This window comes from Amycolatopsis sp. GM8 (assembly GCF_021653975.1).
Classification (GTDB): domain Bacteria; phylum Actinomycetota; class Actinomycetes; order Mycobacteriales; family Pseudonocardiaceae; genus Amycolatopsis_E.
In genome coordinates this window covers 56,958-111,130 of the sequence record NZ_JAJKFK010000003.1, presented here as the reverse complement: position 1 = coordinate 111,130, position 54,173 = coordinate 56,958, and the positions used below count along the sequence as shown (strand labels likewise).

Genomic DNA, 54,173 nt, shown 5'->3' with positions numbered 1-54,173 from the left:
CGGGTTCCGTCGGGAAGCGTGGCTGCTGCGCGGGGTCACGAGCCCGCACGTCGTGCGCCTGTTCGAATTCATCGAGTCACCGCAGGGCGCGGCACTGGTGATGGAGGCCGTCCCCGGCGTGTCGCTGCGGGCGCTGCTCGCCGCCGAGGGGACGCTGGCCCCGGAGTCGGCGCTGGCGATCCTGAAGGGATCGCTGCTCGGGCTCGCCGCGGCGCACGCGGCCGGTGTCGTGCACCGTGACTACAAACCCGGCAACGTGCTGGTCTCCCGCGAGGGCGAGTCGAAGCTGGTGGACTTCGGTCTGGCCACATTGGACGGCCAAAGTGGACTGGCGGCAGGGTCGCCGTCCTACATGGCCCCGGAGCAGTGGGCCGGGCAGCCAGGGATCCCCGCGACCGACGTGTACGCGGCAACTTGCGTATTCTTCCAGTGCGTCACCGGGCACCGGCCCTTCGAGGCCGGCACCACCGAGCAGCTGCGGTCCCTGCACGAGCGCGGCTCCGTGCCCTTGGACGTCGTGCCCGAGGACCTGCGCCCGCTGATCGCGCGGGGGATGGCCAAGGATCCCGCGTGGCGGCCGGCGAGCGCCGAGGCGTTCGTGACCGAGCTCGAATCGGTCGCCCGCGCGGCCTACGGCAAGGACTGGGAGCGGCGCGGCTGGAAGCGGCTCGCCACCTCGGTCGCCGCGCTGACCGCCCTGACCCCGCTCGCGTTGCTGGCGACAGGGGGCATGGCCGCCGCACCGGTCGCCGCCGCGGGCGGCACGGGAACGGGCGTGGTGGCCGCGACCGTGGGCAAGATCGTCATCTCGGTCCTCGCGATCGGCGCGCTCGTCGCCGGCGGAGTGTGGGTCTACACCAGCCTCGGCGACCCGCCGCGGCAGGCGGCGTTGTCCGTGACGGTGCAAACCGCGGCCGGGCAGGATCCGGCGCTGCCCATCACGTACTCGCTGCAGTATCCCCAGGTGTCCGGGCACGCGGACGCCGCGGTGCAGCAACGCGTCAACGACGCCCTTCGCGCGCCCATCGACAAGCGGTTGCAGAGCCTGCGGCAGGAGCTGGCGGACCCGGACATCCTCGGCATGGTGCGGGAACGCGGTGACGTGCTGAAGGCGCACACGACGGCGGAAGTACTGCTCCAGACGACGGGCCTGCTGTCGGTCCGCTACGACCACACGCTCGACTCGGCCGTGATCGCCCATTCGAGCTGGCAGTTCCCCGAGACGGTCAACGTCGACCTGAGCACCGGCCAGGTGCTCGGGCCGCGGGAGATGTTCCGGCCCGAGGTCCTCACCGCGGCCGGGATGGACACGCTGACCGCCCGGCTGGGCCCGCACACCAGGAACGGCTTCTGCAGCACGCCGGCCATCGGCAGCTACGGCGGTGACCAGGTGTCCATCGACGCGTCCCAGGTTCAAGGTGCTGATCACGTGCCGGGCGCGGACATCGGCTTCACCGCGACCGGGGTCGATTTCCTGATCAAGTGGTACGAGCTCGGCTGCGATATGGCGTCCGGACAGGAAACGGTCTCACTGCCCTATGACGAGATCTCGGACCTGCTGCAGCCGCAACTGCTGACGATGCTCGGCCGGCAGCCGGCCTCGGCACCGGCGTCGTCCTCGGCTCGGCCGAGCGGGACGACGTATACCAATCCCCGGTTCGGTTTCAGCACGCTCGTGCCCGCCGGTTACACCGCGAGCCCGTACCACCCGGAGAACGGCGATGGCATGCAGTACACCAATGCCTCCCTGGGCGCGACGCTCACCGTGTGGGGCGCCAACGACGCCCGGACCGCCCAGGAGATCCTGGACGAGACGGCCCAGGAGATCGAGGGCGAGGGCGGCCAGGTGACCCATCAGCAGGTCGACGGCACCGCGTACACGATCTCCGGGTACGACGCCGGTGGCCAGATCTTCTACGAACGCGGCTACGCCGGGCCGGCCTCACGCGCCTGCCTGCGCTGGGGCTATCCGCGAGCGCACAAGGCCGACCTCGACGCGCCGGTCGAAGCCACCGTCAACGCCTTCCACCCCGGCGACCTCACCCGGCCGCATTGACCGTGGGTGCGCCGTCGCGGATGTGATGGACAAGCGGCGTGCCGGCCGCTCTCGAGCGTGGGGGAGCGGTTGAGCGTGCGCCGCGCAGGCCGTGACGGCGAGCGCGTACGGTGGGGGCATCGCTCCGGACCTTGGTGCACACCGGCCGAGCCGAAATACCGCCGAGGCGTGAATTCCTTCTCATGCGCGACCAACGAGAGGCCGAAACGTGGCGAGCACCGACGTGAAACCGGGAGTTACCGGCGTGGACGGCAGCGGGGGCGACAACGCCTGTACCGCTTGCCGACACAGCTGGAATTCGCATGATTCGATCGCCCGCCGCTACTGCACGGCGACGATGGCTGGCGGCGTCAGTCGCGGATGTGTCTGCGCCGGCAGGCAAAACGACATCAACAACAAAGAAGCATGACCGCGAAACCACGGCGACGTTCCAGTGCGGGTGGACGTTCACAACTGTCCTTTGTGGACAATTCACGTTGGACCGTGACCGCTCGGCATTCCTCGTCCGGAAATTTCGGTGACTCAGGGTGTGCTGGTCTCCGCTGCCGGGGTGCGCGGTGCCGGGACGTGCGGGTCCGACGGGCCGGCACCGATGCCGCTGTGGATCAGGATTTCCTCGGCTTGCTCGGTGTTCTCCGGGTTGGCCGCTCTGGCCAGCGCCTTCACGGCGGTCCGCCCGGCCGACTCCGGAGGAATGACCAGTAAGGCCATCCGGTGCCAGCCGCGCCCGGATACCAGCACGGTGTTCTCGTCCAGGAACCGGAATCCCACGAGCCGGACGGCGTGGCCATCGACCACCATATGGCGGGGCGTTTCGGTCCAGGCGTCGCTGTTGTAGGCCACCTGGTCCGGCCGGCCAAGGCGCCATTGAATTCCGGCGATCATCGCGGGAAACTCGGCGAGAGAGTCGCGTGACCGCGGCCACCAGGCGCCGTCGATCATTCCCATCGCCGCCGCTTGGGGTTTCAACGTCAACCGCAAGGCCTGGCGGGTGGTGTGGGAAGTGGTCCTGCGCAGGTGTGGGCCCGACGACATGTCGGCGCTCCTGTCCCCGGCCGGCACCCGGCCGGTACCGCTGTTCGCCGGTAGCGACGCCAACGTGATTGTCAGCGCGCGAAGTGCTTCCGGTGACATCCACACTACTCGCCACGCGGCTCGCACCGCGGCCGGGCCGGAGATGACGCGCCACCGCCCGGGACAGGCGCGCTCGCTAGGTGTCGCGTGTGGACGCAGCACACCTCGCGCTTACCGGTGCGTCCGCGATCCCGAGTCGCACATTCGACTCTCGCTACGAGAAACGCGTAGAACCATTCCGCCTCAAGTGGCCGAAATGGGCGTAGTGTGAGTGCCGTCGGGAGCATCTCGTACGCGAGTGGTCAAGCTCGTGTCGTCCTCGACAGTTTCAGGTCGGCCGCGCACGCGGCCAGGGACGGGAGATCGACATGATGTCGAGCCCGCGCACACCGATCGCCACCCCATCGGCCGTCACGGTCATCGAGCAGCCTCGGCACACGCTGCGCTTGCATTTGAAGCCGAAGGCGCCCACCACGGGGTTTGTCGACGGTGCGTGGTGGCCCCGGTCCCGGGACCTGGCAGCCGAACTACCAGCATTGCTTGCGGTGCTGGCAGTTCGGCCGGGCCGGATCGAGCGGGTGACCTACAACGTGACGATGTGGCGGCCGGCCGCTCGCCGTCTCACGACCGAGGGCCGGGCTGTTCGTTTGGAGGGGTTCGGTTCGCAGCACGCCGACACCGTCACGGTGACCGGTCAGGGCCGGCGGCGCTTGACTCTGCTGGTGGTGCCACCCGAAACCACGCCGGCGGGCGCGCACGACGCCATGATGAGGGCTTCGCGGCGGGGCAACGCCGACAACATCGAGGAGCTTCTCGCGGTTGGCCACCCCACACAGCGCTGGGAGGTTGATGGCGGCCAGGTCCGTTGACCACGGTGAGCAGGCTCGAGCCGGTTGACCTCGAATCGGTCGGCACAACCGGAAACGACCTTGCCATGAACACGAATGATCCGGCCGTGCCGGTACCGCGCCCACCGTTGAGCACCACGCGACTGACGTTGCGTGGCTGGCGGATCGACGATGCGCCCGCGGCGCTGGAGGTGTACGGGCACACCGCGGTGGCGCGGTGGCTCAGCCCGGTCATGGACCGGGTGCCCGATCTGGCGGCCATGCGCCTACTGTTGCAGCACTGGATCGCCGAAACCGCCCGGACGCCGTTGCCGGCCGGGCGCTGGGCCATCGAGCGACGCGGCGACGGACAGGTCATCGGTGGGGCGATTCTGCTTCCCCTCCCACCGGGTAACGAGGATCTCGAGATCGGCTGGCAGCTGCGCCCTGATTGCTGGGGCTACGGATATGCCAGCGAAGCCACCCATGTGCTGGCCGGCTGGGCGTTTCGCCATGACGTCGATGAGCTGTTCGCCGTCGTCCGCCCTGGGAACACCCGAGCCGCCGCGACCGTCCGCCGCAACGGCATGCAGTGGGTCGGCGAGACCGGTAAGTACTTCGGGCTCACCCTCCAGGTCTTCCGGCTCCGCCCGGCCGACCTCGACCGGGCAGCCCCTGAGGCCCACCTCCCGCCGGCCTTCGGCGGCAACTGATCAGAAAGGCGCCTGTGCACCAGGTCACTCTCGGAATCCTGTCACGGTCCGGTAAGGAAAACGAGCTTCGACTACCGATCCACCCCGCGCATTTCTCGCGCGTCGATGCGGACCTTCGCCGGCGCATCTATCTCGAACACGGTTATGGCGCGCGTTTCGGTGTGTCCGACGAACAGCTGGCGGCGTCGGTCGCCGGGCTGAGGTCCCGGGAGCAGCTGATCGCCGACTGCGACGTGATCCTGCTGGCCAAACCTCTGCCGGAGGATCTCGCGGAGCTGCGCCCCGGGCAGATGCTGTGGGGCTGGCCGCATTGCGTCCAGAACCGCAGGCTCACCCAGCGCGCCATCGACGGGCGGCTCACGCTGATCGCGTTCGAGGCGATGAACCACTGGAGTGCCAATGGGTCGTTCAACCTGCATGTGTTCCACACGAACAACGAGCTGGCGGGCTACTGCTCGGTGTTGCACGCCATGGCGCTCACGGGAACCACGGGTGACTACGGGCGCCGGCTGCGAGCGGTGGTGATCGGGTTCGGGGCGACCGCACGCGGAGCGGTGACAGCGTTGAACGCGCACGGCGTGCACAACATCGACATTCTCACTCAGCGCGGGATCACCGCGGTCGGCTCGCCGATCCACTCCGCGCGATTCGTGCACTTCGACCACGACGTGGCCGGCGGTACCGAACTGCGCCGCAGTCACGCACTCACTCCCGGCGGACGGGTCCCGCTGGCGGGATTCCTCGCCCAACACGACATCATCGTCAACTGCGTGCTGCAGGACACCGCCGCACCACTGACCTTCCTGATCGACGACGACCTCCCGGCACTCGCCCCGGGCAGCCTCATCATCGACGTCTCGTGTGACGAGGGGATGGGGTTCAGCTGGGCGAAGCCGACCTCGTTCACCCAGCCAACGTTCGTCGTCGGCGACAACGTCACGTACTACGCTGTCGACCACAGCCCCTCCTACCTGTGGAATTCCGCAACCTGGGAAATAAGCGAGGCGTTGCTGCCCCATCTGCGGGCGGTGCTCGCGGGACCGGCCGGCTGGGATGGCGACGAGACGCTCAAACGAGCCATCGAGATCCGCGACGGAACCATCCGCAACCGTGACATCCTGACCTTCCAGCACCGCAGCCCGGACTACCCCCACCAGGTGATGACCGTCGAGACAAGCTTGCCCGCCAACGGCGTCGACCCGGTCGACGCCGCCTTCGTGTAGAAAGAAGAAACGATGATGTCGAACACCGTAGTCGTATCCCGCTACGAGCAGCGCCTCCAGCTCGTCCAGAAAATTATCCGGAACGACACCGAACTTTCGGAAAAACAAGGCAGGGAACTCGCGGTTCGCCTGCTCCACACGCTCGACACGGTCCCGGAAACGGTGCGGTGAACCACGCCGGCCGCCGCGGCGCGGGTTCGGCCGCGGCGGCGCCGGAAACAGGTGATGCTCGATTCACCACGTGGTGCGGGTATCGCCGTTCGCAGCAGACCTGGCTGCCTGATCGTCCGGGACAGGTCGGTGATCGGGCTCATCGCCGGACCGCTGTCGCACCACCACCACCGGCCGGCGGGGCCCGGACGAGTGTCAAGCCCGGGTTTCGTGGTAGGCCAGCTGCTCCAGGAGCGGCGCGGCCTCCCGCGGGCGCGTCGGTCGCCGCGGATTTGAGTCGTCGCAACAGATCGCGGGCGTCGGGTGGTCCGACCGGGGCCAGCGCGAACGCGACATCGCCGAGCACCTCGGTGAACACGCCGCCGAGGCACGAGGTTTTGTCACGCTTCCGCCGGAGGCTCCCCGTGTCCCATTGGAGATGACGGTGCCCTCGTTACGAAGTCGATCTCATCAGCCAGCATGAATGGCATTTCTCACCCCGATATCCTGGCCGAATATGACTGCGCCGCCATCGCGGGCCATGACGAGTACTGGACCTGGGAAATGCGCGACGCGGTCGATTCCTACGTTGACCAGGGCGGCGGTGTCGCCCGATTTGCGGGGAACTTCGCCTAGCCGGACGGAGCCAGTTTCGAACGTGGGAACGGAAATGGGTTTCCATGCGGGAAGTTGTGAACGGGTGGCTGGGCTACTGAGGCAGGATCCCGCCGATTGGTGAGGAATCCCGATAGACTTCCGGGTAATAGCCGCACCGAATTGCTGCGCCAAAAGTGACGGAGGCCACGTGTCCGCGACGTTCAATCTCGCCCGCCTGCTCGACGACAGCGCCGGGAAGTACCCCGAGCGGGAGGCGATCGTCTTCCCGGCCACGGGCACGCGGCTGACATACGCGCAGGTGCGGGCAGCGGCCAACCAGGTCGCCAACCTGCTCGTCAGCCGGGGCATCAAGCACGGCGACAAGGTGGCGCTCAGCTGCGCGAACGTGCCGTACTTCTCCATCGTCTACTGGGGGATCCTCAAGGCCGGCGCCGCCGTGGTGCCGCTCAACGTGCTGCTCAAGGGCCGTGAGGTGGCCTATCACCTCGACGACTCCGACGCGAAGGCCTACTTCTGTTTCGAGGGCAGCGCCCAGCTGCCGATCGGCCAGGAGGGCCACGCCGGGTTCACCCGGACCGACAGCTGCGAGCACTTCTTCATGATCACCGCCGACCCCGCGGCCGACAGCCCGATCGAGGGCACCGAGACGCTGGGACAGGCGACCCAAAACCAGCCGACAGCGTTCGAGACCGTCGGGACCGACGAGGACGACACCGCGGTCATCCTCTACACCTCTGGCACGACGGGGCAGCCCAAGGGCGCGGAACTGCGGCACCGCAACATGCGCGACAACGCGCTCGCCGGCGCCGACATCTTCGCCGCGGACGCCGAGAAGCCCGACACGTGCCTGTGCGTCCTGCCGCTGTTCCACTCCTTCGGACAGACCGTCATCCAGAACGCCGGCGCGGCCTTCGGCGGCAAGGTCGTGATGCTGCCGCGGTTCGAGGCCGGGCCGGCGCTGGAGCTGATGGCGTCCGAGGGCGTGACGTTCTTCGCCGGTGTCCCGACCATGTTCTGGGGCCTCCTCCGAGCGCTCAAGGAGGCCGGCGACAAGGTCGACGTCGAGCAGCTGGCCAAGAACCTCCGCATCGCCATAGCCGGCGGAGCGGCGCTGCCGGGAGAGGTGCACAAGAACTTCAAGGAGCAGTTCGGCGTGACCATCCTCGAGGGCTACGGCCTCTCGGAGACCTCGCCGGTGGCGAGCTTCAGCCTGTACGGCGAGGAGCCGCGGGTCGGCTCGATCGGCGTCCCCATCCCCGGGGTGGAGATGAAACTGCTCGGTGCCGAGTCGTGGGACGAGATCGGCGACGGCGACGCCGTGGGCGAGATCGCCATCAAGGGCCACAACGTCATGAAGGGCTACTACGGCCGCCCCGAGGCGACCGAGGAGGCCATCCGGGACGGCTGGTTCCGCACCGGCGACCTCGGCCGCCGCGACGAGGACGGCTGGTACTACATCGTCGACCGGTCCAAGGACATGATCATCCGCGGCGGCTACAACGTGTACCCGCGCGAGATCGAAGAGGTGCTGATGACGCACCCGGCCGTGTCGCTGGCGGCGGTCATCGGCGTGCCGCACGACAGCCACGGTGAGGAGGTCAAGGCGCTCGTCATCCTCGAAAACGGTGCCACGATCACCGAGGACGAACTGGTCGCGTGGGGCAAGGAGCAGATGGCGGCGTACAAATACCCTCGCATCGTCGAGTTCGTGTCCCAGCTGCCCATGACCGCGACCGGCAAGATCCTCAAGCGCGAGCTGTCCTGACCACTCGGGGCTGAAGGCGATGGCCCGGATCCGGGCCATCGCCTCCCCAGCCGCCGGGTCGAGTGGAAATCCGAGTAGCGGCGCGATCTTCCGCCAGACACGTGGATGGCGTGCACGGTAGTCCGTGAGCACCCGGACGGTCTCCGCGGCGGTCAGGACGCGCGTCCGGGGTTCGCGGTCGCCCCAGCCGGAGACGACGACGAACTCCGGGATCCGCCGGTCGATGGCCATCACCTCGAGGATCGCCTCGCGCCGCAGGCCGCTCTTGCGTCCGATGTGGACCAGGTAGAGCAGCCGGTTTCCCAGCACTGGCCCGAATCCGGCCCGGTACAACGGAACCGGCGCCCGCAGGAACTTCCGCAGTGCGCCGCGCGGGGTGTGGTCGACCAGGCCCATGACTCAGGCCGCCGGGTGCAGGGCGGTGAGGATGCCCTGGTGGGTGATCCAGCCGGTCAGGGTGCCCGCGTTCTCGTCGAGGACGGGAAGGCCGGTGCCGGCGGCCTGGGTAAGGGCGTCGAGCGCGTCGGTCAGCCGGGACTCCGCGGTGACCAGGGGTGGCAGTTCCGCCAGGCTCCCCACGGTCTCGTCGCGCTCGCCGGTGAGGGCTTCGGCCACGGCGCGCGCGGTGACGCAGCCGTGGTACCGGCCGTCGCCGCCGATGACCGGCAGGATTCCGTGTCCGGACAGCGCGAGTGCCCGTGCGGCAGGTGGCAGCGGGGTGTCCGCGGTCAGCGCTTCGGGCAGTGGTTCCAGTACCTGGGCGACCGTGGTGCCCGCCAGGCGGCGTGTTTCGGGGTGGTTGCCGATGTCGACCCCGCGGCGGCGGAGTTTGAGCGTGTAGATGGTGTCCTCGCCGAGTAGCGCCTTGCTGGTGAGGGTGGCGATGACGATCGCGGTCATCAGCGGCAGGATGATCGTGTACTGCCCCGTCAGTTCGAACAGGATGATTACCGCCGTGATCGGCGCCCGCGCCGAGCCGGCGAAGGCGGCGCCCATCCCGATCAGCCCGTAGACGCCGGGGGAGGCGGTCGCCGCGGGCAGCCAGGTGTGCACGGCGATACCGAAGGCGGTGCCGCCCATCGCGCCGATGAACAGCGACGGGGCGAAGACGCCGCCGGAGCCGCCGATGCCGATCGTCAGGCTGGTCGCGATGATCTTCCCGATGAGCAGGAGCAGCAGGAACCCGAAGACGTATTTGCCTTCGACGGCGTTCTGCAGCACCGGATAGCCGACGCCGTACATCTGCGGCAGCAGCAGGAGCAGTCCACCCAGGACGATCCCGCCGACCGCGGGGCGCAGCCATTCGGGGCCGCGCCAGGCCCAGTCGCAGGCGTCCTCGATCCAGTACAGGACCTTGGTGAACAGCACACCGCAGGCCCCGACCACGACACCGAGCACGATGAACAGCAGGTACTCGATCGGGTTGCGCAGGGTGAACGGCGGTAGCGCCAGGAACGCGACGTCGCCGAACACCGCGCGCCCGGCGACACTCGCGGTGACGCTGGAGAGCACCACCGCGCCGAAGGACTCGACCGCGAAGTCGCGCAGGATCAGCTCCATCGCGAAGAACGGACCGGCCATCGGTGCGTTGAAGGTCGCGGCGATGCCACCCGCGGCACCGCAGGCGACCAGGATCCGCAACCGGCCTTCCGGCAGCCTGAACCAGCGGCCGAAGGTAGAGCCGAGCGCGGATCCGATTTGGACGATCGGCCCCTCACGTCCGACCGATCCGCCGGAGCCGATCGTCAGTGCCGAGGCCAGTGCCTTCACCACGGTCACCTGAGCGGGGATCCGCCCGCCCCGTTCGGCCACGGCGTACATCACCTCCGGCACCCCGTGGCCGCGGGCTTCCGGCGCGAACTTGTACACCAGCGGGCCGTAGATCAGCCCCGCGAGCACCGGCACGATCAGCAGGAACCATGGCCCCAGTACGGGAAACCACGGATGCGTCTCGCCACCGGCCGCGGCGTAGTCCGCATGTCCGGAGAACAAGCGCGTGAACGCGGTGATCAGCCAGCGGAACACCACCGCGCCCAGCCCCGCGCCCGCACCGATCACCACCGCCAGCACCGCGAGCCCGGTCGGGCTTTCCCGCAGCCACACCCCGACCGGCTGATGTGCCGGTACCGGCACCGTCCCCTGTGCTCCGCGCATCCTCACCGACATCTTTGCAGTATGCAACACTTGCCCAGGGCATACGTAGCCGGTGTGAGGTAGAACAGGGGTATGCCCACCCGTCGTACCGCAACGCCGGCCGCCGAGGACGTCGACGCGGTCGCCGATGCCGTGCTCACCGCCTCCCGGCTTCTCGTCGCGGTGTCCGCCCGGTCGATCGCGGCCGTCGACGAATCGATCACGATCCCGCAGTTCCGGTTGCTGGTCGTGCTGGACAGCCGCGGACCGGTCAAGCTCACGGCCGTGGCCGAGTCGCTCGCGGTGAACCCGTCGACCGCGACCAGGATGGTCGACCGGCTCGTCGTCGCCGACCTGGTCAGCCGCGAGGCCAACCCCGCCTCCCGCCGTGAGCTCGTCGTCTCGCTGACCGGTGCCGGAGCCGCGGTCGTGCGCGAGGTCACCCAACGGCGGCGGCGGGAGATCGCCCGTATCGTCAGCCGGATGCCCGTCACCGCACGGCGCGGTCTCGTCCGCGCGTTGGCCGCCTTCGCGGAGGCGGGAGACGAGCCGAGTATCACCGGCCTCGGCGACGGTCTCTGGCTCTGAACCGCTCGGTTGCCGGTGGCACTTCGATGACCGCATCGGGCGAACGGCTTGACAGGACGATCCTCGAACGCCTTCGCTGAACCGGAGAGGGCACGAAGTCCTCGATCCCGAGGACACTCGGCCGCTGCCGTGCCGTCGAACGCTCAATAGCGTCGCCGGTGAGCGAGCGACGAGGAGACGCGATCATGCGAGCACGGGACATCATGAGCAGGCCGGTGGTCACCGTGACCGCGGCCAGTTCCGCCAAACACGCCGCCGAGCTGCTGGCGCGGCACGGGTTCACCGCGCTGCCCGTGGTGGACGACGACGACCGGCTGATCGGGATCGTGACCGAGGCCGACCTGATCGGTGAGCGGTTCCCACCGGACCCGCGGTTCGCGCCGGCCCAGCGGGTGACACCCGGCGAGACCGTCGGTGCCGTGATGACCACCCCGGCCACCGCGGTAGCGCCGGGCGCGGACGTGGTCGAGGTCGCCAGGGCGTTGCTGGACTCGCGGATCCGGGCGCTGCCGATCGCGGACGGTGCGCGCGTGGTGGGGATCGTGACCCGCGGCGACCTCGTGCGCATGTTCGCCCGGGACGACACCGAGATCGCCGCCGACGTCCGGCATCACCTCGCGGTGTACGGCGGCCCGGATCGGTGGCGGGTCGAGGTGCACGACGGGGTCGTGCGCATTTCCGACGAGTTCGACAACGAGGGCGACCGCCACGTGGCGACCGTGCTGGCAGAAGCGGTACCGGGAGTGGTCAGCGCGACCGTTCTGACCGAGAACGCGGAGAGGATCCATGACTGACAGCAAGGGCGCGATCGTCGTCGGCATCGACGGATCAGAGCAGGCATTGCAGGCGGCCCGGTGGGCGGCCGCGGAGGCGGCGTCCCGCAATCTCCGGCTGCATCTGGTGTCGGGCGTCGACCCGGCACTCGGGTACTACGGCGCCGGACTGCCCATTCCGCAGGAGTCGTTCGACGCCGTGGAGCGGGTCGCTTCGCAGCAGCTGGACGAGGCCACGCAAGCGGTGCGTGAGGTCGATCCCGATGTGGTCGTGACGGCGGCCCGCCTCCGGCTGCCCCCGGTGCCGATGCTGATCGAGCTGTCGCAGGAGGCGCGCATGATCGTGCTGGGTGCGTCGGGTCGTGGTGGGTTCGAGGGGATGCTGGCTGGTTCGACGGCGGTTTCGGTGGCGGCGCGTGGTGTGTGCCCGGTGGTGATCGTGCGTGGGGAGGAGCGCCGGGACGGGCCGGTGGTGGTGGGTGTGGACGGCAGTCCGACGAGTGTGAGTGCGTTGGGTGTGGCGTTCGACGAGGCGTCGTGGCGTGGTGCGTCGTTGGTGGCGGTGCACGCGTGGAGCGATATGGACTACGCCACGATCGTGCCGTGGGAGTACGCGTTGCTGGAGACGGAGCCGTCGGGGCAGGAGCAGGCGCGGGTGTTGGCGGAGAGTTTGGCTGGGTGGCAGGAGAAGTACCCGGATGTGAGTGTGGAGCGGGTGGTGGTCAAGGATCGGCCGCGGCGCCAGTTGCTGGAGTGGAGTGCCCAGGCGCAGCTGGTGGTGGTGGGTAGTCGCGGGCGTGGTGGGTTCCGCGGGTTGCTGCTGGGCTCGACCAGCCAGGCGCTGTTGCATCACGCCCAGTGCCCGGTGCTGGTCGTCCGCCCGCAGGACGAGAAATGAGCGCGATCACCGAGCCCGCCGCGGCGCTCAGCGAGACCGAGCTGGACCAGGTCCACGCGTTGTGGCGGGCGGCGAACTACCTGTCCGCGGGGCAGATCTACCTGCTGGACAACCCCTTGCTGACCGAGCCGTTGCGGCCCGAGCACATCAAGCCGCGGCTGCTCGGGCACTGGGGCACCTCGCCGGGCCTGAACTTCGTGTACGCCCATCTGAACCTGCTGATCAGCCGGTACGACCTGGACATGATGTTCGTGACCGGGCCCGGTCACGGCGGCCCGGCGTTGCTGGCGAACACCTGGCTGGAGGGCAGTTATCCCGAGGTGGCACCGGAAGTCACGCAGGACGCCGAGGGCATGCGGACGCTGTTCCGGCAGTTCTCCTTTCCCGGTGGGGTACCGAGCCATGTCGCGCCGCAGGTGCCGGGCTCGATCCACGAGGGCGGCGAGCTGGGTTACTCGCTGGCCCACGCGTACGGGGCCGCGTTCGACAATCCGGACCTGATCGTCGCGTGCGTGATCGGCGACGGTGAGGCCGAGACGGGTCCGCTCGCGACGAGCTGGCATGCCAACAAGTTCCTCGATCCGGTGCACGACGGGGCGGTGCTGCCGATCCTGCACCTCAACGGGTACAAGATCGCGAATCCCACCGTGCTGGCCCGGATCCCGGAGCGCGAGCTGGACGATTTGCTGCGTGGCTACGGTTATGCGCCCTACTACGTCATCGGTGACGAACCCGCGTCGATGCACCGGGCGATGGCCCGCACGCTCGACGAGATCCACACCGAGATCCGGCGCGTCCAAGACCGCGCCCGCTCGGGTGACGAGCGGCCGCGGTGGCCGATGATCGTGCTGCGCAGCCCGAAAGGCTGGACCGGACCGTCCGTTGTGGACGGTCAGCAGGTGGAAGGTACGTGGCGGGCGCACCAGGTCCCGCTGCCGGCGGTGCGGGAGAACCCGGAACACCTGCGGGCACTGGAAAGCTGGCTGCGGTCCTACCGGCCGGAGGAGCTGTTCGACGCGGCGGGCCGGCCGCGGCCGGCGGTGACGGCGGTGATCCCGCGCGGGCAGCGCCGGATGGGCGCGAACCCGCACGCCAACGGGGGATTGCTGTTGCGCCCCTTGCGGTTGCCGGATCCCGCCGAGCACGACGTGCCCGTCGCGCGGCCGGGCGCGTCGAGTGCCGAGCCGACCCGGGTGCTCGGCCGCTACCTGCGGGACGTCTTCGCCCGCAACGGCAGCACCTTCCGGTTGTTCGGCCCGGACGAGACGGCGTCGAACCGGCTGGACGCGGTGTACGAGGTGACCGCGAAGGCCTGGCAGGCGGCGATCGAGCCCGCCGACGAGCATCTCGCCACGGACGGCCGGGTGCTGGAGGTGCTCTCGGAGCACCTGTGCCAGGGCTGGCTCGAGGGGTACCTGCTGACCGGGCGGCACGGCCTTTTCTCGTGCTACGAGGCGTTCGTGCACATCGTGGACTCGATGGTGAACCAGCACATCAAGTGGTTGCGGGTGCACCGGCAGATCCCGTGGCGGCGCCCGGTCGCGTCGCTGAACTACCTGCTGACCTCGCATGTCTGGCGCCAGGACCACAACGGGTTCTCGCACCAGGATCCCGGGTTCATCGACCACGTCGCGAACAAGAGCGCCGAGGTGGTGCGGGTGTACCTGCCGCCGGACACGAACACCCTGCTCTCGGTGGCCGCACACTGCCTGCGCAGCCGGGACTACGTGAACGTGATCGTGGCGGGGAAGAACGACTCGCCGAACTGGCTGGACCCCGAGCAGGCGGCGCTGCACTGCGCGCGCGGCGCCGGGATCTGGGACTGGGCGGGCACTTTCGGAGACCGAGAGCCGGATGTGGTGCTGGCCTGCGCGGGTGACGCGCCGACGATGGAGGTGCTCGCCGCGGCCTCGCTGCTGCGGCGGTACCTGCCGGAGCTGGCGGTGCGGGTGGTGAACGTGGTCGACCTGATGCGCCTGCAGCCCGACACCGAACACCCGCACGGCATGGCCGACCGCGAGTTCGACGCGCTGTTCACCGCGGACCGGCCGGTGATCTTCGCCTACCACGGCTACCCCTGGCTGATCCACCGGCTGGCCTATCGCCGGCACAACCACGCGGGCCTGCACGTGCGCGGCTACCTGGAGCGCGGCACCACGACGACCCCGTTCGACATGCTGGTGCTCAACGACATGGACCGGTTCCAGCTGGTGATCGACGTGATCGACCGGGTGCCCGGCCTCGCCCGGCGGGCGGCCATCGTCCGCCAGACGATGGCCGAGACCCGCGAGCGGCACCGCCGGTGGACCCGCGAGTACGGCGAAGACCTGCCCGAGGTGCGCGACTGGACCTGGTCCTGACCGGGGGGCACGGATGCGCGTACTGACCTTGAACCCCGGTTCGTCGAGTATGAAAGCGGCACTGATCGACGACGGCGCCTTGGCGCATGTCGAGACGTGGGACAGCACGGACGAAAACGTGCTGCGGCAGGCGGTTGAGCGCTGGGGGCGGCCGGACGCCGTCGCGATCCGGTTCGTGCACGGCGGTTCCCGGCCGGGCCCGGAACTGGTCGGCGACGAGCTGCTGGCGCAGCTGGACCGGCTCGGTTCGCTGGCCCCGTTGCACCAGCCGCTGTCGGTGGAGGTGGCGAGGCTGGTGCGCGCCGAGTGGCCGGATCTGCCGGTGGTGGGGTGCTTCGACACGTCATTCCACAATGGACTTCCGGAGGCGGCCGCCCGGTACGCGCTGCCGCGCGCCTGGACGGCGCAGGGCCGGTTGCGCCGCTACGGTTTTCACGGCCTGTCCTGCCAGTACGCGGCGCGGCGGTGTGCCGAGCTGCTCGCGATGCCGCAGGTGCACCTGCTGTGCTGCCACCTCGGCGCGGGCGTGTCGGTGACCGCGATCCGTGGCCGGGCGAGCCTCGACACGTCGATGGGGTTCACGCCACTGGAAGGCGCGGTGATGGCGACCCGGTCCGGTTCGGTCGATCCCGGCCTGCTGCTCTACGTCCTGGGCACCGGCGAGGTCGACCTGGGCGGGCTCACCGACACCCTGTACCACCGCTCGGGACTGGCCGGGATGACCGGGACGAGCGGGGACCTGCGGGAGGTCCTGGCCGCGCGCGCGAACCGGGACGCGGATGCCGGCGCCGCCGTCGAGGTGTACCTGCACCGGCTGCGCCGCGAGATCGGTGCGGCCGCGATGAGCCTGGACCGGCTCGACGCGGTGGTGTTCACCGGTGGGGTCGCCGAACACCAGCCGGACCTGATCGGTGAGCTCGTCGGCGGGCTTTCGCTGCTGGGCCTGCAGATCGACACGGCACGGCTGGCGGGTGAGGGGGACCGGCTGGTCAGCCCGCCGGGCGCGCGGGTCGCGCTGTTCACGATCACCGCGCGGGAAGACCTGGAGCTCGCCCGCGAAGCGACGGCCCTGCTGGGGGTGACCGCTCAGGCGCCAGGCGCACCCGCTAGGCGTGGCGCCGCGCGATTTCGGCGGTGAGCACGACGACGGGGCAGTGTGCGTGCCGCACGCACCGGGTCGCGACGCCGCCGCTGAGCAGCCGGGTGCCGGGGGAGCCGACGACGAGCAGGTCCGCGTCGCCGGACTGCCGGATCAGCTCCTTCGCGGGGTCGCCGTCGGCCACCACGTCCTGCACCTGCGGCGGGTTTTCCTTGCCCTGCAGCGACTTCTCCACGGTCGTGTGGAGCAGCCGCACGTAGTCCTCGCGGTCGGCGACCGGGCGGCGGCCGTGCGGCTGGATCGCGTACGAGGTGCCCGGCAGCAGCGGGTCGCGGGCCCGGACGAGCACGGCGCGGACCCGGGCTCCGCTGGTGCTCGCCTCGTCGATTGCCCAGCGCAGCGCGGCTTCGCTCTGCGGGGAGCCGTCGACGCCGACGACGATTTTCCGGCTTGGTGTCATGACTACCTCCAGGTGGTCGGATCCGGTGAGGGTCACCGGCGCGTGAGGAGACTGGAGAGCAGGTCGCGCCAAGAGATGATGCCGACCACGCGGTCAGCGGTATCGACGACCGGCAGGCAGCGCCGGCGGGCATCGATCATCGCGGACGCTACGTCGGACAGCTCCATCTCCGGCCGTACCGCGAGTGGCCCGCCGTGCATCACCTGGCGCACCGCGTAAGGCCGGATGCCCGCGATGACGCCGTTCTCGGGTGCGGTCTCGCCGCGTGAGCCGGGCGTGAACCGGGCCCGCACCAGGTCGGATTCGGTGACCACACCCAGGAGGGCGCCGTCGGCCGTGATGACCGGCAGCGTGGTGAACCCGTGATCCACCATCACCGCCGCGGCCTCCTCGATACCGGCGTCGGGCGTGATCCCGTAGACGGGGCTGCTCATGAGGTCGGCTGCTTTCATAGGGCGAGCATCGTCGGCGCGGTCCGCCGTGGACAAGGGGCCCTCCGCCCCGTCTGGTGAGGACAAAGGCCTCTTCGCCCGGGGGTTCCGGGGCGGCAGGCTCAGGACATGAACGGCAGAAGGTGGGTGGCCTGCGCGAGCGGCAACCCGCTCGTGCGCACCGAGGACCGGATCGAGGCCACGGTGCTGGTGCTCGCACTACTCGTCGTGCTCGCCGCTGTGCCGTTCGCGTTCGCCTTCGGCTCCAGCACCTACGCGGCCCAGCGCGAATCGGCCGTCGCGGCGGCCGCCGACCGGCATCCGGCGAGCGCGGTGCTGCTGGCCGACGCGCCCCCGCCACTGGTCACCCCGCAAGGTGTCGCCGTCGGCGCGGTGCGGTCCGTCGAGGCCTCGTGGCGGCTTCCCGACGGCGACGTGCGCACCGGCGTGGTGTCCGCCGCGGGCGGCAGCGCGGCGGGCTCGACCGTCCAGATCTGGCTCGACGGCAACGGAAACGCGGTCGCCGCGCCACCCGCGCCGGATGTGGCTCTCGTCGCCGCGATCGCCGTGGCGGCGCTGGGCTGGCTCGCGGTCGCCCTGGTCGCGGGCGGGATGTTCTGGCTCGTTCGGCTGGTCCTGGACCGCCGCCGTTACGCGCGCTGGGAACTCGAATGGACGCATCTGCCCAGCCACTACTGAGACCGAGCGTCAGGAGGAGACCACATGAGCTGGGGCATCGTGGCCGGAGCCGACGGCACCCACGCGTCGCTGCGAGCCGTGTCATGGGCCGCTGAGGAAGCGGCGTTGCGGCATGAGCCGCTGTTCGTCATCAACGCGTTCGGCATCCCGGACGCCTTCTATGCCGAGACGGTACCGCCGGGCGACTGGCTCGAGGACCGGCGGACCGAGTCACAGAAGATCGTCGGCGACGCGGTGGCCGCCGTCGAGGCGCGGTACCCGCGGCTGGAGATCGTGCCGGAGTCCACTGTGGAGGCTCCGATCCCGTTGCTGATCGAGCGTTCCCGGGACGCGAGGATGATCGTGCTCGGTTCGGCCGGGCGCGGGGTGCTCGGCGACCTGCTGGCCGGTTCGACCACGTCGGCGCTGGTGGCGCACGCGAAATGCCCGGTGCTGGTGATCCGCGGGGACGACCGGCCGGACGCGCCGCTGATCGTCGGTGTCGACGGCAGCCTGTCCGGCGAGCCCGCACTGGCGATGGCGTTCGAGGAGGCAGCGCTTCGCGGCGCCCCGCTGGTCGCCGTGCACGCGTGGCGCGACGCCGACTACGCGCAGATCTTCGGTACGGCCCGCGCCGGGCGCGAGGTCGAACCGTTGCAGGACGCGGAAACCCGCGTGCTCACCGAGGCACTCGCCGGCTGGCAGGAGAAATACCCCGAGGTGCCCGTGGAGCCGGTGGCCGAGCGGGACCGGCCGCGGCAGCGCCTGCTGGACTGGAGCCGCCGGGCGCGACTGGTCGTCGTCGGCAGCCGTGGCCGCGGCGGGTTCGCCGGGCTGCTGCTGGGCTCCGCGAGCCAGGCCTTGATCCAGTACGCCGAATGCCCCGTGCTGGTCGCCCGGTCCGACCCCGACGACGGCGGGTCGTGACCGCTCAGCGCCCGACGGGTTGCCCGAGCGGAACGCGGACCTCGTCCAGTGCCCGCCGGGGGGTCGCCGGCAGCGGCTCGGCGTTGACGGGTGCCCAGCCGACGCGCAGCACCATCTGCGGGTAGGCGCCGTCGATGACCTTGGTGCGCAGGGTCTCGCGCGTGCCGGGCAGCTCCAGGGGTTCCGTGAGGGGACAGCTGGACAGCCCGAGTGCCGTCGCGGTCAGCAATACCGCGCTGGTCGCTTCCCCGGCGCGCAGCTGGGACAGCCGATCGTCGGACGTGGTACCCAGCACGAGCAGCACGGCTTCGTCGTCCTCCCCGGCGGTTCCGGGCGTCTGCGCCAGCCGTGGCGCGGCGAACGGGCGGGCCGGCAGCGCACCCGGGGTGTCGTCCGGCAGCGGCACGTTCGCGCTCGGCACCCCGTCGGGCGAGGCCTCGCGGCCGCTCCACGCCGCCAGTTCCAAGCGGTAGGCCGGGTTCCGTGCGTGCTGACGGTCGGCTTCGGCGATCGCGTGTGCCAGGTGGTAGCGGGCGTAGCCGTCGGTGGCCTGCAGGAACGTGCCCTCCTCGGCCGCTGCCTTGGCCATCAGGCCGATGTCCCCGGCCGGCACCGGCCATGAGCTGTACCGGCGCCGGTCCGTGCGCCGGCGTGGGATCGCCGCGGCCAGTTCGATATCGCGCTTGGCGGGCTCGTGGCGGTGCGGTTCGATGGCCGCGAGGTGGTTCGGCTCGGCGGGATTGGGCAGCCGGTGCACGGCCGCCCGCCACCCCAGCGCGGCGAAGCCGACGCGCAGGTGATGCAGGGCGGCACCGCAGCTGAGCAGGAGGTCCCGGCCGTCGGGGTCGGTTTCCGGTAGCCGGCGGGCGGGATCGGCATACAGGTGCAGGGTGCGCTCGCCGACGCGCCACTGCCACGGCTGGGAGTTGTGCACCGACGGTGCGCGGACGGCGAGCGCGATCGCCGCGTCGACGGTGAAGCTGTCGGGAAGACCGCGTTCCATGGAAAACCTGCCTCGAAATCGGGTGTCCTCCCGACAACGTGCCACCGGATCACCGGGCCCGGGCAGAGCCGAAATCCCTGAGCGCCGGGGACCTTCGTTCCTGGTGTGCCGTGCCGGGCGCGCGCAGGGTCGGGATGAGCAGTCCACAGTGGAAGAGGAGAGACAGATGCGGGTGCTGATCGTGTACGAATCGATGTTCGGGACCACCGAGCTGATCGCCAAGGCCGTCGCCGAAGGTCTCAGGCCGGCGGGGGAGGTGGCGGTGACCAATGTCGACGACGCGCCGGCTCAGCTCGGCGATGTCGATCTGCTCGTCGTGGGCGGCCCCACCCACGTGCACGGGATGAGCCGCCCGTCGACGCGGGAAAGCGCGGCGGGGCAGGCGGAAGGTGGGGCGCTGTCGCGCGAGCGGGGGATCCGGGAATGGCTCGGCTCGCTCGGCCCGGCGCCGGACGGGCTGGCGGTGGCCGTGTTCGACACCCGCCTCGACAAGGCACGCTGGCTGGTCGGTTCGGCGGCCCACAGCGCCGCGAACGTGTTGCGGCGCCACGGCTACCAGATCCCGGGGAAGCCACAGAGCTTCTTCGTCACCAGCTCGACGCCACCCGAGCTGGCCCCGGGCGAGCTCGAGCGGGCGCGTGAGTGGGGTGAGACGCTGCTGACCACGACGACCGCGAAGGCCTGAACCGCCAGGCCGGTGCCGCCCTCGAAGGAATCGGGGGCGGCACCGTCGTCAGCGATCCAGATAGCCGAGCGCTTGGGCGAGCGAGTCCTCCTCGGTGCCCGCGGTGAAGATCGTGTGCGCGTCCGGCCAGGGATGCAGGTGTGCGGTCATGTGCCGGGCGATCTCCGGGGTGGCATCGGAGATCGAATCCTTCCGTGCCACGAGCCGGGCGGCCGTGGTCGCTTCCGGGGCCCAGCACCGGAGGGGCACGATTTCGCTGTGTGTCGCCGCGCCGATCTGGATGGCGGCGGCGCGGTGGTCCGCGGAACTCCACGACGCGTCGAGGACCACGGTTTCGCCCAGTGCCAGCAGATCAGCGGCCCGGCGGCTGAGCTCGGCGTAGGTCTGGTCGGTGTGCGCCGCGTCGTAAAGCCCCTGCCCGTATTCGTCGGCCGCGCTCTGCTCGGCCGGCAGGCCCGCGAGCTCCTTGCGGATCCGGTCGGTTCGCAGCACCGTGGCGCCCAGCCGGTCGGCGACGGCGTCGGCCAGGGTCGACTTGCCGGACGCCGGCAGGCCGCCGACCATGATCAGCCGCACCGCGCCGCGGCGCAGGTGCCGCAGCGCGATCCGGGCGTAGTGGCGGGCCAGTTCGGCGGCCGCCGGGTCGCCCTGATCGTGGCGCAGGCAGGCCACCTTGACGCGGACGAAGGCGCGGTAGGCGAGATAGTGGTGGCGCAGCGCCGGGGGAGCGGGATCGCCGGTGTGTTCGATGTACCGGTCGAGCAGCAGCTCCCCGAGTTCCGGCACGCCGAGCCGTTCCAGGTCCATGGCGAGGAAGGCGACGTCGTCGAGGCCGTCGACCGCGCGCAGGGTGTCGTCGAATTCGAGGCAGTCCAGGATCTGTGGCCCTTCGTCGAGACAGAAGATGTCGTCGGCGAGCAGGTCTCCATGCCCGTCCAGGACGTGCCCGGCCGCGATGCGGCGGGCGAACAGGGCTTCCCGGCCCGCCAGGAACTCTTCGACGAGCTGCTCGATCTCGCTCGCCACCTCGGCGTGCACGACCACTCCCTGGAACGGGCGCACCTGCGCGAAACTGTCGCGCCAGCGGGCGCGGATCGCGTCACGGGAACCTTGGGCGGCGATTGAGGGACCGCGCTCGGCCCGCTCGTGGAACCGCGCCATGATGCGGGCCAGCTCGCGGATCGTGTCGTTCAGCGGCGCTCCGGCGCGAGCCAGCGTCGACAGCCGCCGCTCTTCGGGCATGCGGCGCATCACGACGAGGTGGTCGCAGGGTTCGCCATCGGGGCCCTTCACGTCCGCGACGCCGAGATAGGCGTCCGGGGCGAGGCGCCGGTTGAGGGCGACCTCCTTGTGGCACACCTGTTCCCGGGTCTCGCGGCGAGTGAAGTCGAGAAAACCGAAGTCGACCGGCTTCTTGAGCTTGTAGGCGTACTCGCCGACCAGGAACACCGTCCCGATATGGGTTTCGTGGATGTCGCTCCAGGGCTGACGCGTCGACGTGAGCTGGGAAGGCACCTGGTGTTGTCGCATGGCTCGGCCCCTTATCACGCGTTGCTCGGCTGCTTGCGCGAACTCATTTTCGTGGCGAGCACGGCGGCTTGGGTGCGGCGTTCGAGGCCGAGTTTGGTGAGGAGCCGGGAGACGTAGTTCTTCACCGTTTTTTCGGCGAGGTACATGCGTTCGGCGATTTGGCGGTTGGTGAGGCCTTCGCCGATGAGGTCGAGGAGCATGCGTTCTTGTTGGGTGAGTTCGGAGAGTGGTCCGTTGTGGGTGGCGTCGGCGCGGAGTTTGGCCATGAGGGTGGCGGCGGCGCGGTTGTCGAGGAGTGAGCGGCCGGAGCCGACTTCGTGTACGGCCGAAATCAGTTGGAGGCCTTGGATGTCTTTGATGACGTAGCCGCCGGCGCCGGCGAGGATGGCGTTGAGCATGGCTTCTTCGTCGGTGTAGGAGGTGAGCATGAGGATGTTCAGCTCGGGTACCCGGGAGCGTAGTTCGCGGCAGAGTTCGACGCCATTGCCATCGGGGAGTCGCACGTCTAACAGCGCCACGTCGGGCCGCAGGGCGGGGATGCGGGCGAGTGCGTGTGCGGCGGTGGCTGCTTCGCCGATGACGGTCAGTCCGGGGTCTGCTTCCAGCAGCCCGGCCACTCCACGTCGGACGACTTCATGGTCGTCCACCAGAAACACCCTGATCACCGTCATCACCTTTCCCAAGTCTCGTACCGCCGACGCTAGGGGAGCGACCGGTCCACCCGGCGCTGCGTTTGGTCCCCGACCCTGAGGACCAAGGTCATCTCCGGCGTCCGGGCCCTTCGGCCCCACGGCCGGGGACGCCCGGCCCTCCCAGGCCACGACGCGCGGCGGCACTGTGGTGACCATGGACGAGCGGGGAACACGGGATTCGATCCTTGTCGGCGTCGACGGCTCCACCTCGTCGCTGCACGCGACTCGCTGGGCCGCGGGGGAAGCCGCGGCCCGCCACACGACGGTGCACCTGTTCCACGCCTGCGTGCTGCCGGCATTGGGCCCGCACACTTCGGCGGCCACGGAAGCCGGGATCACCGAGGACCTCGTCCAGCAGGGGCATCGCTGGTTGCGGCAGGCCAGAGCGGAAGCCTGGCACGCGGCGCCCGGGATTGACGTGCGGACCGAGCTGCGCGTCGGGCTGCCGGTGGCCGAGCTGATCGAAGAGTCCGCACACGCTCGCCTGGTCGTACTGGGTTCGCGGGGGCTGGGCGGGTTCAAGGGAATGCTGGTGGGCTCGGTGTCCTCGGGGGTCGCCGCCCACGGCCACTGCCCGGTCGTGGTCGTGCGCGGCCGGATGCCCGACGATCCGCCGCCCGCCTCGGGGCCGGTCGTCGTCGGCGTGGACGGCTCGGCGGTCAGCGACGCGGCGGTGGCGTTCGCGTTCGAGGAAGCCGGCCTGCGCGGGGTGCCGCTGGTGGCCGTGCACACCTGGGTCGACGTGTCCGTCGCCGAGACCTGGTCGGTGCTGCCGTTCGACATCGACTGGGACGCCGTCGCCGAGGAAGAACGCGGGCTGCTCGCCGAGCGGATGGCCGGCTGGCAGGAGAAATATCCGGAGGTCGAGGTCCGGCAGGAGGTCGTGTGCGACCGGCCGGTGCGCGGCCTGCTCGCCAGCGCCGAGGGTGCCCAGCTGATCGTGGTCGGCTCGCGCGGGCGGGGCACGCTCACCGGCATGGGCCTGGGTTCGACGAGCCAGGCACTGCTGCATCACAGCGCGTGCCCCGTCGCCGTGGTTCGTCCGGCGGCCGGCTCCGACGTGCGCGAAGGAGGGTGACGATGGCCGCCGGCCCGATCGTCGTAGGTGTGGACGGTTCGCCGTCGAGCGACCAGGCCGTCCGATGGGCCGCCGCTGAGGCGGCCCGGCGGGGCAGCACGCTCCTGCTGGTCCACGCGTGGTTCACGCCCTCCCCGGCGCCCTACACGCCGGTGAGTCTCCCGAGGAGCTACCGCGACGCCATCCGGGAGCAGGGCACGGCCTGGTTGTCGCAAGCCGCGGCACTCGCCCGTGCGGTCGCGCCGGAGCTACCGGTCCGGACCGAGTTGCTGGCGGGCCTCCCGGCCGAACTTCTGGTGCGTGTCTCCCGGGAGGCCCAGCTGGTGGTGCTCGGTTCCCGTGGCCCGGGTGGGTTCACGGGACTGCTGGTGGGCTCAGTGGCGGTCGCGCTCGCGGCCCGTGCGCACTGCCCGGTTGTCGTCGTCCGGGGGACGGAAAACTCCGGCAGCGGTCCGGTCGTGGTCGGTGTGGACGGCTCCGAGCTCAGCGACGCCGCGGTCACGTTCGCCTTCGACGCCGCGTCCACACGCGAGGTCCCGCTGGTCGCCGTCCATGCCGGCACCGACACGCCGGTCGCCGACGAGCGCCGGCTCCTGTCCGAACGCCTGGCCGGCTGGCGGGCGAAGTATCCGGAGGTGACCGTCGAGGAACGGGTGGTCTCGGACCGGCCGTCGCGCGCTCTCCTCGCCACCGGCGCGCAGCTGATCGTCGTCGGCTCGCGGGGCCGGGGTGCCCTGGCCGGACTGGGACTCGGCTCGACGAGCCAGGCCGTGCTGCAACACGCAGAATGCCCGGTCGTGGTCGTCCGGCCAGGGGCCCCCTGACTCAGGCCGGGTTGTACTTTCCCGACCAGGTCAGCCATTCGCTCAGACCGACGAGCTCGAAGAGCTCCACCGGACCGGGACCGGCGGCGTCGGGCACTCCGGTCCGCGCCAGTGAGCTGAGCGCCGAACCCATCGCGGCCGCCGCGGCGCCGAGGGTGGCCGACGGCAGGATCGCCATGGCGAAGCCGAGCTGCCGGTACTCGTCCAGGGGCAGCACGGGTGTGCGGCCCTGCGGAACCACGTTGACCAGGACGGGTGCGTGCACCTCGGCCGCGATGCGCTCCAGTTCGGCGACGGTCCTCGGCGCCTCCACGAAGATCAGGTCGGCGCCCTCGTCCGCGAACCGGTTGCCGCGCTCGATCGCCTCGTCCACACCGAGCGTCGCGATGGCGTCGGTCCGGGCGATGACGAGCATGTCGGTCCGCGACGCGACGGCGGCCCGGACCTTCGACGCGGCCACGTCGGCCGGGACGACGGACTTGCCGTCCAGGTGGCCGCAGCGCTTCGGGAATTCCTGGTCCTCGATGTGCACGGCCGCGGCGCCGAGCCGTTCGAAGGTCTCGACGGCGTGCCGGACGTTGACCTCGTTGCCGTAGCCGGTGTCGATGTCGACGATGAGCGGAAGGGAAGTCGCCGCCCGCAGGCGCGTCACGTGCTGGGCCATGTCGCCGGCGCTGAGCAGGCCGAGGTCCGGGCGCGCGAGGTTCACCAATGCCGCGGCGGCGCCGGACACGTAGGCGGCGGCGAACCCGTGCCGCTCGACGAGGGTCGCGCTCAACCCGTCGTAGATCCCCGGGGCGACGACGAAGGTCCCGCTGTCGAGCAGCGCACGCAGCGCGGCGCCGGGCCGGGCGGTCATGAGGCCCTCGCGATCGGGACGTGGGAACTCTCGAACGCGCGGATGGCGGCCTCGTGCTGGAGGGTCACATCGATGCCGTCGTGACCGTCCAGGAACCGCTGCCGGGTGTCGGCGTTCATCCGGATCGGGGCTTCGATCCCGGCGGTGCGGATGGTCAGCGTCACGAGATCCACCGTGACGAGCGCCGCGGGATCGGCCTCGACGGCGTCCATCATCGCGCTGACTTCGCTGTCCGCCACCACGGCGGGGACGAGCCCGGACCGGACGGCGTTGTCGGCGAAGATGTCGCCGAACCGGGAGGCGACGACGACGGTGAATCCGTGGTCCTGCAACGCCCACACGGCGTGCTCGCGCGACGAGCCGGAACCGAAGTCCGCGCCGGCGAACAGGATCGTGGCCCCGGCGTACGCCGGATCGGACAGCGGGAAACCGGGTTCCGCCCGCCAGGCGGCGAAAAGGTGCTCGGCGAAACCCGTCCGGGTCGTCCGCAGGCAGTGCCGGGCGGCGATGATCTGGTCGGTGTCGATGCTCGTGCGGCGGATCGCGACCGCGCGCCCCGAGATCGTGGTGATCGGTTTCATCGAAGGACTCCCAAGTCCGATGGTGCGGTGAGACGGCCGGTCAATGCCGTCGCGGCCGCCGTGGTCGGCGAGACCAGATGGGTGCGGCCACCCCGGCCCTGCCGGCCTTCGAAGTTGCGGTTGGAGGTCGAGGCGCAGCGCTCGCCCGCGGCCAGCGAATCGTCGTTCATCGCCACGCACAGCGAGCAGCCGGCCGTGCGCCACTCCGCCCCCGCCGTGCGGAACACCTCGTCGAGCCCCTCGGACTCGGCGGCCTTCTTGACGGCAGCCGAACCGGGGACGACGAGCATCCGCACCCCGGGTGCGATCCGGTGGCCGTCGAGGAGCCCGGCGGCGGCGCGGAGATCCTCGATGCGCCCGTTCGTGCAGGACCCCAGGAACACCACGTCGACCGGGATCTCCCGCATCGGGGTTCCCGGCGCGAGATCCATGTAGGTCAGCGCCCGCTCGGCGGCACCTCGCAATGCCGGATCCGGGTTGTCGGCCGGATCCGGGACCACGCCGCCCACTTCGACGACCTGGCTCGGGTTCGTGCCCCAGCTGACGAACGGCGACAGCGCCGTCACGTCGATGTCGACGGTGCGGTCGAACTCGGCGTCGTCGTCGCTGCGCAGCGATTCCCACGATGCGACGGCGTCCTCCCAGGCATTGCCTGTGGGCGCGTACGGCCGGCCGCGGAGGTAGTCGACGGTCACGCCATCGGGCGCGATCATGCCGGCCTTCGCGCCCGCCTCGATGGACATGTTGCACAGCGTCAGCCGGGACTCCATCGACATCGCCTCGATGGCGGGCCCGCGGTACTCGATCACGTGGCCCTGCGCGCCCCCGGTCCCGATCCGGCCGATCATGGCGAGTGCCACGTCCTTCGCCGACACGCCCTCGGGCAGCTCGCCGTGCAGTGTCACGGCCATGGCCCGTGGCTTGGCGAACGCGGCGGTCTGCGTCGCCAGCACGTGCTCGACCTGGCTCGTGCCGATGCCGAACGCGAGCGCGCCGAACGCGCCGTGGGTGCTCGTGTGGCTGTCGCCGCACAGAATGATGCGGCCCGGCTGGGTGATCCCCAGTTCCGGTCCGATCACGTGCACGATGCCCTGGCCGTCGGTGCCCGACCGGTGCAGTGGGACCCCGAACTCCGCGCAGTTGCGCCGCAGCGCCTCCAGCATCGTCGCGGCCACACCGGACGGGTCCGGCAGGCCCCGGGTGGGAACCACGTGGTCCTCGGTCGCGAGCGTGAGGTCGGGCCGGCGGACCTTGCGGCCGGCCAGGCGCAGACCCTCGAACGCCTGCGGGCTCGACCCCTCGTGGAGCAGGTGGAAGTCGACGTAGAGCAGGTCGGTGCCGCCGGCACCCCGGTGCACCGTGTGGGCGTCCCAGATCTTGTCCAGCAAGGTGGCCATGACTACGCCGTCTCGCCGGTGACGCCGGCCTGCGCTCGTCCGGCCGGGGCGCCGCCATAGCCGAGGCGCCGCGACAGGGCGTGCGCGGACTCGGCGACGAGCGGACCGAACTTCTCGGCCGCCGCCCGGTCGAGCCGGAACGAGGGACCGCCGACCGCGACGGCGGCCACGACCGCCCCGCTCGCGTCGAACACGGGCGCGGCCATCGAATTGAGGCCGGCCTCGCGCTCCTCCTCGGTCAAGATCCAGCCGTTCGCCCGCACGAACTCGAGCTGCCGGTCCAGCGCGATCCGCGACTCGCCCGGCGCCTGGTCGGCGGTGTCCACGAGGACCGCGTTGAGCACCCGGTCGTCGTGGGCCATGAACACCTTGCCGGCCGCGCCGAGGTGCATGGGAAAGAGCTGGCCGACGTCGCTGCGGTAGATGATCGACCGGGGGCTGAGCTTGACGATGACGGCCACCCGGGTGGTGCCGCGGCGGATGTAGAGCCCGGCCGTCTCGCCGGTCACGTCCCGCAGGTGGGCGGCCACCGGGTCGGCGGCGGCCAGCAGGTCCGAGCCGGCCGACGCGGCCGATGCCCAGCCGAGCACGCGCAGGCCGACGCAGTACTCGTCGCCCGTCTTCTGCAGCAGATCGCTGGCGACGAGGGTGCGCACGAGCCGGGCGACCGTCGAATTGGGCATGCCCGTCAGCCGCCGGAGGTCGCTCAATGACAGCCGCGTGTGTTCGGGGGAGAAGCAGTCGAGGACGCGCACCGCCTTCTCCATGACGAGGATCGAGGGCTGGCCTTCAGGCATCGTTTCGCGCTCCGTCTCAGTGGATCTGTACGTCCTCGTGCACCGTTCACCCGAGGATATGGACGCCCGCCGCGGCGGGTCAGGTGGGCGCCGAACTGGTCGGAGATGCGTTTCCCGAGCCGCAAGGCTTCGATGCATTGCGTCCTCCGATGACTACATCGTGGCAGCCCTTGCCACGAAGTGGTCCAAAGGTAGATGCTGTCCTTTGCCTAGGTCAAGATGACCAGCAAGGTCTATCGGCTCGGCCTTCGGCGCGCTATCGTTCCGATTCGCAATACGGTCAGGCGACCCACTTAGTGAGCAAGGAGGCTCGGATGGGCAGGCACGACATCAAGGGCGACGCGAAGCGCATCTTCGACACGATCAGCGCCGGCGGCGCGGTGATCATGCCCGGCGACATCGGCTACGCGGCGGGCGCGAACTCGGGGGCGCGGCTGCAGCGGCTGTTCGACGCCAAGCAGCGCGCCCCGCACAAGCGGAACGCGATGGCCGGGAACTACGAGCTGCACCGCGAGGTGCACGAACTCGGCAGCCGCGAGCAGGAGATCATCGACGCGATCACCCTCGACGCGCGCCTGCCGCTCTGCGTCGTCGCCCCCTATCGGGCCGACCATCCCGTCATCGCCGCGGCCGAGGCCGACACGCTGACCGCCAGCACCGTCGACAACACGCTCGCGATGCTGCTGAACAACGGCCGCCTCCCCGAGGAGGTCGTCCGCCTCACCCACGCGGCGGGGCTGCCGCTCTTCGGCTCGTCGGCCAATCTCACCGGCACCGGCACCAAGTTCCGGGTCGAGGACATCCAGCAGCCGATCATCGACGCCGTGGACCTCGTCGTCGACTACGGGCTCTGCAAGTGGCACCACTACCAGCGGTCCTCGACCGTCATCGACTTCCGCACCATGGAGGTCGTCCGCATCGGGTCCTGCTACGACCTCATCAGCGACATCATGGACAACCAGTTCGGCATCAAGCTCCCCGCCGACCCGGGACGTGCCGCCCTGCCGTCCGGCCACCTCCGCGAACAAGCTTCGGTGAGCTGAGGCCCCGGCCGCGCGCCGGTTTTCGGCTACTGGGGGACATCCATCCGGCTTCAACGAAGAAGCGAGGAGAACGAGATGCCCATCCATCACACCACTGATGGCGAGCTTCACTACGCGCTGCACAACCACGATGGCATCGGCCAACGGACCCCGGTCGTGCTCATCCACGGCGCGTTCTGCGACAGCACGGATTGGACCGCGCAGGTCGAAGCCGTGGCCGCGCGACGACCGGTGGTGGCGATCGACCTGCCCGGCCACGGCCGGAGCACCGAGCCGGACCCGGCGGCGTGGTCGGTGCGCCGCTGCGCCCATGCGGTGCGCGAGCTCCTCGAACACCTGGGCCTCGGTCCGGTCGTGGTCGCCGGTCACAGCCTCGGCTGCCGGGTGTGCCTCGAACTCGCCTACCGGTTTCCCGCCCTCGTCTCCGGTCTCGTCCTCGTCGACGGCAGCAGGCTGGCGACGGCAGGAACGGCCGATCATCCACTGGCCCGCGCATTGGATCGGCTCGGCGCACGTGGTTTCGTTCGCGCCCTTTTCGACGACATGCTCCTCGACGGGCTCCCACATCCCGTCGTGGAAATGATCTTCCGGCGAGCTGCCGTCTTCGACGAGCCGCTGGTCAGCGCGGTTGCGAAGGCCACTCTCGACTGGGACGCACATCAACTCCCGGTCGCCTTGGCGCAGATCGATACGCCCACCACAGTGGTTCAGACAACTGGGGTCGCGGCCACCGGCAAGCGCACCAAGCTGCGCCCGTCGGAGTCCACCGAATGGACCCGGCTGCTCGCGCGGCACCTCCCGAGTTCCGAGCTGATCGTGCTACCGGACTGCGGGCACTTCCCGATGCTGGAGCGTCCGGCCGAGGTCACCGACCTCCTCATCAGCCACGATTCCGCGCGGCTGACCATCTGACGTCCGCGGACGACCGCCCTGCGATTCACCCCCCTCACCGGCTCGAAGGAGAGCACGATGGACGACACTCTCGACCGCGCTTCCGCGGATCCCCAGGCCGTCGCGGGCAGGCTGGCCGCCCGGCTCGAACGGCTGCCCAGAACCACCCGGTCCCATCGGGGCTGGATGGTTCTGCTCGGCATCCTGTTCATCTGCGACCTGATGGACACCAACGGCCTCGCCTACGCCGCCCCGGCGATCCGGGCCGAGTGGGGCCTGTCCGTGACCCAGATCGGGCAGCTGACCTCCTACTCGTTCCTCGGCATGTTCGCCGGGGGGATCATCGGCGGCCGGCTCTCGGACCGGATAGGCCGCCGCCGCGTCCTCGTCTGGGCGACGGTCGTCTACTCGGTCGCGTCGCTGCTGTGCGCCCTGGCGCCCAATCTGGCCGTGCTCGGGGTGCTGCGGGTCATCACCGGCGTCGGCATCCAGGCCGTCACCGGGGTACTGATCGTCTATGTCGCCGAGATGTTCCCCGGTAAGAGCCGCGGCCGGGCCCAGGCGCTCATGCTGGGCATCGGCCTGCTCGGCGTCCCACTGGTCGCCAGCGCGGCCCGGCTGATCGTGCCGCTGTCGCCGGGCGCGTGGCGCTGGCTGTTCGTCTTCGGCGCGATCGGCTTGATTCCCGCCCTGCTCGCTCGGTTCGTGCTCCCGGAGTCGGTCCGCTGGGCCGCGGTCAACGGCCAGCTGGAGGAGGCCAGGAACATCGTGCAACGGCTGGAGTCCCAGCTGCCGGGCCCGCTGCCCGAGGTCGTCGAGTCGCCGATCATCCACGAACAGAAGAAGTCCGCCGACCTGTTCGCGCCAGGCATCCGCAAGCGCACGATCGTCGCGACCCTGACGGTGGTCTTCGGCACGCTGGGCGTCTTCGGGTTCACCGGCTGGGTCCCCACCCTGCTCGTCCAGCGGGGCTACTCCACGGCCGAGGCACTGACGATCACCACGATCTTCTCCGCCGGTCCGCCCCTCGGCGCGCTGTGCGCGATGCTGCTGGCCGACCGTTTCCAGCGGCGCACCACCTCGATGATCCTCACCGCGATCACCGCCGCGCTGATGGTGGTCTTCGCGTTCACCGGAACCTACTGGGCGCTGGTGATCAGCGGCTTCCTCGTCACCATGCTGCTGCAGACCAACACCGCCGTCGTCTACGCCTACCTGCCCGAGGTCTTCCCGACCGTCCTACGTGGACTCGGCGCGGGCTTCGCCAACAGTCTGGGACGCCTCGCCGGGTTCGGCAACGCCTTCCTCATCGCCGCCATCGCCGCCGCCCTCGGCTTCGGCGCGGTCTTCACGACCACCGCCGTCTTCATCGTCCTCTGTGGACTCACCGTCGGACTGTTCGGCGAACGCACCCGCGGCCGCCGGCTCGAAGACATCGGGGAGAACGCCACCTGACCACGCGGCCCCGTACTCGTCGAACGACGGGTACGGGGCTTTCCGTGGCGCTACGAAAGATCCGCGCTGTCCGGGTCCTTGCCGCCGACGCCCGGGAAGTCGATCGGGGAGGTCGGTGATTCGTACTGCAGGAGCGGCACGTGGCGGCGCTTGGCGATCCGCCACCCGGAGGAGTCCCGGACGACTGTGTCCTTCACCTGGACCCATCGGATCAGCACCGACGGCTTGTCCTTGAGGGCCATCGTCGCGGAGATGTGCGTGTCCACGGCCGCGACGTCACCGTCCACGGTGATCCGCAGGCTGCTGATGCTGTGGTCGATGAATCCGAACGGCTCGAGCGAGGACACGAACGTGTCCGCGAACTCGGCGCCGGTGAAGGTGCGCAGGCCGCCGAAGTAGGACAGGTCGGCGTCGGGAGTGAAGCAACTGCGCATGAGTGCCGTGTCCCGGCGATCCATCGCGTAGGTGTAGCGCTCGAGGACGTCCCGGACGGCGGACCGGTCCGCGGCGTCACCGTCCCGCACCGAACTCGTCGACGTCGACGGAGTGGCTGTCATCGAGTGTTCTCCTTCCCTCGCGGTCCCGGGCGGACCGGATCACGACGTTAACTCAGCTACCGAACACATTACAAGCATGCTTGCAATCCGGGCACCTGCTCGGTTAGCGTCTCGGTGACCTGCGGTTAACACACACCGCCTGCCTCATCGCCTCGAAGGAGAGGTCGCCATGACGGCACTATCCGAAGCAGAATCTGTAAGTGCGGGCACTCTGCGCCGCGCCACGCTGGCCGCCGCGATCGGCAACACCGTCGAGAACTACGACTACGCGGTGTACGGGTTCGTGGCCTCCGTGATAGCGAAGAACTTCTTCCCCAACGCCACCCCGGGCGTCGCGTTGCTCTCGGCGTTCGCGGTGTTCGGCGCCGCGTTCGTCATCCGGCCGGTCGGCGCGCTGCTGTTCGGGCCGGCGTCGGACCGGCTCGGCCGCAAGCCCGCCCTGGTGCTGACGCTGATCGGCATGGCGACGGTCAGCACGCTGATCGGCCTGCTGCCCACAGCGAAGACGATCGGGATCGCCGCGCCCATCCTGCTGGTCGTCCTGCGCATGCTGCAGGGGCTCGCGGCGGGCGGGGAGTACGGCACCGCGATCATCTACGCCGCCGAATTCGCGCCCGCGGACCGCAAGGGGGAGATGTCCAGCCGGGTCCAGATGGGCAGCCTCGCCGGCCTCCTCATCGGCGCGTTCGTCGTGGTGGGGCTGAACCTCTCGCTGAGCCCCGCGGCGATGCTGTCCTGGGGCTGGCGGGTGCCCTTCCTGCTGGCGCTCCCGCTGGGCGCGATCGGGCTCTACCTGCGGGGCCGGCTGGGCGAAACCCCGGAGTTCGTCGAGGTCCGGGACAACGCGCGGGAACGGACGCCGGTCGACCGGCGGCTGTGGCGCTTCGCGCTGCTGGTCGGGGTGGCCGCCACCCACGCCGTCGGTTTCTACCTGGCCTTCACCTACGTGCAGAACCTGATCATCCAGCTGCACTTCTCGGCCGTGACGGCGACGGCCGTGGTCGGGTGCGCGCTGGCCGTCGGCATCGGGCTCGTCGTCGCGGGCGGCCGCCTGTCGGACCGGATCGGGCGCCGCCCGGCGCTGCTCATCGCGACGGCGATCATCCTCGTCGCGTCCTATCCGCTGATGGCCGGGCTGACGGCGGCGTCGAACCCCTGGCTGCTCGCCGTCTGCGCGGTACTGCTGGCCGCCGGGCCGTCGTTCTATTCCGGGATGGCCCCGATCACCTACATCGAACTGTTCCCCGTGCACGCGCGCGGCACCGGCGTTTCGGTGGCCTTCAACGTGGCCGTCGCCATCTTCGGTGGATCGATCATCTACCTGACCCAATGGCTGGTCCAGGCGACGGGGGACAACCGCGCCGGCGCGTTCGTGCTCATGGGCTCCGCCGTGCTGAGCGGGATCACCGCCCTCGGCCTGCGCACCGTGCTGGCGCCCCGAACCCCGGAGCGGGCCACGCCGGTCGCACCCGAGCCGGCCTGAGTCGTTCAGTGCCGGTTCGCTTGGCGCGCATGCTTGATCTCGGCCTCGACCGCGACGGCGCATCGCCGGAGGGTGGCGACCAGTTCGGGGAACTGGCCGGGATCGAGCATGCCGCCGAGGGTCGACTCGATCTTGTCGACCTCGGCCGCCATCTCACCGAGGCTGGCCCGGCCCGCGGGGGTCAGGGCCAGCGAGATGGCTCGGTCGCTCTCCGGGTGCGGGCTCCGGTCCACCCATTCCCGGCGCTCCAGTTCGGCGACGATCCTGGTCATCGTCTGGGGCTTCACGAAGCAGCGCCGGGACAGCTGGGCCAGCGACAGATTGGGTTGCCGCTCCAGGATCTTGAGTGCGGCGTAACCCGACAGCGTCATCCGCCACGGTTTGAGTCGCATCGCCCCGATGTTCGCCACCGCACGTTCGAGGCGGACGACCGCATCGGTGAGGTAGTCCGACTGGCCCGCAGCAATATCCACGCCCCAAGCTTAGACAGCATCCTTACACCTGGAGGTTCTGACATGCCTGGTTCGACCACCACCTCCGCGGCGACGGTCAGCCTGACCCTCGGCGACGCCCTCCGCATCGTGACCGAGGCGCTGGTCGCCGTCGGCTACACCGCAGATGAGGCCGCGATCATCGCGGACCACCTGATGGACTGCGAGCTGCGCGGACTGTCCTATGCCGGGCTGGCCCGCGCCGTGTCGATCATCGAGCGGATCCGCGCCACCGCGCCACCGCAGCCGATCCGGGTCGAGCGGGAGACCCCGGTGTCGGCGGCGCTGGACGGTGGGGACCAGGTCGGCTACCTCGTCGCGGTCCGCGCGATGGAGCTCGGCCTGGAGAAGGCGCGGGCCCAGGGCATGGCCGTGGTCAGCGCCCGCCAGACTTGGTACACGGGGATGTTCTCGTACTACCTCGAGCGCGTCATCGACGCCGGGTTCGTCGGCATGATCGCGGGCAGTGGCCCCGCCCTCGTCGCGCCGTACGGCGGCACCGAATCCCGGTTCAGCACCAACCCGATCGCGTTCGGGTTCCCGACCGCCGGCGGCCCGCTGATCTGGGACATCGGCACCTCGTCCATCACGCACGCCGAGGTCACCCTGGCGGCGCGGCTCGGCGAGCCGCTGCCCGAGGGGAGGGCTTACGACCCCGAGGGCCGGCCGACCACCGACGCCGCCGCAGCCCTGCAAGGCGCCTTCACTGTGTGGGGTGGGCACAAGGGTTCCGGGCTCGCCCTCGTCGTCCACTTGCTGGGCATGCTCTCCGGCGCTTCGGCGACCCCGGTCGGCGCCTCCGACTGCGGGTTCCTGGCCGTCATCGTCGACCCGTCGACGCTCGGTGACGCGGCCGATTTCCGCGCCAGGGCGGCCGATTTCGCCCAATCCGTCCGCGCGACCCGTCCCGTCGAGGGCGGAGGGGCGGTCCGGGTTCCCTTCGACCGCTCGGCGGCCCTGCGGGAGGAGACCCTCCGTCGCGGAACGATCGAGGTCACCGCGCCCGTGGTGGAGATCCTCCGGCAGATCACACTGGGGAAATAGCCAGCATGCTTATATGATGCAAGCATACTGATAGAGGAGAGTGAGTGATGGTCGACTTCTTCACGGGGCTCCAGCCGCTCGAACCGGGCGAGACCGAGACCGCCCGGCTCGCCGAGCGGGTGCGTGAGCTCGACGCATCGGAGGCGATCGATCGGGTGCTCGTGGGGTACTCGTCGATCTGGCCGCACAACCACGCGACCGCGCCCTACATGCTGGCGATGACCGAGAAGTTCTCGCCGATCGTGGCCCACCGCCCCGGCGTGATGGCCCCGACCGCGGCGGCCCGGTACTTCGCCACCCTGGATGTGCTGGCACGCGGGCGATTGGCGATCAACGTCGTGGTGGGGGGCTCGGACAAGGACCTGCACCGCGAGAGCGACCACACCCCGAAATCGGAGCGCTACGAGCGCGCGATCGAGTACCTGGATCTCGTCCGCCGGACCTGGACCGAGCCGACGTCGTTCGATCACGAGGGCCGCTTCTACTCCGCGGAGAGCGTCAAGATCCTGACCCGCCCGGTCCAGGGCCAGGTCCCGATCTTCATGGGCGGCGAGAGTGACGCCGCCGTGGACTTCGGTGCCCGGCACGCCGACCTCTACATGCTCTGGGGGGAGCCGTTCGCCGGCACGCGAGAGCGCATCTCGCGGGTACGGGCCGCCGCGGACGGCTACGGCCGGCCGATGGACTTCTCGCTGAGCCTGCGGCTGTTCATCGGGGACACCGAGGACGAGGCGTGGGCGAAGGCCCGCGCGGTCGAGCAGCAGATCGCCGCGGCCCAGGGCGACCACACCTTCCTGCGCTCCTCGGCGACCGACAACTCCGTCGGGCGGCAGCGGGCGTTGGCGCTGACCGACGAGGAGCTCCACGACACCTGTTTCTGGACCGGGCTGACCAAGCTGCTGGGTGGGTTCGCCAACTCCCAGGCGCTGGTCGGGACCGAGGAGCAGATCCTGGACACCCTCGGCACCTACCACGAACTGGGGATCGGCACCTTCCTTGTCACGACGGGGGCCGAGGCCGCCTGGGATCCTGGCCTGGAGAACTTCCTGTTGCGCGCCAAGAAGGAGCTTTGACCGTGCTCGACCTGCAATCGCTGGGCGGCGGCACGGTCGGCGGACTGCTCGCCGACCGTGCCGGCCGCACCCCCGGCAAACCGGCCCTGGTGTTCGAAGACGAGCAGCTCAGTTACGCCGAACTGGACGCGTCGGCGTCCGCGGTGGCACGGGGTCTGCTCGGCCTCGGAGCGGCCCCCGGCACGTCGGTCGGGGTGTTCCTGCCCAACCGCGTCGAGGTCCTCGTCGCCTTCTTCGGGATCGCCCGCGCGGGCCTCGTCGAGGTCCCGGTGAACACCGCCTACAAGGGTGCCTTCCTCGAACACGCGCTCGGCCACACCGATGTGCAGGTCCTGCTCACCGAGCCCGGGCTGCTCGACCTGGTCGCCGCGCTGCCGGAACGACCCCACGCGCTGCGGACGATCGTGCTGCTGGCCGACACGGTCCCGGCCGGTGTGTCGCTGCCCGGTGTCGAGATCCTCACCTGGCAAGCCATGCTCGCCCGGGGCGATGAGTCGACGTCGTTCCCCGAGGTCGGCCTGGACGACCCGGTGGGCATCATGCTGACCTCTGGGACCACCGGCCGCAGCAAGGGCGCGGTCTACCCGACGCTGATGCCCGTGGTCGCCGCGCACGAGTTCGCGGTGGCCATGGAGACCACTGCGGACGAACGGCTCTACACCTGTCTGCCGCTGTTCCACGGGGCCGCGAAGTTCAACATTTCCTTGCACGCCATCGTCGCGGGCGCCACCATCGTGCTCGGCCGGCGGTTCAGTGCGAGCCGGTTCTGGGACGAGATCCGCCGCCACGAGGTCAGCCAGTTCAACGCCCTCGGTTCGGTCCTGCCGATGCTGCTCGCCCAGCCGCCGTCGGACCGCGACCGGGACCATCCCGCCCACAAGGTCTTCGCCGCGCCCGCCCCGGCCCCGGTGCTGACCGCGGTCGAGGAACGCTTCGGGGTGCACGTCGTGGAGGGCTACGGCCTGACCGAGATCAAGACGATCGTCTGGAACCCCATCCAGCGGCGCAAGATCGGCTCCATGGGCGTCCCGTCCGCCACGACCATCCTGGAGGTGCACGACGACCTGGGCTTCCCGGTCGCACCCGGGCAGGTCGGGGAGATCGTGTACCGGCCCCGCGTCCCGCACATCATGCTGTCCGGGTACTACCACCAGCCCGAGGCCACCCTGGAGAACTCCCGCGACCTGTGGTGGCACACCGGAGACCTCGGCTTCACCGACGAGGACGGCTACTTCTACTTCGTCGACCGCAAGAAGGACGCGCTGCGCCGCCGCGGCGAGAACGTGTCGTCCCAGGAGGTCGAGGCCGTCCTGCTGGCCCATCCCGCCGTGGCCGAGGCCGCCGCGATCGGGGTCGCCTCCGATCTCGGCGAGCAGGAGGTGATGGCCGTCATCCAGGTCGCCGAGGGCGCCGAACTCGACCTGAAGGATCTCTTCGCACACTGCGACCGGGCCATGCCGTACTTCATGGTGCCTCGCTACTACCGCCTCGTCGGAGAGTTTCCCGCGACCCCCACCGGCAAGATCCGTAAGGCGGTGCTGCGGGAGGCCGGGCTCACCGATGACGCGTGGGACGCCGAAGCCGCGGGCCTGACCCCGACCCGGCACCGATGAGCGGCCCGGCCGTCCGGCTGCGCGAGATCGCGCCGCGGCTCACTTTCCAGGCGCACCAGGTGCCGACCGAGGTGAAGATCGAGCTCGTGCAACGGCTCGTCCGGGCCGGGATCCGGGACTTCGAGCTGTCCTCGTTCGTGCGTCCCGATCTCATCCCGGGCCTGGCCGACGCCGCCGAGGTGTTCGCCGCGGTGCGCGCGGCTCCCGGTCTGACCCTGGGCTGTTGTATCGGGAACGAGCGGGGCCTGCGCGCCGCTGCCGCCGCCGGTGCGGACTCCGCCACTTTCCTGCTCTCGGCCGACGACGCCTTTGCCAGGGCCAACATCGGGCGCAGCACCGCCGACTCGCTCGTCGTGCTGGAGCGCTTGGCAGCCGTCGCCGCGGAGCTGGGGATCGCCCTGGGCACCTACGTCATCTTCGCGTGGGGCGGCCCCACCGGGCCCGCGCGCGGCCCGGCGGAGCTCGAGCCGCTGGCCCGCCGGCTCGTCGACATCGGCATCAGCGAGTGGGTCCTGGCTGACTCCGTCGGCTACGCCGCCCCGCCCCAGATCCGCGAGCTGGTCGACGCCGCGGCCCGCCATGTGCCCCTCGGGTCGCTGACCGTCCAGGTCCACGACAACCGGGGGCTCGGCGTGGCGAACGTCCTCGAACTCGCCGCCCTCGGCGTCGGCACCATCGACGTCTCGCTCGCCGGCAGCGGTGGCCATCCCGCGATGCCGGGCCAGCGCGGTGGCGGGGTGTGCACCGAGGACGCCGCCCAGGCCCTCGAACTCGCCGGCTACGACACCGGAACCGACCTCGCCGCCCTTGTCGACACGGCCAACTGGCTCGACGGCGCCGGGGTGCCCGGCCTGGGCTTCGTCCGGCACGTCGGCCCCGTGCCCGATACGGCGCGGGCACCGGACGCACTGACCTTCTCCTGGACCACCAGCACGAACACGACACACGAAAGCGAGCCAGCACAGTGACAACGACGCCATCTGCCATCGAAGGACTCCGCACGAGCGACCAGCGCTACACCATCGCCGTGATCGACGGCCCCAACGTCTCCAATCTCGCTCGGCGGAACAAGCGGATGTACGGCCCCAATGTCTCCGCGGAAGGGCTCGGCGAATTCGCCCAGGCCTGGGGCGCCCGGCTCGGCGTCGTGGTGGAGCGGTTCATGTCGAACCACGAGGGCGACATCCTGGAGTACATCCACGAGTCGAGCGACCGGGTCGACGGTTACGTCGTCAACCCGGCGGGGCTGACCACGTCCAGTCACGCGGTCCCGTTCGCCCTCTACGACACCGGCAAGCCGGTGATCGAGGTGCATTTCGCCAACATCAGGGCCTCCGCCGCGACCGCGCGCGGCCCGGTCTACGGCGCGGGCGAGTCCACTTTCACGCCGTTCGTGTCCGGTCAGTTCATGGGCATGCGCGAGTACAGCTACGCGGGTGCTTTGCTGTCCCTGGTGCTCGCCCTGGACGACGAGACCTTCTTCGGCGCCAAGGCGGAGTAGGTCGATGAGCACGGAGACCACCTCCGGTCCCTCGGCCGAGGACGTCCTCGCCACGATCCGCGCGGATCGTGGCCACATGCCCGAAGCGTTCGACGTCGCCGCTCGCTTCGATCCGCAGGCACTACTGGACTTCCACGCCAGCTATCAGCACGCGATGGGGCCCGGCACCTCGCTGTCGGAGCCGGTGCGTCAGCTCGTCCTGCTCGCCTTGGACGCGGCCGACCACTTCCACGGCGGTTGCCGCTTCCACATGCTCGAAGCGCTCCGGGCCGGTGTGGAGCCCGCGCAGATCGTGGAGACACTCCGGCTCACCGGACTGACCGCGGGTTACCACGTGCCCCTCGTCGCCTATCCCTTGCTCGCCGAGGCACTGGCGGAGTACGAGGCGGAGAAGGCGCACAACACGACCGGCGGTTAGGGCACCGGGTAGGCGGGTCGTCGATAATGGTGTGCGATGAGCGCACGCACACGGGCGGCCGAAGCGATCCGGTTCGGCATCCTGACCGGCAAGTACCCCCCGGGATCCCGGCTGGGTGAGGACATCATCGCCGAGGAGATCGGGACCAGCAGGACCCCCGTCCGCGAAGCGCTGCATTCGCTGAGCGTGGAGGGCCTGGTCACGCTGGTCCCGCACCGCGGCGCGGTGGTGACGGATTGGGGGCCCGAAGAGTACGACGATCTGCTCCGGATCCGGGCCATGGTGGAAGGAGCCGCCGCCCGCTTCGCCGCGACCCGGGCCGACGCGGCCGACATCGCCGAGCTGACCCGGATCGTCGACGAGATGTCCCGCCCGGACTGCACCCGTGAGGACACCATCCGGCTGGGCGGTGAGTTCAACACCGCCCTCCAGACCGCCGCCCGGTCCCCGCGGCTGGCCAGTATCGCGGAGCACCTCGGGAAGGCGACCTGGATCGTCCACCTCTTCGACCGCTATTCCGACGACGACATCCACTACAGCGTCCTGCAGCACCGGGAGATCGTGGAGGCGGTCCGCGCCCGGGATCCCGAGTGGGCGGAGGCGGCCCGCAGCTCCAACATCCTGCGCTCGCGGCGGTTCTACCCGGGCTCGCCCGTCTCCGAGGCCGACGACACTCGCGGCTAGTGGTTGCGCGCCAGCAACCGCTTGGCCGCGAGGTAGCCGGGGTAGTCGACGAATTCCCCCTCGAAGCGCATCGCCGCCTTACCGGTCGCGATCGAGGCCTCGAACTCCTCGACCAGCCGGGTCGCGCGCGACAGGGCCTGGTGGTCGGCGAGCGGGTAGGACGCGTTGACCGGTCCGACCTGAGGTGGATGCACGACGACCCGCCCGCCGAACCCGAGGGCGTGGCTGCGCGCGGAGTCGGCGGCCAGCCCGTCGGGGTCCGCCAGCGTCAGATAGGGCCCGTCGACCGGACGGGCGAGGCCGGCGGCGGCGGAGGCCATGACGATCAGGGACTTCGCGGTCAGCATCGCCTCGCCCATCGCGACCGGGATGCCGGCCTCGAGGGCGAAGTCACCCAGCCCGAACGCCAGCCGCGGCACCCGGGCGGGGGCAGCCTTGACCAGCTCGGCGACGGACAGCACGGCGCTCACCCGCTCGATCAGGGGCACCAGCGCCACCGAACCCGGTGCGAGACCGGCCCGCTCCTCGCATTCGCCGAGGTGCCGGTCGACCGTGGCGAGGTCCTCGGGTGTGGTCACCTTCGGCACGACGACGAAGTCCAGGCCCGCCGAGACCACCGCTGCGATGTCGTCTAGGGCCAACCCGGTGTCCAGGCCGTTACTGCGGACACCGGCGTGGGCGTGCACGATTCCGGCGAGCGCCTTCCGGGCGAGCCCGCGCGCACCGGCCTTCTCGTGGGGCGGCACGGCGTCTTCGAGGTCGAGGACCACGGCGTCCGCGCCGAAGTCGTCGACCCGCGCGGTCTTGCGCGCGTCATGGGCGGGACAGAACAGAAAGCTCCGGCTCTCGGCCAGGACGGGAGCGGCCATCAGATGACGCCGCTCTCGCGGAGGGCGGCCAGCTGGTCGGCCGGGAAACCCAGCAGGTCACCGTAGATCTCGTCGGTGTCGTGGCCGTGGCTCACGCCGAGCCGGCGCACCGATCCCGGTGTCTCGGAGAACCGCGGCATCACGTTCTGGACCGAGATCATCTCACCGTCGTCGTCCGGCACCCGCACGAACAGCTCCCGGTCCCGGAAGTGCGGGTCCTCGGCGACGGTTGCGGCGTCGTAGATCTGGCCGATCGGGGCGTCGGCCGCCCGGAAGGTCGCGAGCACCTCCTCGACCTCGTGGGCACCGATCCAATCCGCGAGTGCCTGGTGGATCTCGTCGCTGCGCTCGACCCGTCCCGGGTTGGTCGCGAACGCCGGATCATCGGCCCAGTCGTCCCGGCCGATCGCGCGCAGGGCCCGCAGGGCGGTCGCGTTGCTCGATCCCGACAGTGCGACCCAGGTGTCCTTCGTCGCCGTGCGGTAGGCGCCACGCGGCGAGGAATCCCCCAGCCGGCTGCCCGTCCGCTGCCGCACCGTGCCGAGGTGCCGGTACTCCATGTTCACGATCTCGATCAGGCGCATGATCGGCTCGTAGAGGTTGTTGTCGATCCACTGCCCCCGCCCGGTTTCGTTGCGGTGCCGCAGCGCCGCGAGCACACCGACGGCGCCCATGTAGGCGGCCAGGCCGTCGGCGAGCGGGAACTGGGGGAGTTGCGGTGGGCCATCGGCTTCGCCGGTGATGAACGCGTAGCCGCTCATGGCCTCGGCGAGCGTCCCGAAGCCGGGAAACTGGCGGTACGGGCCGGACTGCCCGAAGGCGCTGGTCCGCAGGAGGATCAGCCGGGGATTGACCGCCTGGATGCCGGGCCAGGTGATGCCCCACTTCTCGAGCGTGCCCGGCCGGAAGTTCTCGACCAGGATGTCCGTCCGCTCGATGAGGGCGTCGAGGACCGGCCGGCCCTCGGGCCGGGAGAGGTCGAGTGTCACGCACCGCTTGTTCCGGGCGATCGACCGCCAGTACAGCGACTTGCCCCGGTACTGCGGGCCGTAGCCCCGGGCGGCGTCCGGGATCCGCGGATGTTCGATCTTGATCACCTCGGCACCGAGGTCGCCGAGCAACGTCGCCGTGATCGGGCCGGCGGCGAGGTTGCCCATGTCGAGCACCCGCACTCCGTCGAGCGGACCCATCGTTCCTCCATTTCGTACACAATCTTTCGCGGATTCGACTAGCTATCGCGCATCGACGTGGGCCATTGTTGCCCCGGCCACAGTCGATCGTATACGGTCACTCATGGTTTGGTGTAGTCATCACTTCGAGCCGCGGACGGAGTTCAACCATGGGCGTGGCGCTCGGGATCCAGATCAGCGGGCAGTATCCCGACGGATTGCCCGATCACCGCTACTACGGCGATGCCGCCCGTGGCGCCGAGGCATTGGGGTACGACTCGATCTGGGTGGGCGAGCACCTCTCGTTCCACAACCCGACCCTCGAGATCTTCACCGCGCTGAGCTACTTCGCGGCGTGCACGCAGCGGGTGCGGCTCGGGGCGGGCGTGCTGCTGCTGCCGCTGCGCCACCCGAGCATGGTCGCGAAGCAGGCCAACTCACTGCAGACGCTTTCCGACGGCCGTCTCGTGCTCGGCATCGGAGTCGGGGGCGAGGGCGTCAAGGACTTCGAGGCCTGTGGCGTCGACATCACCGAGCGAGGGCGGCGGACCGACGACGCGCTGGCCGCGATGGAGGCGGTGTGGTCGGGTCCCGAAGCCAGCCACCACGGTCCCTACTTCGATTTCCACGACATCACGATCGAGCCGGTTCCGACCGCGGCGACCCGGACGCCGGTGTGGATCGGCGGTCGGTCGGCGGCGGCGTTGCGGCGAACCGCCCGGTTCGGACAGGGCTGGCTCGGCGGCTTCTGCTCACCGGAGCGGTATGCACGCTCGGCGGCCGAGATCGCGCGGCAGTGTGAAGCCATCGACCGCGACCCGGCGACGGTCGTCCGGGGTCACGTGATCTCCGCCTGTGTGGCGGACTCGACGGGGGAGGGGCGCCGAATGGCCCGCGACCATCTCACCCGCCGCTACGGCCAGGACTTCCCCGAGCACGTGATCGAACGGTACTGCCTGGCCGGCGATGGGGACTCGATCCGGGAGCGCGCGCAGGAGTACTTCGACGCGGGGGTCGAGCACCTGGTGTTCCAGATCGTCACGCCGGCGTCCGAGCTGCCGGCCCAGGCGACGGCACTCATGGAGGCCGTCGATCCGCTCAGGTCCGGCCGTACACGGTGGTAGCGTCGCGGCAATGTCCGACGGTGATCTGCAGTCCATAGTGGACGAGCTGGCCGAACGCCTGCGCCGCTCGGTAGCCATCGACGACCCGTCGATCCGCCTTCTCGCGGCCAGCCGTCACTTCGGCGACGAGGACGCGACGCGGGTCAGTTCCGTACTCAACCGGGCCGTCGAGCCCGAGATCACCGACAGCATCCTCGCGCTGGGCATCGCCCAGTGGGCCGCGCCCGGCATCGTCGACGTCGAGGCGGTCAAGCCGAGACTGTGCGCGCCGGTGCGGTGCAACGGCATGCTGCTGGGCTACCTGTGGCTCATCGACGAGGACGGGGTGTTCACCGCGGCCGAGCTGACCGCCGCGGCGGAGGCCGCGGCCGCCGCCGGTGCCCTGCTCTACCGCAGGCTGCTGCTGCACGAACGGTCCAAAGCCCGGCACGAAGGCATCCTGCGCGAACTCGTGTCGTCCGACGGCGTCATGCGCGCGCAGGCGATCGAGGACCTGCGGGCCGAGCAGTTGTTCGGTGAGGACCGCGCCCACTTCACCGTCCTCGCCGTGCAGTGCCGCAGGGCCGGGACGACCGCGCCGCACGAGGTCGAGTTCGAGGCGGCCATCGAGGACGGCGTGCGCACGGTGACCGACGACGTGGCGCTGATGGTGGCCAATCGGTCACGGGGCTGGATTCTGCTCATCCAACGGCAACCGCCGGCCCGGATGCTGGTCGACGCGGTGACCGAGCGGATCACCAGCCGGTTCCAGCGGCTCACCGGCCGCGACTCCCGTCCCGTCTTCGGCCTCGGCGGCACGGTCACCAAACTCGACGCCGTGCACGGGTCCCACCAGCAGGCGTTCCTGGCCGCACGCGCCGCGCTGCTGCTGCCCAGCATCGGCGACCTGGCCCGCTGGGGCGAACTGGGACCCTACGAGCTGCTGCTGAAGCTGCCGGTGGACGACCTGCTCGGCGCCGCACAGATACCGGCGCTGTCGGCCATCGAACTGGAGGACCCCCATCACGTCCTGCTCGACACGCTGACCGAGTTCTTCGATCACGGCGGCAACGTCCGGCGCACCGCCGACTCGCTGCACATCCATCGGGCCACGCTGTACCAGCGGCTCAAACGGGTCGAGCAGATCACGGGGTACAGCTTCGACAACGGCGACGACCGGCTCATGCTGCACCTGGGCCTCAAACTGCGGGCCATCGCGTCCGCCTACCGCGACCAGCTCGGCGACTGAACGGTGACCCGCGACGAACGTGCGGTGTCGAGGGCGAAGGACGCGACTGTTGTCGATTCCGGGCCGGCCGCGCGCGGCGATAGGTTCGCCGGCATGGCGCAACCGAGTGATCCTGCCGACCTCCTGGCCGACGAGCTGTGGGCGTACCTGCGGCGCACCGAACCGCATTTCGCGCTGCGCGCGGGCGATCCGGTCACCCGGCTGCCCCGCGGCACCCAGGAGGAGGCGAGCGAAGCCGCCGCATTGGGCCGGCGGCTCTTGGCCGAACTCGACCCAGTGTCCGATGTGGACACCTCGACCGCCGCCGTGGTGCGCGAGCTGGCCGGCCAGTTGGCCAGCAGCGACGAGGACTACTGGTGGAGCTTTCCGGTCGCGCCCTATCAGAGCTACACCTGGACCATGGCCGGCCAGCAGGTGTTCCGCCCGTTCATCTTCGCCACCGGCGACGACGCGCGGCGCTACCTGTCCCTGGCCGGCGACTTCACGCACGCCGTCAAGGCCGTGCGGACCAAGCTCGCCGGCCAGGCCGAACGGGGCATCGAACTGCCGCGCCCGGCCTTGCCCGGCTTCCTGGCCACCGTGCGTGCTCATCGCGGCGCCGCCCCGGAGTTCCTGCGGCCCGCCGAGTCCCGCTTGACCGCTCTCGATGCCGCGGCTCGCGGCGCGCTGGTCGACGGCGTGGACCGGTTCATTGACGACGAGTTGCTGCCCGCGTTCGACGCCGTGCTGGCGTACCTGGATGGACCGGGTGCGCAGGGGGCGGTCGAGGGCATCGGGCTCGGCCAGTACCCGGGTGGCGCCGAGGCCTACCGCAGGCTCGTGCGCCAGTACGCCACCTACCCGATCGAGCCCGCTGACGTGCACGAACTCGGTCTTGCCCAGGTCGAACAGCTGACCGAGCAGCTGGCCGAGATCCGCCGCGAGGTGGGCTTCGACGGCGACGAAACCGCCTACCGGGCCCGCCTCGAAGCCGACCCGCGCTTCCACGCCCCCGACCCCGAGCACGTCGCCGCCACCTATCGCCGGCACATCGCCGCCATCGAACCGCTGCTCGACCAGTGGTTCCGGGTCCGGCCGCGGGCACCCTTCGGCGTCCAGCGGCTCGACCCGGAACTGGAAGCGGGCATGACCTTCGGCTACTACGAGCCGCCCATCGCGACCAACCCGGTCGGCCGCTACCGGTTCAACGGCTCCGGCCTGGCCGACCGCGCGCAGATCTCGGCCGCGGCGCTGATCTTCCACGAGCTGGTGCCCGGCCACCACTTCCACCTGGCGCGACAGGCCGAGGACGCCACCCTGCACCCGCTGCAGGCGCAGGGCACGGCGGAGTCTTTCGGCGCCTACAGCGAGGGCTGGGCCGAGTACGCGGCCTCACTCGGTTTCGAAATGGGGCTCTACACCGATCCGTGGGACCGCTATGGCGCCTGCCTGCACCAACGGTTCGTCGCCCAGCGGCTGGTCGTGGACACCGGGCTCAATTTGCTGGGCTGGTCCGAGGACAAGGCCCGCGCGTACATGGCGTCGATGACCATGGAGTCGCCGACCCAGGTGGCGTCGGAGATCCTGCGCTACAGCACCGACCTGCCCGCTCAGGCGCTGTCGTACCGGCTGGGTTCGGAGAAGTTCTGGCAACTGCGCCGGGCGGCCGAACGCGCATTGGGGGAGCGGTTCGACGTCCGCGAGTTCCACGAGGCCGTGCTCGGCCACGGTGCCCTTCCGCTCATCGCCGTCGAGCGCAATGTGGATGCCTACCTGAACCACTGAGCTGCTTCTGCGCAGCCTGTGCTCCGGGAATCAGACTTCCGGAAAAACGGTCGGTATCGTTGCTGCTTTATGCGCGGCCGAAAAGGCCTCGGCGACGATTTCGGTCACTGACGGATCGCCGCGCACTTCGAGGATCGGTTCGGTGACCTGTTCGCCATTCCGGGCCGCCCGGCTGTATCGAATCGTCGCCGCCCACTCGGAAACAAAAGTCGCATCAGCATGTGCCGGCGGTTCCAGCGAGAACGACGCACCCTGCTCCCGGTCGAATCGCATGGTCCAATACACGGTGCCATCCGGCCCGTCGAGCAGCTCGTAAGTGAGCGAATAGTCACGGTCCAGCCGGGCACAGGCGGAAGCCACTTCAGCCGACTCGCCGAGCAGTTCGTTCATCCGGTCGATATGCTCCCGGGACATGAAGATCAGCTCGGTCATCGTTCCTCTCGTTTACCAGCGATGAAGTCGGCGGGAGCCATGCCCAGGCGGCGCATCAGGAAGGCGAGCCAGTGAGTGGTGTGGGTGATGCCTTCGGACCTGCTGGCGGACATGCCGTGCCCGGCACGATCCCAGACGCGCAGCAATACCGGTTCCGTCGCTCCGGCGGTGGCCTGCATTCGCGCGATGAACTTGCGCATCTGTCCGGGCGGGCACGCTAGGTCGTCATTGCCGGCGTGGACATAGAGTGCCGGGTAGCGCACGTCGTCCTTGACGAGCTGATACGCCGACATCCCGGCGAGGCGGGCGATGTCGTCCGGATCGTCGAGGTCGCCGTATTCCGCGTTGATGGCGAACCGGCCGTAGGGATGACGGTTGCTTCCGATGATGTCGAGGATCGGGCATTGGGGAACCACCGCCGCCCACAGGTCCGGGCGCTGGGTGAACGCCGCCCCGGCCATGATCCCGCCGTTGCTCCAGCCGGTGACCGCGAGCCGCTCGGATGTCGTCACGCCGGTCGCGACGAGGTGTTCGGCGATCGCGTAGACGTCGTCGAAGCTGTTCTGCTTGTTCTTGACGCGCCCGGCGTTGCCCCAGTCGGAACCGAGGTCGTTCCCGCCGCGCTGGTGGGAAATGACGAGCGCGCCGCCGGCCGCGACGAATGCCGCGACCGGGCCGGGGAACTGTGCCGGCCAGGCGGCACCGCCGCCGCCGTACGCGCTGATGAGCGTCGGGAGCGGCCGGGTTCCGTCCGCACCGCCGGGCAGGACGAGGTGATAGGGCACTATGGTCCCGTCCGCGGACTCCGCCCAGCGGAGTGAGACCGTCGCGCCTGGCAGGCGCACGCGCGGCGCTCGCAGGGTGTCCACCTGCCCCGAGCCCAGGCGATAGCGGTACAGCCCGGGCGACGAGGTGGGGGTGGAGAACACGAACACGAACTCGTCGGGGTGGCCGTCGGGCGCCACGGCGGCGGTCGGGGATATCTCGAGCGGCAGCGCGCCCCGGCCGGGAAGCGGCACCTCCTCCAGTTCCCGCCCGTCACGGTCGAAGACCCAGGCGCGCGCTTCGGTGTCGATCGATCCGGTCACCACCAGCCGGCCGCCGATCAGCCGGATCTGGCTGAGCACGCGATCGGATTCCGGAACCAGTTCCCGCCAGGTCGCCGGGTCCGAAGGAGCCGGCCCGTCGAACGGGATCGCGACGATCCGTCCCCGCGGCGCGTCGTGGTTGGTGATCGCGACGTAGCGATCACCGTCGATGGTGCCCAGGACCGTCGAGTCGAGCCCCCGGACGAACGGCCGCCACTCTCGTTCCGGCAGGTCGCACACATACTGGGGGAGCGGGTAGACGGCGGTCACGACGGCGTGCCTGCCGTCCGCGGCCACCTGGACGGTCGGTGCGTGGATGATGTCGACCGGCTCGGGTTCGGTGGCGGGCTCGCCGCCCAAAGCATGAAAGAACGCACGGAAGGTGAACGCCTCCGAGGCCATGTCGCCTGCCGTGTAGAAGAACCCGGAGCTGTCCGGGAGCCACTGCGGGGTGACCAGGGGGCCCAGTACCGGATGGGGTATCCGGTCGGGCAGTCGTTCGCAGGTTTCCGTGTCTGCCAACCAGATCTCACCGAATTCGGTGCCGTCCTCGCAGACGCCGAAGGCGACGACCTTGCCGTCCGGGGAGGGGGCGAGCCACGAGATCTGCCGGGCTCCGTCGTGGTTGGGGTCGTAGAGCACCCGGCCGGGACCGGCCGGGGTGTCGGCGACCACGAGGACGGCACGTTCGGGGTAGTCCGGCTCGGGAATCCGGTCGAGGCGGAACCAGCGGCCGCCGGCGAATCGCGGCCCGGGTTCGACCATCCAGTTGGCCGAGCCGGTGCCGTCCGCGACGCACTCGCCGACCGTGGCGTGGAGCGCGGCCAGGTGTGGCCATTCCCCGACGAACGTGTCCGTGAGGGTGTTCTGCGCCTGCTGCCACGCTTGTGTTTCGCCGGATTCGTCTTCGAGCCATCGATAGGGATCGGGGAAGCTGACACCCATGACGGTGTCCTGTGCGTCGACGGTTCTAGCCGCTGGGTAGTTCAGCTGCTCACCGGTCATCGTTTCCGCCTTTCCCCGCCGTTGGAGCGTGTCGCCACTCTGCCTCGGCGCCACCCCGATAGCGAGCGACCGGTGATGCGAAGAGCGCCTGATTCGCGCAACAGATGTTGCGGTGTCGCGTCGACGCCGTGACCCGCGACGAACGTTCACCGGCCCGCGGTAAGGCCGCGACCGTTGTCGATGCCGGGCCGGCCGGTCGCGCCATTAGGTTTGCCGGCATGGCGCAAGGGTTCATGAACAACGACATTGTTGTCGAGGACTGGGCCGGCGAGTTGACAGCGGTCCGGCACGATGAGGAGACCGGCGCACATTTCGTCATCGCGGTGCACTCGACCCGGCTCGGTCCGGCGACCGGCGGCACCCGCGCGATGGTGTACTCGGACGTGGCCGATGCGGTGGCTGACGCCCGGCGTCTCGCCGGTGCCATGACGTACAAGATGGCCGTCGCCGGATTGCCGATGGGCGGCGGAAAATCGGTCATCGCGCTACCGGCACCGCGCGCCGAGCTGGACTCCGCGACGTGGCGGCGCATCCTTCAGGTGCATGCCGCGAACCTCCGGCTGTTGAAGGGTTCGTACTGGACGGGTCCCGATATCGGCACCAACTCCGGCGACATGGATATCCTTCGCCGGAGCACGGATTACGTTTTCGGCCGTTCGATCGAGGCCGGTGGCCCCGGTTCGAGCGCCGGGAATACGGCGGTGGGTGTTTTCGCCGCGGTGCAAGCGGCGGCTCGGGAGGCCGGTGTCGCGGACCTGTCCGGACGGCGGGTGCTCATCCCGGGGCTCGGTGCGGTCGGGGCACAGGTGGCCGAGTTCGCTCGTGAGGCAGGGGCCCGGCTCTTGGTGGCGGACATCTCCCACGACCGGTGCGCGCCATTCGAGGCACAGGGTGCGCAGCGGGTGCCGGTCGATGAGGTGACCACGACCGAGTGCGACGTGCTCGTGCCGTGTGCGACCGGCGGGCTGATCACCACGCGGGTCGCCGAAACCGTGCCGTGTGCCGCGATCGCGGGCGCGGCGAACAACGTCCTCGCCGGTGACGAAGCCGCCGAGGTGCTGCGGCGGCGTGGCATCTGCTACGCCCCCGACTTCGTCGCCAATGCGGGTGGGGCGATCCACCTCGTCGGACGCGAGGTCCTGAGGTGGTCCGCGTACGAGGTGCGCGTGCGGGTGCTGGAGATCGGTGAGACGGTGGAGCGGATCTTCAAGAGCGCCCGGGCACAAGACATCACAACCGGTGCAGCGGCGCGGCAGATCGCGGAAGCCAATCTCGCCGCGGCCCTGGCGTGACTTCGCCGGTCAGTTGTCGGCGTCTTCGAAGATGAGGGAGGTCCGGGTCGACAAGACGCCGGGGATTGCCTGCAGCTGCTCCAATACCACTTTGCGCAGTGCGTCGTTTCCGGCTGCTCGCACGAGCAGCATCACGTCGTACTCGCCGCCCATGAGTGCCATGTGCCGGACCTCGGGAATCGCGCGGAGTCGTTTCTGGAGGTCCCGCCAGCTGTGCTGGCGCACGGTCATCGACACGTATGCCGACGTGGTCAGCCCGATCTTGGTGGGGTCGACGCGCGCGGTGAACCCGGTGATCACCCCGTCGGCGACCAGTCGTTCGATGCGCGCATAGGCGTTGGCGCGCGAGATCTTCACGCGTTCAGCGAGCGCGCGGCCGGACAGCCTGCCATCTGTCTCGAGCTCGGCGATGATCCGCCGGTCGATCTCGTCCACTCGGCTTGCTCCATGGGTCGAATGAGAGCCAGAAATCTCGCAATTCATTCCAACGATAGCTGATTGGTCAGCGTTCTTGGCAGCATTCGGGCCTAGTGACCCTGTCCGTGGAGGTGCAGATGGGTGCCGACCCGTTCGAGGCGGCTATCACCGTGACCCGGGTACTCGACGAGTCCGGTGCGCTGGTCCGTGGCGCGAAGAAGCCCGATACCGCGGCTCTGAGCGAGGGGTACCGGCGCCTGGTGTTCGCGCGCCGGCTGAACGAGCAGGCCGGGGCGCTGGTCCGCCAGGGCAGGCTGGCGGTGTACCCGTCCTCGCGCGGGCAGGAAGCGTGCCAGGTGGCCTGCGCGTCGGTGCTCGGCGAGCACGACTGGCTCTTCCCGACCTACCGCGACACCGCCGCGATCGCGGCGCGCGGGGTGGATCCGGTCGAGGTGCTGACCATGCTGCGCGGCGACTGGCATTGCGGGTACGACCCGGTCGCCCACAAGGTCGCGCCCCAGGCCACCCCGCTGGCCACCCAGCTCCCGCACGCGGTCGGCGTCGGCCACGCGGCCCGGCTCAAAGGCGAGGACACCGTCGTGATGGCGCTCTGTGGCGACGGCGCGACCAGCGAGGGCGATTTCCACGAGGCCTGCAACTTCGCCGCGGTCTTCCGCGCGCCCGTGGTTTTCTTCGTGCAGAACAACAAGTACGCGATCTCGGTGCCGCTGGCCCGCCAGTCGGTGGCGCCTTCCCTTGCGGCCAAGGCGATCGGCTACGGAATGCCGGGGATTCGCGTTGACGGCAACGACCTGGTGGCGCTGCAGCGCGTGCTCGGTGACGCGGTGGCGCGGGCCCGCGCGGGGGAGGGCCCGACGCTGGTCGAGGCGGACACCTACCGCATGGAGGCCCACACCAACGCCGACGACGCCAGCCGCTACCGCACGGAAGACGAGGTCGCGGGGTGGGTACAACGTGATCCGCTCGTTCGGGTGCGGACGTACCTGACCGAGGCGGGTGTGCTCGACGGGGCAGGCGAGCAGGAGATCACCGCCGCCGCGGAGGACATGGCCGCCGGCGTCCGGGCGCGGCTGGGCGAAGAGGCGGCGGTCGACCCGGACGAGCTGTTCGCGCACGTCCTCTCGGTGCCCACCTCGCAGCTGGCCGAGCAGCGCGAAGCGCTCCGTGCCGAGCTCGAATTCGAGGAGGCCTGATGTCCGTGCCCAAGATGACGATGGCGCAGGCGATCAACACCGCGCTCCGGGACGCCATGACGGCGGACGAGTCGGTGGTGGTGTTCGGTGAGGACGTCGGCCCGCTGGGCGGGGTGTTCCGGGTGACCGACGGGCTGCACCGCGACTTCGGCGAGGGCCGCTGCTTCGACACACCGCTGGCCGAGTCCGGGATCGTGGGCATGGCGGTCGGGATGGCGATGAACGGGATGCGCCCGGTGGTGGAGATGCAGTTCGACGCGTTCGCCTACCCGGCGTTCGAGCAGATCACCAGCCATGTCGCGAAGCTGGGCAACCGCACCCGTGGCCGGATCCGGCTGCCGATGGTCATCCGGATCCCCTACGCCGGCGGGATCGGCGGTGTGGAGCACCATTGTGACTCCTCGGAGGCCTACTACGCCCACACGCCGGGGTTGACCGTGGTCACGCCGGCCACGAACGCGGACGCCTACGGGCTTCTCCGCGCGGCGATCGAAAGCCCGGACCCGGTGGTGTTCCTGGAGCCGAAGAAGCACTACTTCGCCAAGGAGGAGGTCGATGTCGCCGCCGGTGTACCGCCGATCGGTCGCGCGGCCGTCGCCCGGGAGGGCCGGGACGCGACGCTGATCGCCTACGGCCCGTCGGTCGCCGTGGCGCTCGCCGCGGCCGAGCAGGCGAAAACCGAGGGCCGCGACCTGGGAGTGATCGACCTGCGGTCGATCGTGCCGTTCGACGACGAGACCGTGTGCGCCGCGGTGCGCCGGACCGGCCGCGCGGTCGTGGTCGCCGAAGCACCCGGTTTCGCCTCGGTCGCGTCGGAAATCGCGGCGCGTGTGGGGGAGCGCTGCTTCCACCACCTCGAGGCGCCGGTGCGGCGGGTGACCGGGTTCGACGTGCCCTATCCGCCGCCGAAACTCGAGAAGCATTTCCTGCCGGGCGTGGACCGGATTCTCGACGCGGTCGACACGCTGCAGTGGGGAGACGTCGCGTGAGCGCGCAGGTTTTCACCTTGCCGGACCTGGGCGAGGGACTGACGGAAGCGAACTTGTTGCGCTGGCTGGTGAAAGTCGGCGATGTGGTGAACGTGGACGCGCCGGTCGCGGAGGTCGAGACCGCCAAGGCCGCGGTCGAGGTGCCGTCTCCGTTCGGCGGTGTCGTGACCCGGCTGCACGGCGACGAGGGCAGCACCCTCAATGTCGGGGAGCCCCTGATCTCGATCGAAACCGCCCCGGCGGCCTATGTCGAGGAGGAACGTGCCGGGTCCGGCAACGTCCTGATCGGCTACGGCACCTCGGCGGACGCTCCTTCCCGGCGCCGACGCCGTGGAGCGGCCCAACGGTCTGCGGCGCGCGAAGGGGACCGGCCCGCGGTGCAGTCGCCCATCGTGCGGCAATTGGCCCAGCGCCAGGGCGTCGATCTCGAGACACTGACCGGGACGGGCGCGCATGGCCTGATCACGCGCCGGGATGTCGAGGCCGCGACCGAGTCCCCGGAACCGGCCGGTACGGATCGCCGCACCGGCCTGCCGATCCGTACCCGCGTTCCGTTGACGGGCCTGCGCAAGGCGGTCTCCGACACCCTGACCCGCAGCCGTTCGGAGATCCCCGAGGCGACCACATGGGTGGATGTCGATGCCACGGCGCTGCTCGAACTGCGCGAGCAGCTCAACGATGCCGCGCCGGGAATCCTCGCGATGGTGGCGCGTTTCGTGGTGGCGGGGCTGGCCCGGTTCCCGGAGCTGAATTCCCGTGTGGACACCGAGCGCGCCGAGATCACCCAGTTCGACGGTGTCAATCTGGGCATCGCCGCGCAGACTGATCGGGGTCTCGTCGTCCCGGCTGTGCGGGACGCGCACCGGCTCGGCATGCGCGGGCTCGACGCCGAGATCCGGCGTCTGACGACCGCCGCCCGCGAAGCCACCGCGAGCGCCTCCGAGCTGAGCTCGGGTTCGTTCACGCTCAACAACTATGGCGTGCTCGGGGTCGATGGCAGCGCGGCGATCATCAACCATCCGGAGGTCGCGATCCTCGGCATGGGCCGGATCATCCCGCGTCCGTGGGTGGTGGCCGGTGAGATCGTGCCGCGCCGGATCGTGCAGCTGT

54 protein-coding genes (2 of these 54 cut by a window edge) are annotated in these 54,173 nt (G+C 70.1%); 36 read left to right on the top strand and 18 right to left on the bottom strand.

The genetic code is table 11. The features are described from left to right. Positions 1 to 2,056: the 3' portion of a protein kinase gene (locus LOZ83_RS13680; RefSeq protein WP_236790904.1), read on the top strand. Its footprint begins 158 nt before the window's first position; only the last 2,056 of its 2,214 coding nucleotides appear in the window; the start codon falls outside the window, past its left edge; its stop codon occupies positions 2,054 to 2,056. Positions 2,057 to 2,264: 208 nt separating this feature from the next. Further along, entirely contained in the window at positions 2,265 to 2,465 is a 201-nt protein-coding gene (locus LOZ83_RS13675) for an RGCVC family protein (protein ID WP_236790903.1), read from the top strand. A gap of 113 nt (positions 2,466 to 2,578) precedes the next feature. Here LOZ83_RS13675 and LOZ83_RS13670 read toward each other — a convergent pair whose 3' ends face one another. Then, positions 2,579 to 3,091: a DUF5994 family protein gene (locus tag LOZ83_RS13670; RefSeq protein WP_236790902.1), complete on the bottom strand. Its 513-nt coding sequence runs from the start codon at positions 3,089 to 3,091 to the stop codon at positions 2,579 to 2,581. Positions 3,092 to 3,498: 407 nt separating this feature from the next. On the opposite strand from LOZ83_RS13670, the gene LOZ83_RS13665 reads away from it, so the two are divergent. The 6 genes from LOZ83_RS13665 to LOZ83_RS13640 all read left to right on the top strand — a co-directional run bounded on the left by LOZ83_RS13665 (position 3,499) and on the right by LOZ83_RS13640 (position 8,426). Next, positions 3,499 to 3,999: a DUF5994 family protein gene (locus LOZ83_RS13665; RefSeq protein WP_236790901.1), complete on the top strand. Its 501-nt coding sequence runs from the start codon at positions 3,499 to 3,501 to the stop codon at positions 3,997 to 3,999. Between the two features lie 65 nt (positions 4,000 to 4,064). After that, positions 4,065 to 4,670, top strand: a complete 606-nt coding sequence (locus LOZ83_RS13660) for a GNAT family N-acetyltransferase (RefSeq protein WP_236790900.1) — start codon at positions 4,065 to 4,067, stop codon at positions 4,668 to 4,670. Positions 4,671 to 4,684: 14 nt separating this feature from the next. Further along, positions 4,685 to 5,893 (top strand): N(5)-(carboxyethyl)ornithine synthase, encoded by a 1,209-nt coding sequence (locus LOZ83_RS13655; RefSeq protein WP_236790899.1) that lies wholly within the window; start codon positions 4,685 to 4,687, stop codon positions 5,891 to 5,893. 12 nt (positions 5,894 to 5,905) lie between these two features. Beyond that, positions 5,906 to 6,064: a DUF6307 family protein gene (locus LOZ83_RS13650; RefSeq protein WP_236790898.1), complete on the top strand. Its 159-nt coding sequence runs from the start codon at positions 5,906 to 5,908 to the stop codon at positions 6,062 to 6,064. Between the two features lie 459 nt (positions 6,065 to 6,523). Next, on the top strand, positions 6,524 to 6,679 hold the full coding sequence (locus LOZ83_RS13645) for a N,N-dimethylformamidase beta subunit family domain-containing protein (RefSeq protein WP_236790897.1): 156 nt from the start codon (positions 6,524 to 6,526) through the stop codon (positions 6,677 to 6,679). A gap of 169 nt (positions 6,680 to 6,848) precedes the next feature. Beyond that, a complete protein-coding gene (locus LOZ83_RS13640; RefSeq protein WP_236790896.1) occupies positions 6,849 to 8,426 on the top strand; it encodes a long-chain fatty acid--CoA ligase in 1,578 nt (525 codons plus the stop codon). Between the two features lie 399 nt (positions 8,427 to 8,825). Here LOZ83_RS13640 and LOZ83_RS13635 read toward each other — a convergent pair whose 3' ends face one another. Next, a complete protein-coding gene (locus LOZ83_RS13635; RefSeq protein ID WP_236790895.1) occupies positions 8,826 to 10,592 on the bottom strand; it encodes a chloride channel protein in 1,767 nt (588 codons plus the stop codon). A 60-nt stretch (positions 10,593 to 10,652) separates the two neighbouring features. On the opposite strand from LOZ83_RS13635, the gene LOZ83_RS13630 reads away from it, so the two are divergent. From LOZ83_RS13630 to LOZ83_RS13610, 5 genes are all read left to right on the top strand, one after another. Further along, complete coding sequence (locus LOZ83_RS13630) at positions 10,653 to 11,147, top strand: MarR family winged helix-turn-helix transcriptional regulator (protein WP_236790894.1); 495 nt, start codon at positions 10,653 to 10,655, stop codon at positions 11,145 to 11,147. 185 nt (positions 11,148 to 11,332) lie between these two features. Then, positions 11,333 to 11,941 carry a CBS domain-containing protein gene (locus LOZ83_RS13625; RefSeq protein WP_236790893.1) on the top strand — a complete coding sequence of 203 codons (609 nt, stop codon included), beginning with the start codon at positions 11,333 to 11,335 and terminating at the stop codon, positions 11,939 to 11,941. Beyond that, positions 11,934 to 12,818 carry a universal stress protein gene (locus LOZ83_RS13620; protein ID WP_236790892.1) on the top strand — a complete coding sequence of 295 codons (885 nt, stop codon included), beginning with the start codon at positions 11,934 to 11,936 and terminating at the stop codon, positions 12,816 to 12,818. The genes LOZ83_RS13625 and LOZ83_RS13620 overlap by 8 nt, the downstream gene beginning before the upstream one ends. Next, positions 12,815 to 15,178 carry a phosphoketolase gene (locus LOZ83_RS13615; protein WP_236790891.1) on the top strand — a complete coding sequence of 788 codons (2,364 nt, stop codon included), beginning with the start codon at positions 12,815 to 12,817 and terminating at the stop codon, positions 15,176 to 15,178. The genes LOZ83_RS13620 and LOZ83_RS13615 overlap by 4 nt, the downstream gene beginning before the upstream one ends. A 13-nt stretch (positions 15,179 to 15,191) precedes the next feature. Then, positions 15,192 to 16,316, top strand: a complete 1,125-nt coding sequence (locus tag LOZ83_RS13610) for an acetate/propionate family kinase (protein ID WP_236790890.1) — start codon at positions 15,192 to 15,194, stop codon at positions 16,314 to 16,316. Here the strand turns inward: LOZ83_RS13610 and LOZ83_RS13605 are convergent. Both LOZ83_RS13605 and LOZ83_RS13600 read right to left on the bottom strand, forming a co-directional pair. After that, a complete protein-coding gene (locus LOZ83_RS13605) occupies positions 16,285 to 16,737 on the bottom strand; it encodes a universal stress protein (RefSeq protein WP_236790889.1) in 453 nt (150 codons plus the stop codon). The genes LOZ83_RS13610 and LOZ83_RS13605 overlap by 32 nt on opposite strands. A gap of 32 nt (positions 16,738 to 16,769) precedes the next feature. Then, a complete protein-coding gene (locus tag LOZ83_RS13600) occupies positions 16,770 to 17,171 on the bottom strand; it encodes an HPP family protein (protein ID WP_236790888.1) in 402 nt (133 codons plus the stop codon). A gap of 126 nt (positions 17,172 to 17,297) precedes the next feature. On the opposite strand from LOZ83_RS13600, the gene LOZ83_RS13595 reads away from it, so the two are divergent. Next, entirely contained in the window at positions 17,298 to 17,867 is a 570-nt protein-coding gene (locus LOZ83_RS13595; protein ID WP_236790887.1) for a hypothetical protein, read from the top strand. 24 nt (positions 17,868 to 17,891) lie between these two features. After that, positions 17,892 to 18,773: a universal stress protein gene (locus LOZ83_RS13590; RefSeq protein WP_236790886.1), complete on the top strand. Its 882-nt coding sequence runs from the start codon at positions 17,892 to 17,894 to the stop codon at positions 18,771 to 18,773. A 4-nt stretch (positions 18,774 to 18,777) separates the two neighbouring features. Here LOZ83_RS13590 and LOZ83_RS13585 read toward each other — a convergent pair whose 3' ends face one another. After that, positions 18,778 to 19,776 carry a nitroreductase family protein gene (locus tag LOZ83_RS13585; protein ID WP_236790885.1) on the bottom strand — a complete coding sequence of 333 codons (999 nt, stop codon included), beginning with the start codon at positions 19,774 to 19,776 and terminating at the stop codon, positions 18,778 to 18,780. A gap of 166 nt (positions 19,777 to 19,942) precedes the next feature. On the opposite strand from LOZ83_RS13585, the gene LOZ83_RS13580 reads away from it, so the two are divergent. Then, positions 19,943 to 20,461, top strand: coding sequence for a flavodoxin domain-containing protein (locus tag LOZ83_RS13580; protein WP_236790884.1), 519 nt, complete (start codon positions 19,943 to 19,945; stop codon positions 20,459 to 20,461). Positions 20,462 to 20,509: 48 nt separating this feature from the next. Here the strand turns inward: LOZ83_RS13580 and LOZ83_RS13575 are convergent, their stop codons facing one another. Both LOZ83_RS13575 and LOZ83_RS13570 read right to left on the bottom strand, forming a co-directional pair. Then, positions 20,510 to 21,991, bottom strand: coding sequence for a bifunctional aminoglycoside phosphotransferase/ATP-binding protein (locus LOZ83_RS13575; RefSeq protein ID WP_236790883.1), 1,482 nt, complete (start codon positions 21,989 to 21,991; stop codon positions 20,510 to 20,512). A gap of 14 nt (positions 21,992 to 22,005) precedes the next feature. Continuing rightward, positions 22,006 to 22,656: a response regulator transcription factor gene (locus LOZ83_RS13570; protein WP_236792075.1), complete on the bottom strand. Its 651-nt coding sequence runs from the start codon at positions 22,654 to 22,656 to the stop codon at positions 22,006 to 22,008. A gap of 181 nt (positions 22,657 to 22,837) precedes the next feature. On the opposite strand from LOZ83_RS13570, the gene LOZ83_RS13565 reads away from it, so the two are divergent. Both LOZ83_RS13565 and LOZ83_RS13560 read left to right on the top strand, forming a co-directional pair. Then, the gene (locus tag LOZ83_RS13565; protein WP_236790882.1) at positions 22,838 to 23,761 is read left to right on the top strand and encodes a universal stress protein; all 924 of its coding nucleotides are present in this window, start codon (positions 22,838 to 22,840) and stop codon (positions 23,759 to 23,761) included. 2 nt (positions 23,762 to 23,763) lie between these two features. Further along, positions 23,764 to 24,585 carry a universal stress protein gene (locus LOZ83_RS13560; protein WP_236790881.1) on the top strand — a complete coding sequence of 274 codons (822 nt, stop codon included), beginning with the start codon at positions 23,764 to 23,766 and terminating at the stop codon, positions 24,583 to 24,585. 1 nt (position 24,586) lies between these two features. Here the strand turns inward: LOZ83_RS13560 and LOZ83_RS13555 are convergent, their stop codons facing one another. Genes LOZ83_RS13555 through LOZ83_RS13540 form a run of 4 tightly spaced genes read right to left on the bottom strand, consistent with a single transcriptional unit; the run spans position 24,587 to position 28,219 of the window. Continuing rightward, positions 24,587 to 25,444: an oxaloacetate decarboxylase gene (locus LOZ83_RS13555; RefSeq protein WP_236790880.1), complete on the bottom strand. Its 858-nt coding sequence runs from the start codon at positions 25,442 to 25,444 to the stop codon at positions 24,587 to 24,589. Then, the gene (leuD, locus tag LOZ83_RS13550) at positions 25,441 to 26,025 is read right to left on the bottom strand and encodes a 3-isopropylmalate dehydratase small subunit (protein WP_236790879.1); all 585 of its coding nucleotides are present in this window, start codon (positions 26,023 to 26,025) and stop codon (positions 25,441 to 25,443) included. Before leuD ends, LOZ83_RS13555 begins: the two co-directional genes overlap by 4 nt. Beyond that, positions 26,022 to 27,422 carry a 3-isopropylmalate dehydratase large subunit gene (leuC, locus tag LOZ83_RS13545; RefSeq protein ID WP_236790878.1) on the bottom strand — a complete coding sequence of 467 codons (1,401 nt, stop codon included), beginning with the start codon at positions 27,420 to 27,422 and terminating at the stop codon, positions 26,022 to 26,024. The genes leuD and leuC overlap by 4 nt, the downstream gene beginning before the upstream one ends. A gap of 2 nt (positions 27,423 to 27,424) precedes the next feature. Next, positions 27,425 to 28,219: an IclR family transcriptional regulator gene (locus LOZ83_RS13540; protein WP_236790877.1), complete on the bottom strand. Its 795-nt coding sequence runs from the start codon at positions 28,217 to 28,219 to the stop codon at positions 27,425 to 27,427. 314 nt (positions 28,220 to 28,533) lie between these two features. Between LOZ83_RS13540 and LOZ83_RS13535 the strand changes: the two genes are divergently transcribed. From LOZ83_RS13535 to LOZ83_RS13525, 3 genes are all read left to right on the top strand, one after another. Beyond that, complete coding sequence (locus LOZ83_RS13535) at positions 28,534 to 29,262, top strand: L-threonylcarbamoyladenylate synthase (RefSeq protein ID WP_236790876.1); 729 nt, start codon at positions 28,534 to 28,536, stop codon at positions 29,260 to 29,262. Between the two features lie 75 nt (positions 29,263 to 29,337). After that, positions 29,338 to 30,174, top strand: coding sequence for an alpha/beta fold hydrolase (locus tag LOZ83_RS13530; protein ID WP_236790875.1), 837 nt, complete (start codon positions 29,338 to 29,340; stop codon positions 30,172 to 30,174). A 57-nt stretch (positions 30,175 to 30,231) separates the two neighbouring features. After that, complete coding sequence (locus LOZ83_RS13525; RefSeq protein ID WP_236790874.1) at positions 30,232 to 31,608, top strand: MFS transporter; 1,377 nt, start codon at positions 30,232 to 30,234, stop codon at positions 31,606 to 31,608. A 50-nt stretch (positions 31,609 to 31,658) separates the two neighbouring features. On the opposite strand, the gene LOZ83_RS13520 is transcribed toward LOZ83_RS13525, so the two are convergent. After that, the gene (locus tag LOZ83_RS13520) at positions 31,659 to 32,165 is read right to left on the bottom strand and encodes a nuclear transport factor 2 family protein (protein ID WP_236790873.1); all 507 of its coding nucleotides are present in this window, start codon (positions 32,163 to 32,165) and stop codon (positions 31,659 to 31,661) included. A gap of 169 nt (positions 32,166 to 32,334) precedes the next feature. On the opposite strand from LOZ83_RS13520, the gene LOZ83_RS13515 reads away from it, so the two are divergent. After that, positions 32,335 to 33,648: an MFS transporter gene (locus LOZ83_RS13515; protein ID WP_236790872.1), complete on the top strand. Its 1,314-nt coding sequence runs from the start codon at positions 32,335 to 32,337 to the stop codon at positions 33,646 to 33,648. 5 nt (positions 33,649 to 33,653) lie between these two features. Here LOZ83_RS13515 and LOZ83_RS13510 read toward each other — a convergent pair whose 3' ends face one another. Then, complete coding sequence (locus LOZ83_RS13510; protein WP_236790871.1) at positions 33,654 to 34,121, bottom strand: MarR family transcriptional regulator; 468 nt, start codon at positions 34,119 to 34,121, stop codon at positions 33,654 to 33,656. Positions 34,122 to 34,163: 42 nt separating this feature from the next. Here LOZ83_RS13510 and LOZ83_RS13505 point away from each other — a divergent pair, with 42 nt between their 5' ends. From LOZ83_RS13505 to LOZ83_RS13475, 7 genes are read left to right on the top strand one after another with little or no spacing between them, the layout of a single operon-like run. Continuing rightward, positions 34,164 to 35,183, top strand: a complete 1,020-nt coding sequence (locus tag LOZ83_RS13505; protein WP_236790870.1) for an Ldh family oxidoreductase — start codon at positions 34,164 to 34,166, stop codon at positions 35,181 to 35,183. 47 nt (positions 35,184 to 35,230) lie between these two features. Next, complete coding sequence (locus LOZ83_RS13500) at positions 35,231 to 36,256, top strand: LLM class flavin-dependent oxidoreductase (protein WP_236792074.1); 1,026 nt, start codon at positions 35,231 to 35,233, stop codon at positions 36,254 to 36,256. Positions 36,257 to 36,258: 2 nt separating this feature from the next. Further along, the gene (locus LOZ83_RS13495) at positions 36,259 to 37,869 is read left to right on the top strand and encodes an AMP-binding protein (RefSeq protein WP_236790869.1); all 1,611 of its coding nucleotides are present in this window, start codon (positions 36,259 to 36,261) and stop codon (positions 37,867 to 37,869) included. Further along, a complete protein-coding gene (locus LOZ83_RS13490) occupies positions 37,866 to 38,837 on the top strand; it encodes a pyruvate carboxyltransferase (protein ID WP_236790868.1) in 972 nt (323 codons plus the stop codon). Before LOZ83_RS13495 ends, LOZ83_RS13490 begins: the two co-directional genes overlap by 4 nt. Continuing rightward, positions 38,834 to 39,370 carry a type II 3-dehydroquinate dehydratase gene (locus LOZ83_RS13485; RefSeq protein ID WP_236790867.1) on the top strand — a complete coding sequence of 179 codons (537 nt, stop codon included), beginning with the start codon at positions 38,834 to 38,836 and terminating at the stop codon, positions 39,368 to 39,370. The genes LOZ83_RS13490 and LOZ83_RS13485 overlap by 4 nt, the downstream gene beginning before the upstream one ends. A gap of 4 nt (positions 39,371 to 39,374) precedes the next feature. Next, a complete protein-coding gene (locus LOZ83_RS13480; protein WP_236790866.1) occupies positions 39,375 to 39,788 on the top strand; it encodes a carboxymuconolactone decarboxylase family protein in 414 nt (137 codons plus the stop codon). A 36-nt stretch (positions 39,789 to 39,824) separates the two neighbouring features. Continuing rightward, a complete protein-coding gene (locus LOZ83_RS13475; protein ID WP_236790865.1) occupies positions 39,825 to 40,472 on the top strand; it encodes a GntR family transcriptional regulator in 648 nt (215 codons plus the stop codon). On the opposite strand, the gene LOZ83_RS13470 is transcribed toward LOZ83_RS13475, so the two are convergent. Beyond that, positions 40,469 to 41,341, bottom strand: coding sequence for a CoA ester lyase (locus LOZ83_RS13470; RefSeq protein WP_236790864.1), 873 nt, complete (start codon positions 41,339 to 41,341; stop codon positions 40,469 to 40,471). The genes LOZ83_RS13475 and LOZ83_RS13470 overlap by 4 nt on opposite strands. After that, positions 41,341 to 42,531, bottom strand: a complete 1,191-nt coding sequence (locus LOZ83_RS13465) for a CaiB/BaiF CoA-transferase family protein (RefSeq protein WP_236790863.1) — start codon at positions 42,529 to 42,531, stop codon at positions 41,341 to 41,343. Before LOZ83_RS13465 ends, LOZ83_RS13470 begins: the two co-directional genes overlap by 1 nt. A 149-nt stretch (positions 42,532 to 42,680) precedes the next feature. Between LOZ83_RS13465 and LOZ83_RS13460 the strand changes: the two genes are divergently transcribed. The 3 genes from LOZ83_RS13460 to LOZ83_RS13450 all read left to right on the top strand — a co-directional run bounded on the left by LOZ83_RS13460 (position 42,681) and on the right by LOZ83_RS13450 (position 46,626). Next, a complete protein-coding gene (locus LOZ83_RS13460) occupies positions 42,681 to 43,634 on the top strand; it encodes an LLM class flavin-dependent oxidoreductase (protein ID WP_236790862.1) in 954 nt (317 codons plus the stop codon). Between the two features lie 10 nt (positions 43,635 to 43,644). Beyond that, positions 43,645 to 44,862, top strand: coding sequence for a CdaR family transcriptional regulator (locus LOZ83_RS13455; RefSeq protein ID WP_236790861.1), 1,218 nt, complete (start codon positions 43,645 to 43,647; stop codon positions 44,860 to 44,862). Positions 44,863 to 44,955: 93 nt separating this feature from the next. Then, positions 44,956 to 46,626: a DUF885 family protein gene (locus LOZ83_RS13450; protein WP_236790860.1), complete on the top strand. Its 1,671-nt coding sequence runs from the start codon at positions 44,956 to 44,958 to the stop codon at positions 46,624 to 46,626. A gap of 30 nt (positions 46,627 to 46,656) precedes the next feature. On the opposite strand, the gene LOZ83_RS13445 is transcribed toward LOZ83_RS13450, so the two are convergent. Continuing rightward, positions 46,657 to 47,058 (bottom strand): hypothetical protein, encoded by a 402-nt coding sequence (locus LOZ83_RS13445; protein WP_236790859.1) that lies wholly within the window; start codon positions 47,056 to 47,058, stop codon positions 46,657 to 46,659. Further along, complete coding sequence (locus tag LOZ83_RS13440; RefSeq protein WP_236790858.1) at positions 47,055 to 49,151, bottom strand: prolyl oligopeptidase family serine peptidase; 2,097 nt, start codon at positions 49,149 to 49,151, stop codon at positions 47,055 to 47,057. Before LOZ83_RS13440 ends, LOZ83_RS13445 begins: the two co-directional genes overlap by 4 nt. 218 nt (positions 49,152 to 49,369) lie before the next feature. On the opposite strand from LOZ83_RS13440, the gene LOZ83_RS13435 reads away from it, so the two are divergent. Next, the gene (locus LOZ83_RS13435; protein WP_236790857.1) at positions 49,370 to 50,443 is read left to right on the top strand and encodes a Glu/Leu/Phe/Val dehydrogenase dimerization domain-containing protein; all 1,074 of its coding nucleotides are present in this window, start codon (positions 49,370 to 49,372) and stop codon (positions 50,441 to 50,443) included. A 9-nt stretch (positions 50,444 to 50,452) separates the two neighbouring features. On the opposite strand, the gene LOZ83_RS13430 is transcribed toward LOZ83_RS13435, so the two are convergent. After that, the gene (locus LOZ83_RS13430; RefSeq protein ID WP_236790856.1) at positions 50,453 to 50,926 is read right to left on the bottom strand and encodes an Lrp/AsnC family transcriptional regulator; all 474 of its coding nucleotides are present in this window, start codon (positions 50,924 to 50,926) and stop codon (positions 50,453 to 50,455) included. 71 nt (positions 50,927 to 50,997) lie between these two features. On the opposite strand from LOZ83_RS13430, the gene pdhA reads away from it, so the two are divergent. The 3 genes in view from pdhA to LOZ83_RS13415 are tightly spaced (each overlapping or abutting the next) and all read left to right on the top strand, a layout consistent with a single transcriptional unit that may run on beyond the window. Continuing rightward, entirely contained in the window at positions 50,998 to 52,074 is a 1,077-nt protein-coding gene (gene pdhA, locus LOZ83_RS13425; protein WP_255823964.1) for a pyruvate dehydrogenase (acetyl-transferring) E1 component subunit alpha, read from the top strand. Further along, positions 52,074 to 53,063 carry an alpha-ketoacid dehydrogenase subunit beta gene (locus tag LOZ83_RS13420; protein WP_236790854.1) on the top strand — a complete coding sequence of 330 codons (990 nt, stop codon included), beginning with the start codon at positions 52,074 to 52,076 and terminating at the stop codon, positions 53,061 to 53,063. Before pdhA ends, LOZ83_RS13420 begins: the two co-directional genes overlap by 1 nt. Next, on the top strand, positions 53,060 to 54,173 hold the 5' portion of the coding sequence (locus LOZ83_RS13415; RefSeq protein WP_236790853.1) for a dihydrolipoamide acetyltransferase family protein. It continues 107 nt past the right edge of the window; 1,114 of the gene's 1,221 nt are visible here — the first part of the coding sequence; it begins with the start codon at positions 53,060 to 53,062; its stop codon lies off the right edge, out of view. Before LOZ83_RS13420 ends, LOZ83_RS13415 begins: the two co-directional genes overlap by 4 nt.

Excerpts from the sequence above, each read along its gene's own strand:
- LOZ83_RS13565 (WP_236790882.1), top strand. The coding sequence starts at position 22,838 with ATGGACGAGCGGGGAACACGGGATTCGATCCTTGTCGGCGTCGACGGC.
- LOZ83_RS13520 (WP_236790873.1), bottom strand. The coding sequence starts at position 32,165 with ATGACAGCCACTCCGTCGACGTCGACGAGTTCGGTGCGGGACGGTGAC.
- leuC (WP_236790878.1), bottom strand. The coding sequence starts at position 27,422 with ATGGCCACCTTGCTGGACAAGATCTGGGACGCCCACACGGTGCACCGG.
- LOZ83_RS13470 (WP_236790864.1), bottom strand. The coding sequence starts at position 41,341 with ATGGCCGCTCCCGTCCTGGCCGAGAGCCGGAGCTTTCTGTTCTGTCCC.
- LOZ83_RS13595 (WP_236790887.1), top strand. The coding sequence starts at position 17,298 with ATGAACGGCAGAAGGTGGGTGGCCTGCGCGAGCGGCAACCCGCTCGTG.
- LOZ83_RS13450 (WP_236790860.1), top strand. The coding sequence starts at position 44,956 with ATGGCGCAACCGAGTGATCCTGCCGACCTCCTGGCCGACGAGCTGTGG.
- LOZ83_RS13650 (WP_236790898.1), top strand. The coding sequence starts at position 5,906 with ATGATGTCGAACACCGTAGTCGTATCCCGCTACGAGCAGCGCCTCCAG.
- LOZ83_RS13430 (WP_236790856.1), bottom strand. The coding sequence starts at position 50,926 with ATGAATTGCGAGATTTCTGGCTCTCATTCGACCCATGGAGCAAGCCGA.
- LOZ83_RS13555 (WP_236790880.1), bottom strand. The coding sequence starts at position 25,444 with ATGACCGCCCGGCCCGGCGCCGCGCTGCGTGCGCTGCTCGACAGCGGG.
- leuD (WP_236790879.1), bottom strand. The coding sequence starts at position 26,025 with ATGAAACCGATCACCACGATCTCGGGGCGCGCGGTCGCGATCCGCCGC.
- LOZ83_RS13670 (WP_236790902.1), bottom strand. The coding sequence starts at position 3,091 with ATGTCGTCGGGCCCACACCTGCGCAGGACCACTTCCCACACCACCCGC.
- LOZ83_RS13540 (WP_236790877.1), bottom strand. The coding sequence starts at position 28,219 with ATGCCTGAAGGCCAGCCCTCGATCCTCGTCATGGAGAAGGCGGTGCGC.
- LOZ83_RS13575 (WP_236790883.1), bottom strand. The coding sequence starts at position 21,991 with ATGCGACAACACCAGGTGCCTTCCCAGCTCACGTCGACGCGTCAGCCC.
- LOZ83_RS13665 (WP_236790901.1), top strand. The coding sequence starts at position 3,499 with ATGATGTCGAGCCCGCGCACACCGATCGCCACCCCATCGGCCGTCACG.
- LOZ83_RS13500 (WP_236792074.1), top strand. The coding sequence starts at position 35,231 with ATGGTCGACTTCTTCACGGGGCTCCAGCCGCTCGAACCGGGCGAGACC.
- LOZ83_RS13505 (WP_236790870.1), top strand. The coding sequence starts at position 34,164 with ATGCCTGGTTCGACCACCACCTCCGCGGCGACGGTCAGCCTGACCCTC.
- LOZ83_RS13490 (WP_236790868.1), top strand. The coding sequence starts at position 37,866 with ATGAGCGGCCCGGCCGTCCGGCTGCGCGAGATCGCGCCGCGGCTCACT.
- LOZ83_RS13530 (WP_236790875.1), top strand. The coding sequence starts at position 29,338 with ATGCCCATCCATCACACCACTGATGGCGAGCTTCACTACGCGCTGCAC.
- LOZ83_RS13475 (WP_236790865.1), top strand. The coding sequence starts at position 39,825 with ATGAGCGCACGCACACGGGCGGCCGAAGCGATCCGGTTCGGCATCCTG.
- LOZ83_RS13635 (WP_236790895.1), bottom strand. The coding sequence starts at position 10,592 with ATGTCGGTGAGGATGCGCGGAGCACAGGGGACGGTGCCGGTACCGGCA.
- LOZ83_RS13465 (WP_236790863.1), bottom strand. The coding sequence starts at position 42,531 with ATGGGTCCGCTCGACGGAGTGCGGGTGCTCGACATGGGCAACCTCGCC.
- LOZ83_RS13600 (WP_236790888.1), bottom strand. The coding sequence starts at position 17,171 with ATGAGCAGCCCCGTCTACGGGATCACGCCCGACGCCGGTATCGAGGAG.
- LOZ83_RS13455 (WP_236790861.1), top strand. The coding sequence starts at position 43,645 with ATGTCCGACGGTGATCTGCAGTCCATAGTGGACGAGCTGGCCGAACGC.
- LOZ83_RS13630 (WP_236790894.1), top strand. The coding sequence starts at position 10,653 with ATGCCCACCCGTCGTACCGCAACGCCGGCCGCCGAGGACGTCGACGCG.
- LOZ83_RS13585 (WP_236790885.1), bottom strand. The coding sequence starts at position 19,776 with ATGGAACGCGGTCTTCCCGACAGCTTCACCGTCGACGCGGCGATCGCG.
- LOZ83_RS13445 (WP_236790859.1), bottom strand. The coding sequence starts at position 47,058 with ATGACCGAGCTGATCTTCATGTCCCGGGAGCATATCGACCGGATGAAC.
- LOZ83_RS13515 (WP_236790872.1), top strand. The coding sequence starts at position 32,335 with ATGACGGCACTATCCGAAGCAGAATCTGTAAGTGCGGGCACTCTGCGC.
- LOZ83_RS13580 (WP_236790884.1), top strand. The coding sequence starts at position 19,943 with ATGCGGGTGCTGATCGTGTACGAATCGATGTTCGGGACCACCGAGCTG.
- LOZ83_RS13435 (WP_236790857.1), top strand. The coding sequence starts at position 49,370 with ATGGCGCAAGGGTTCATGAACAACGACATTGTTGTCGAGGACTGGGCC.
- LOZ83_RS13590 (WP_236790886.1), top strand. The coding sequence starts at position 17,892 with ATGAGCTGGGGCATCGTGGCCGGAGCCGACGGCACCCACGCGTCGCTG.
- LOZ83_RS13460 (WP_236790862.1), top strand. The coding sequence starts at position 42,681 with ATGGGCGTGGCGCTCGGGATCCAGATCAGCGGGCAGTATCCCGACGGA.
- LOZ83_RS13525 (WP_236790874.1), top strand. The coding sequence starts at position 30,232 with ATGGACGACACTCTCGACCGCGCTTCCGCGGATCCCCAGGCCGTCGCG.
- LOZ83_RS13625 (WP_236790893.1), top strand. The coding sequence starts at position 11,333 with ATGCGAGCACGGGACATCATGAGCAGGCCGGTGGTCACCGTGACCGCG.
- LOZ83_RS13605 (WP_236790889.1), bottom strand. The coding sequence starts at position 16,737 with ATGACACCAAGCCGGAAAATCGTCGTCGGCGTCGACGGCTCCCCGCAG.
- LOZ83_RS13660 (WP_236790900.1), top strand. The coding sequence starts at position 4,065 with ATGAACACGAATGATCCGGCCGTGCCGGTACCGCGCCCACCGTTGAGC.
- LOZ83_RS13610 (WP_236790890.1), top strand. The coding sequence starts at position 15,192 with ATGCGCGTACTGACCTTGAACCCCGGTTCGTCGAGTATGAAAGCGGCA.
- LOZ83_RS13420 (WP_236790854.1), top strand. The coding sequence starts at position 52,074 with ATGTCCGTGCCCAAGATGACGATGGCGCAGGCGATCAACACCGCGCTC.
- LOZ83_RS13535 (WP_236790876.1), top strand. The coding sequence starts at position 28,534 with ATGGGCAGGCACGACATCAAGGGCGACGCGAAGCGCATCTTCGACACG.
- LOZ83_RS13615 (WP_236790891.1), top strand. The coding sequence starts at position 12,815 with ATGAGCGCGATCACCGAGCCCGCCGCGGCGCTCAGCGAGACCGAGCTG.
- LOZ83_RS13560 (WP_236790881.1), top strand. The coding sequence starts at position 23,764 with ATGGCCGCCGGCCCGATCGTCGTAGGTGTGGACGGTTCGCCGTCGAGC.
- LOZ83_RS13645 (WP_236790897.1), top strand. The coding sequence starts at position 6,524 with ATGAATGGCATTTCTCACCCCGATATCCTGGCCGAATATGACTGCGCC.
- pdhA (WP_255823964.1), top strand. The coding sequence starts at position 50,998 with ATGGGTGCCGACCCGTTCGAGGCGGCTATCACCGTGACCCGGGTACTC.
- LOZ83_RS13480 (WP_236790866.1), top strand. The coding sequence starts at position 39,375 with ATGAGCACGGAGACCACCTCCGGTCCCTCGGCCGAGGACGTCCTCGCC.
- LOZ83_RS13620 (WP_236790892.1), top strand. The coding sequence starts at position 11,934 with ATGACTGACAGCAAGGGCGCGATCGTCGTCGGCATCGACGGATCAGAG.
- LOZ83_RS13440 (WP_236790858.1), bottom strand. The coding sequence starts at position 49,151 with ATGACCGGTGAGCAGCTGAACTACCCAGCGGCTAGAACCGTCGACGCA.